The 57,671-nt window shown below is 59.9% G+C and carries 46 protein-coding genes (1 of these 46 running past the window's edge); 35 read left to right on the forward strand and 11 right to left on the reverse strand.

The features are described 5' to 3' along the window. Window positions 1-145 precede the first annotated feature (145 nt). The 6 genes from recC (at window position 146) to yfiB (ending at window position 11,816) form a co-directional block, all read left to right on the forward strand. The gene (recC, locus tag BK670_RS17090) at window positions 146-3,598 is read left to right on the forward strand and encodes an exodeoxyribonuclease V subunit gamma (protein WP_123451416.1); all 3,453 of its coding nucleotides are present in this window, start codon (window positions 146-148) and stop codon (window positions 3,596-3,598) included. Next, window positions 3,595-7,284 (forward strand): exodeoxyribonuclease V subunit beta, encoded by a 3,690-nt coding sequence (gene recB, locus BK670_RS17095; protein ID WP_123451418.1) that lies wholly within the window; start codon window positions 3,595-3,597, stop codon window positions 7,282-7,284. The genes recC and recB overlap by 4 nt, the downstream gene beginning before the upstream one ends. After that, on the forward strand, window positions 7,281-9,356 hold the full coding sequence (recD, locus tag BK670_RS17100) for an exodeoxyribonuclease V subunit alpha (protein WP_123451420.1): 2,076 nt from the start codon (window positions 7,281-7,283) through the stop codon (window positions 9,354-9,356). Before recB ends, recD begins: the two co-directional genes overlap by 4 nt. Before the next feature lie 119 nt (window positions 9,357-9,475). Beyond that, on the forward strand, window positions 9,476-10,051 hold the full coding sequence (gene yfiR, locus BK670_RS17105) for a regulatory sequestration protein YfiR (protein ID WP_123451421.1): 576 nt from the start codon (window positions 9,476-9,478) through the stop codon (window positions 10,049-10,051). After that, the gene (gene dgcN / locus BK670_RS17110) at window positions 10,048-11,316 is read left to right on the forward strand and encodes a diguanylate cyclase DgcN/YfiN (RefSeq protein WP_123451423.1); all 1,269 of its coding nucleotides are present in this window, start codon (window positions 10,048-10,050) and stop codon (window positions 11,314-11,316) included. The genes yfiR and dgcN overlap by 4 nt, the downstream gene beginning before the upstream one ends. A gap of 5 nt (window positions 11,317-11,321) precedes the next feature. Further along, entirely contained in the window at window positions 11,322-11,816 is a 495-nt protein-coding gene (gene yfiB, locus BK670_RS17115; RefSeq protein ID WP_473086926.1) for an outer membrane lipoprotein YfiB, read from the forward strand. Here the strand turns inward: yfiB and BK670_RS17120 are convergent. After that, window positions 11,813-12,760, reverse strand: a complete 948-nt coding sequence (locus tag BK670_RS17120) for a LysR family transcriptional regulator (protein WP_100846329.1) — start codon at window positions 12,758-12,760, stop codon at window positions 11,813-11,815. The genes yfiB and BK670_RS17120 overlap by 4 nt on opposite strands. 149 nt (window positions 12,761-12,909) lie before the next feature. Here BK670_RS17120 and BK670_RS17125 point away from each other — a divergent pair, with 149 nt between their 5' ends. Next, complete coding sequence (locus BK670_RS17125; protein WP_123451425.1) at window positions 12,910-14,436, forward strand: CoA-acylating methylmalonate-semialdehyde dehydrogenase; 1,527 nt, start codon at window positions 12,910-12,912, stop codon at window positions 14,434-14,436. 10 nt (window positions 14,437-14,446) lie between these two features. After that, window positions 14,447-15,334, forward strand: a complete 888-nt coding sequence (gene mmsB, locus BK670_RS17130) for a 3-hydroxyisobutyrate dehydrogenase (protein ID WP_123451427.1) — start codon at window positions 14,447-14,449, stop codon at window positions 15,332-15,334. Window positions 15,335-15,544: 210 nt separating this feature from the next. Here mmsB and BK670_RS17140 read toward each other — a convergent pair whose 3' ends face one another. Further along, window positions 15,545-15,889, reverse strand: a complete 345-nt coding sequence (locus BK670_RS17140; protein WP_123451429.1) for a cupin domain-containing protein — start codon at window positions 15,887-15,889, stop codon at window positions 15,545-15,547. Between the two features lie 569 nt (window positions 15,890-16,458). On the opposite strand from BK670_RS17140, the gene BK670_RS17145 reads away from it, so the two are divergent. The 5 genes from BK670_RS17145 (at window position 16,459) to rfbA (ending at window position 23,011) form a co-directional block, all read left to right on the forward strand. Continuing rightward, window positions 16,459-17,430, forward strand: a complete 972-nt coding sequence (locus BK670_RS17145; RefSeq protein ID WP_123451432.1) for an acyltransferase — start codon at window positions 16,459-16,461, stop codon at window positions 17,428-17,430. A gap of 38 nt (window positions 17,431-17,468) precedes the next feature. Continuing rightward, a complete protein-coding gene (locus BK670_RS17150; RefSeq protein ID WP_259697574.1) occupies window positions 17,469-18,677 on the forward strand; it encodes a glycosyltransferase family 28 protein in 1,209 nt (402 codons plus the stop codon). A 22-nt stretch (window positions 18,678-18,699) separates the two neighbouring features. Then, entirely contained in the window at window positions 18,700-20,877 is a 2,178-nt protein-coding gene (locus tag BK670_RS17155) for a prenyltransferase/squalene oxidase repeat-containing protein (RefSeq protein ID WP_123451436.1), read from the forward strand. Between the two features lie 64 nt (window positions 20,878-20,941). Then, window positions 20,942-22,024 carry a dTDP-glucose 4,6-dehydratase gene (gene rfbB / locus BK670_RS17160; RefSeq protein WP_123451438.1) on the forward strand — a complete coding sequence of 361 codons (1,083 nt, stop codon included), beginning with the start codon at window positions 20,942-20,944 and terminating at the stop codon, window positions 22,022-22,024. Window positions 22,025-22,087: 63 nt separating this feature from the next. Continuing rightward, window positions 22,088-23,011: a glucose-1-phosphate thymidylyltransferase RfbA gene (gene rfbA / locus BK670_RS17165; RefSeq protein WP_123451440.1), complete on the forward strand. Its 924-nt coding sequence runs from the start codon at window positions 22,088-22,090 to the stop codon at window positions 23,009-23,011. 65 nt (window positions 23,012-23,076) lie between these two features. On the opposite strand, the gene BK670_RS17170 is transcribed toward rfbA, so the two are convergent. Beyond that, on the reverse strand, window positions 23,077-24,222 hold the full coding sequence (locus BK670_RS17170; protein WP_123451442.1) for an LLM class flavin-dependent oxidoreductase: 1,146 nt from the start codon (window positions 24,220-24,222) through the stop codon (window positions 23,077-23,079). 154 nt (window positions 24,223-24,376) lie between these two features. Between BK670_RS17170 and BK670_RS17175 the strand changes: the two genes are divergently transcribed. The 7 genes from BK670_RS17175 to BK670_RS17205 all read left to right on the forward strand — a co-directional run bounded on the left by BK670_RS17175 (window position 24,377) and on the right by BK670_RS17205 (window position 33,542). Beyond that, a complete protein-coding gene (locus tag BK670_RS17175; protein ID WP_123451444.1) occupies window positions 24,377-25,252 on the forward strand; it encodes an NAD(P)-dependent oxidoreductase in 876 nt (291 codons plus the stop codon). A 225-nt stretch (window positions 25,253-25,477) separates the two neighbouring features. Continuing rightward, window positions 25,478-26,635, forward strand: coding sequence for an acyl-CoA dehydrogenase family protein (locus BK670_RS17180; protein WP_123451446.1), 1,158 nt, complete (start codon window positions 25,478-25,480; stop codon window positions 26,633-26,635). Window positions 26,636-26,769: 134 nt separating this feature from the next. After that, complete coding sequence (locus BK670_RS17185) at window positions 26,770-27,870, forward strand: efflux RND transporter periplasmic adaptor subunit (RefSeq protein WP_123451448.1); 1,101 nt, start codon at window positions 26,770-26,772, stop codon at window positions 27,868-27,870. Continuing rightward, window positions 27,867-30,944 carry a MexW/MexI family multidrug efflux RND transporter permease subunit gene (locus BK670_RS17190; RefSeq protein WP_123451450.1) on the forward strand — a complete coding sequence of 1,026 codons (3,078 nt, stop codon included), beginning with the start codon at window positions 27,867-27,869 and terminating at the stop codon, window positions 30,942-30,944. The genes BK670_RS17185 and BK670_RS17190 overlap by 4 nt, the downstream gene beginning before the upstream one ends. A 9-nt stretch (window positions 30,945-30,953) precedes the next feature. Continuing rightward, window positions 30,954-32,405, forward strand: coding sequence for an efflux transporter outer membrane subunit (locus BK670_RS17195; RefSeq protein WP_123451452.1), 1,452 nt, complete (start codon window positions 30,954-30,956; stop codon window positions 32,403-32,405). Window positions 32,406-32,534: 129 nt separating this feature from the next. Beyond that, entirely contained in the window at window positions 32,535-32,900 is a 366-nt protein-coding gene (locus BK670_RS17200) for an ArsR/SmtB family transcription factor (RefSeq protein WP_123451454.1), read from the forward strand. Window positions 32,901-32,981: 81 nt separating this feature from the next. After that, complete coding sequence (locus BK670_RS17205) at window positions 32,982-33,542, forward strand: chorismate--pyruvate lyase family protein (protein WP_123451456.1); 561 nt, start codon at window positions 32,982-32,984, stop codon at window positions 33,540-33,542. Between the two features lie 32 nt (window positions 33,543-33,574). Here the strand turns inward: BK670_RS17205 and BK670_RS17210 are convergent, their stop codons facing one another. From BK670_RS17210 to BK670_RS17220, 3 genes are all read right to left on the reverse strand, one after another. Then, window positions 33,575-33,850, reverse strand: coding sequence for a LysR family transcriptional regulator (locus BK670_RS17210; RefSeq protein WP_123451458.1), 276 nt, complete (start codon window positions 33,848-33,850; stop codon window positions 33,575-33,577). 66 nt (window positions 33,851-33,916) lie between these two features. Further along, on the reverse strand, window positions 33,917-34,423 hold the full coding sequence (locus BK670_RS17215; RefSeq protein WP_045123182.1) for a flavin reductase: 507 nt from the start codon (window positions 34,421-34,423) through the stop codon (window positions 33,917-33,919). A gap of 194 nt (window positions 34,424-34,617) precedes the next feature. Then, the gene (locus tag BK670_RS17220; protein ID WP_123451460.1) at window positions 34,618-35,499 is read right to left on the reverse strand and encodes a LysR family transcriptional regulator; all 882 of its coding nucleotides are present in this window, start codon (window positions 35,497-35,499) and stop codon (window positions 34,618-34,620) included. A gap of 217 nt (window positions 35,500-35,716) precedes the next feature. Between BK670_RS17220 and BK670_RS17225 the strand changes: the two genes are divergently transcribed. Next, entirely contained in the window at window positions 35,717-36,481 is a 765-nt protein-coding gene (locus BK670_RS17225) for a sulfite exporter TauE/SafE family protein (RefSeq protein WP_123451462.1), read from the forward strand. Here BK670_RS17225 and BK670_RS17230 read toward each other — a convergent pair. Continuing rightward, the gene (locus tag BK670_RS17230) at window positions 36,471-36,785 is read right to left on the reverse strand and encodes a putative quinol monooxygenase (protein WP_123451464.1); all 315 of its coding nucleotides are present in this window, start codon (window positions 36,783-36,785) and stop codon (window positions 36,471-36,473) included. The two genes, BK670_RS17225 and BK670_RS17230, sit on opposite strands and share 11 nt — an antisense overlap. Window positions 36,786-36,969: 184 nt before the next feature. Between BK670_RS17230 and mdaB the strand changes: the two genes are divergently transcribed. From mdaB to BK670_RS17250, 4 genes are all read left to right on the forward strand, one after another. Next, window positions 36,970-37,560 carry an NADPH:quinone oxidoreductase MdaB gene (gene mdaB / locus BK670_RS17235; RefSeq protein ID WP_077570944.1) on the forward strand — a complete coding sequence of 197 codons (591 nt, stop codon included), beginning with the start codon at window positions 36,970-36,972 and terminating at the stop codon, window positions 37,558-37,560. Between the two features lie 172 nt (window positions 37,561-37,732). Further along, window positions 37,733-38,644 carry a LysR family transcriptional regulator gene (locus tag BK670_RS17240; protein WP_123451466.1) on the forward strand — a complete coding sequence of 304 codons (912 nt, stop codon included), beginning with the start codon at window positions 37,733-37,735 and terminating at the stop codon, window positions 38,642-38,644. Between the two features lie 103 nt (window positions 38,645-38,747). After that, complete coding sequence (locus BK670_RS17245) at window positions 38,748-39,641, forward strand: NAD-dependent epimerase/dehydratase family protein (protein ID WP_123451468.1); 894 nt, start codon at window positions 38,748-38,750, stop codon at window positions 39,639-39,641. Between the two features lie 140 nt (window positions 39,642-39,781). Further along, a complete protein-coding gene (locus BK670_RS17250; RefSeq protein ID WP_123451470.1) occupies window positions 39,782-40,399 on the forward strand; it encodes a Fic/DOC family protein in 618 nt (205 codons plus the stop codon). Between the two features lie 8 nt (window positions 40,400-40,407). Here BK670_RS17250 and BK670_RS29655 read toward each other — a convergent pair whose 3' ends face one another. After that, on the reverse strand, window positions 40,408-40,569 hold the full coding sequence (locus tag BK670_RS29655; protein ID WP_185036792.1) for a hypothetical protein: 162 nt from the start codon (window positions 40,567-40,569) through the stop codon (window positions 40,408-40,410). Window positions 40,570-41,032: 463 nt separating this feature from the next. Here BK670_RS29655 and BK670_RS17255 point away from each other — a divergent pair, with 463 nt between their 5' ends. From BK670_RS17255 to BK670_RS17270, 4 genes are all read left to right on the forward strand, one after another. Continuing rightward, a complete protein-coding gene (locus tag BK670_RS17255; protein WP_123452816.1) occupies window positions 41,033-42,382 on the forward strand; it encodes a GntP family permease in 1,350 nt (449 codons plus the stop codon). 16 nt (window positions 42,383-42,398) lie between these two features. Beyond that, the gene (locus BK670_RS17260; protein ID WP_123451472.1) at window positions 42,399-43,259 is read left to right on the forward strand and encodes a MurR/RpiR family transcriptional regulator; all 861 of its coding nucleotides are present in this window, start codon (window positions 42,399-42,401) and stop codon (window positions 43,257-43,259) included. A gap of 1 nt (window position 43,260) precedes the next feature. Beyond that, window positions 43,261-44,718, forward strand: a complete 1,458-nt coding sequence (locus BK670_RS17265) for a D-aminoacylase (protein WP_123451474.1) — start codon at window positions 43,261-43,263, stop codon at window positions 44,716-44,718. Between the two features lie 198 nt (window positions 44,719-44,916). Further along, window positions 44,917-45,285, forward strand: a complete 369-nt coding sequence (locus tag BK670_RS17270; protein ID WP_095051026.1) for a glyoxalase superfamily protein — start codon at window positions 44,917-44,919, stop codon at window positions 45,283-45,285. 60 nt (window positions 45,286-45,345) lie between these two features. On the opposite strand, the gene BK670_RS17275 is transcribed toward BK670_RS17270, so the two are convergent. Together BK670_RS17275 and gliR are read right to left on the reverse strand one after the other, a co-directional pair. Further along, on the reverse strand, window positions 45,346-45,711 hold the full coding sequence (locus tag BK670_RS17275) for a DUF6124 family protein (RefSeq protein WP_123451476.1): 366 nt from the start codon (window positions 45,709-45,711) through the stop codon (window positions 45,346-45,348). Window positions 45,712-46,226: 515 nt separating this feature from the next. Then, complete coding sequence (gene gliR, locus BK670_RS17280) at window positions 46,227-47,243, reverse strand: AraC family transcriptional regulator GliR (protein WP_123451477.1); 1,017 nt, start codon at window positions 47,241-47,243, stop codon at window positions 46,227-46,229. Window positions 47,244-47,451: 208 nt separating this feature from the next. Between gliR and BK670_RS17285 the strand changes: the two genes are divergently transcribed. The 6 genes from BK670_RS17285 to BK670_RS17315 all read left to right on the forward strand — a co-directional run bounded on the left by BK670_RS17285 (window position 47,452) and on the right by BK670_RS17315 (window position 57,265). Continuing rightward, window positions 47,452-49,047, forward strand: a complete 1,596-nt coding sequence (locus BK670_RS17285; RefSeq protein WP_123451479.1) for an FAD-binding oxidoreductase — start codon at window positions 47,452-47,454, stop codon at window positions 49,045-49,047. A gap of 5 nt (window positions 49,048-49,052) precedes the next feature. Further along, window positions 49,053-50,645, forward strand: coding sequence for a glycerol-3-phosphate dehydrogenase/oxidase (locus BK670_RS17290; protein WP_123451481.1), 1,593 nt, complete (start codon window positions 49,053-49,055; stop codon window positions 50,643-50,645). Window positions 50,646-50,665: 20 nt separating this feature from the next. Continuing rightward, window positions 50,666-52,234, forward strand: coding sequence for an FGGY-family carbohydrate kinase (locus BK670_RS17295; RefSeq protein ID WP_123451483.1), 1,569 nt, complete (start codon window positions 50,666-50,668; stop codon window positions 52,232-52,234). Between the two features lie 228 nt (window positions 52,235-52,462). Beyond that, on the forward strand, window positions 52,463-53,752 hold the full coding sequence (locus BK670_RS17305) for a phospholipase C/P1 nuclease family protein (protein WP_123451485.1): 1,290 nt from the start codon (window positions 52,463-52,465) through the stop codon (window positions 53,750-53,752). Between the two features lie 49 nt (window positions 53,753-53,801). After that, window positions 53,802-55,760, forward strand: a complete 1,959-nt coding sequence (locus tag BK670_RS17310) for a DUF1302 domain-containing protein (RefSeq protein WP_123451487.1) — start codon at window positions 53,802-53,804, stop codon at window positions 55,758-55,760. 131 nt (window positions 55,761-55,891) lie between these two features. Beyond that, window positions 55,892-57,265, forward strand: coding sequence for a DUF1329 domain-containing protein (locus BK670_RS17315; protein WP_123451489.1), 1,374 nt, complete (start codon window positions 55,892-55,894; stop codon window positions 57,263-57,265). Between the two features lie 292 nt (window positions 57,266-57,557). Here BK670_RS17315 and BK670_RS30280 read toward each other — a convergent pair whose 3' ends face one another. Beyond that, window positions 57,558-57,671, reverse strand: partial view of a methyl-accepting chemotaxis protein gene (locus BK670_RS30280; protein ID WP_404942485.1) — the 3' end only. 750 nt of this gene lie beyond the right edge of the window; the window shows 114 of its 864 coding nt (coding positions 751-864); its start codon lies off the right edge, out of view; it ends in the stop codon at window positions 57,558-57,560.

Raw genomic sequence — 57,671 nt, forward strand, 5'->3', positions numbered from 1 at the left:
CGAAACCCCAATTGCGAAAGCAGTTGGGGTTTTGTTTTGTCCGCAGGAAAGTTCGTACAGCATTCACGGACGCCGTCCGGCTGTCATACCCTGCCGACAATGCTAAGGTTCTGCCTGGCTTTTGTACTTCTCCAAGGAAACCCTTATGCCGGACGCCCAGTCCCTCAACGCTGCATTCATGGTGGTCCAGAGCAATAGCCTGGACGAACTGCGCAGCCTTGTGATCAGCATCATGCGGCGCTACCCACTGGCCCCCTTGGAAAACGAAATCGCTCTGGTACAGAGCAACGGTATTGCCCAATGGCTCAAATTGGCCTTGGCTGAAGATCCAGAGGACGACGACCTCGGAGGTTGCGGCATCGCGGCAGCGATTGATGTGCAATTGCCGGGCAGTTTCATGTGGAAGCTATACCGCACGGTAATGGGCCGAGATGAAATCCCTCCCAAGTCCCTGCTTGATAAGGCCCCTCTGACCTGGCGCCTCATGCGTCTGCTCCCACAGGTCATTGATCGGCCTCATTTCGAGCCATTGCAACGCTTTCTCACCCACGACACCGACCTGCGCAAACGCTATCAATTATCCGAGCGCTTGGCGGATCTGTTCGACCAATATCAGGTGTACCGGGCCGACTGGCTTGAAGACTGGACCGAAGGTCGGCATCAATTGCGCAGCGTCAGGGGAGAAGTAAAACCGCTGTCCCCGACCAGTTGCTGGCAGGCGGAACTGTGGCGAGCGCTGCTGGATGACGTGGGCGAACAAGGAATGGCGCAGAGTCGTGCCGGCGTTCATCAACGGTTTATCGAGCGCATCAACAACCTCACCGAAGCGCCTGTGGGATTGCCTTCGCGAGTGATTGTTTTCGGGATTTCTTCTCTACCAGCCCAAGTGCTTGAGGCGCTGGCCGGGCTCGCGCGTTTCAGTCAGGTCCTGCTGTGTGTACACAATCCGTGCCGCCACCACTGGGCTGACATTGTCGCCGACAAGGATCTGCTACGGCACCAGTACAAAAGACAATCGCGCAAGACTGGAATGCCAGCAGTGCTGGACCCTGAGGCCCTGCATCAACACGCCCATCCACTCTTGGCTGCATGGGGCAAACAAGGCCGGGACTACATCAACCTGCTCGACAGTTACGACGACCCCAATAGCTATCGGGCGGCTTTCCGCGACGGCCGCATAGACCTGTTCAGCGAAACTCAGCCGCACAATCTGCTCAATCAACTGCAGGACGATATCCTGGAGTTGCGTCCACTCAACGAAACACGTGAACTCTGGCCTGCTGTCGATCTGGCGCAAGACGAGTCGATCCGTTTTCACATTGCCCACAGCGCTCAACGTGAAGTCGAAATACTGCATGACCAACTCCTGGCACGCTTTAGTGCCAACCCGGATCTGCGCCCTCGCGATGTGATCGTGATGGTGCCTGACGTCGATAGCTACGCGCCGCATATCCGCGCAGTGTTTGGTCAGCTTGACCGCCATGATTCGCGGTTCATCCCTTTCACATTGGCAGACCAGGGGCAACGTGGTCGTGATCCACTGCTGATCGCGGTCGAACACCTGCTCAAGCTTCCCGACAGTCGTTTCCCGGTCAGTGAAATTCTCGACCTGCTCGACGTTCCTGCACTCCGCGCGCGCTTTGGTGTAGAGGAGCGCGACCTGTCAACACTTCACCGCTGGATAGAGGGTGCAGGTGTTCGCTGGGGCATGAATGCCGAGCAACGCGCGGGCCTGGGGTTACCTGAGGAGCTTGAGCAAAACAGCTGGCATTTCGGTCTGCGCCGCATGCTTCTGGGCTACGCCGTCGGCAGTGCCAACGCGTGTGAGGGGATTGAGCCCTATGATGAAATCGGCGGACTCGACGCCGCACTGATCGGGCCGTTGGTGGCTCTGCTCGATGCCTTGGAACTCGCCCACCAGCAGCTCACCCAACCCGCTCAACCCAAGGAGTGGGGATGCCGGTTGCAGGCGCTGATGCAATTGTTCTTCAAGGCCAGTAACGAGCATGACGACTACTTGTTGACTCAACTCGAAGAGTTGCGCGAAACCTGGCTGGAAACCTGCGAGGCTGTAGGTCTGGTGGATGAGCTACCACTGACAGTGGTTCGTGAAGCCTGGCTCGCCGGCCTGGACCAGGGCCGGTTGTCTCAGCGCTTTCTGGCCGGTGCGGTGAATTTCTGTACGCTGATGCCCATGCGTGCCATTCCGTTCAAACTGGTCTGTCTGCTGGGGATGAACGACGGCGACTATCCCCGCGCACAGCCACCGCTGGACTTCGACCTCATGGGCAGCGATTACCGTCCGGGAGATCGCTCGCGGCGTGAAGACGATCGTTATCTTTTACTTGAGGCGCTGCTGTCTGCACGTAATCAGCTCTACATCAGTTGGGTTGGCCGCAGCATTCGCGACAACAGTGAGCGACCGGCTTCCGTGTTGATCGGCCAGTTGCGCGATCACCTCGCCAGCGGTTGGCGATTGCTGGATGAAAACCGCGATCTGCTGAGTGCCATGACGCAAGAGCATCCGCTGCAACCGTTCAGTGCACGCTATTTTCATGAGGGCGATCAACTCTTCAGCTATGCCAGCGAATGGCAGATTCTGCATCAACAGCATGAGCCTCAAAGCGAAGCGCAGGTACTCACGCCTTATGTCCAAGAGGAGCCATTGAGCCTGGCATTGCTGCAGGACTTTTTGCGCAATCCGGTTCGGCACTTTTTCACCCAGCGTCTGAAGGTGTATTTCGAGGCGGCCGAAGCACCGCTGGCCGATGAAGAACCCTTCGTGCTGGACGCATTGCAGCGTTACACGCTCAGCGACAGCCTGCTCGAAGCTGCTCTCAGGCAACCGGACAATGTCGAACAGGCGCTGACTGCCCAGGCCCGACGTCTGCAGAACAGCGGCCTGTTGCCAATGGCCGGGTTTGGCGAGTGCCTGCAACGAGAGCTGATCGAACCCCTGCCGGATTTGCTGCAGCGTTATCAACAACTGCTGACACTGTGGCCGACCCCGTTGACCAGTGCGACGCCGGTCAATCTTGAATTGCAGGGCTTGCGACTTGAGGGCTGGCTCGCCGGTTTGCATCAGCGCGCTGACGGTGGCCTGTTGTCGGTCACGACCATTCCGAACAGCATTGGCTCGATCAAAAGCCGTAAATGGCATCGTCTGAGTAAACCTTGGGTCAATCATCTGGTGGCCTGCGCCAGCGGACTTTCCCTGAGCACCGCATTGGTGGCCAGCGATGACACGCTGCTGCTTGATCCGATGGAGCAAGATCGAGCGATACGTTTCCTCGGCGACTTGCTCCTCGCCTGGCAGGCCGGGATGCGCCAGCCACTGCCGATCGCAATAAAAACCGCCTTCGCGTGGCTCTCTCAGGCCGACCCCCTGAAGGCCGAAGCGGCCGCGCGTAAAGCTTACGAAGGTGACGGGCAGACCAGCGAAGGTGAGCGCCGCGAGAGTCCGGCATTGTCACGGCAATTTGCCGACTTCGAGGCATTGCTCGCCGACGAGACATTCTCCGGTTGGTGTGACGCTTTGTATCGTCCGTTGTATGAGGCGCCTTGGCGTTCGCTGTCCATCGAGGGGGCTCGGGCATGAGTACAAAGACACCCCTCGCACTGGCATTCCCGCTACAGGGTAGCCAGTTGATCGAAGCCAGTGCCGGGACCGGTAAAACGTTCACCATTTCTGCTTTGTATTTGCGGCTTATCCTCGGGCATGGTCACGAGGCGAGCGGGTTCGGCCGCGAATTGCTGCCACCTCAGATTCTCGTCGTGACCTTCACCGACGCCGCAACCAAGGAACTGCGTGAGCGCATACGCACGCGTCTGGCTGAGGCTGCTCGATTCTTTCGTGACGAAACGCCTGCGCCCGACGCGCTGATCGCCGAATTGCGTGATCAATTCGACTCCCAACAATGGCCCGGTTGCGCCAACCGCCTCGATGTCGCCGCGCAGTGGATGGACGAGGCCGCCGTTTCGACCATCCACAGTTGGTGTCAGCGCATGCTGCGGGAGCACGCGTTCGACAGTGGCAGCTTGTTTACCCAATCCCTGGAAACCGATCACAGCGACTTGCTCGGCGAAGTGCTGCGCGATTACTGGCGGCTGTTCTGTTACCCGATGCAGGGCGATGCCTTGAATTGGGTTCGCAGCAATTGGGGTGGGCCGGCGGCGTTGTTGCCTCGCGTGCGCGGCCTGTTCGCCAGTGAGCGTGACAGCGACGAGGGCAAGGCGCCCGCGGAATTGATCGATGAGTGCCTGCAAGAACGCCGCGCGGCGTTGATCGAATTGAAAATGCCCTGGCGCCAGTGGGCAGATGAGTTGCTCGCCATCTGCCAACAAGGCGTTGCGAGCAAAGCCGTCGATGGGCGCAAAATGCAGGCGCGTTACTTCGAACCTTGGTTCGAAAAGCTCAAGGCATGGGCCGAAGACGAGACCTTGGAGCAACTGGATATCGGCACCGGTTTCACCCGACTGACTCCCGACGGGATGGCCGAAGCGTGGAAAGACCAGGCTCCAAGTCACCCCGGTCTGGATGCCATGGCGAAGCTCAAGTCGAGCCTCGATGCATTGCCGACTCCCGATGCCGCTGTGCTGCAACATGCCGCCAAATGGGTGGGCGCACGTTTTGAAGAAGAGAAGCGACGTCGCGCCGAGATGGGCTTCGACGACATGTTGTTGCGTCTGGATGCCGCTTTGCAATCCGACGGAGGCGAACGTCTCGCGACGTTGATTCGCGAGCAGTTCCCGGTCGCGCTGATCGATGAGTTCCAGGACACCGATCCGGTGCAGTACCGGATCTTCGAAAGCATCTATCGCATCGAAGACAACAGTCCCGAGACCGGCCTGTTCCTGATCGGCGATCCGAAACAGGCGATCTACGCTTTCCGCGGTGCAGACATCTACACCTACCTGCGCGCGCGTCAGGCGACCACTGGCCGACTGCATACGCTGGGCACCAACTTCCGTTCCAGCCACGGTATGGTCAACGCGGTCAATCATGTATTCGCCCGCGCCGAGTCCCGAGAGCAGGGCCGCGGCGCGTTTTTGTTCCGCGAGAAAAATGGCAAGAATCCGGTGCCATTCCTCCCCGTCGAATCTCAGGGGCGCAAGGAGCAGCTGCAAGTTGCCGGGCAAGCTGTCGCGGCGTTGAATGTCTGGCATTTGTCCGCCGACCAGCCACTGTCGGGTGCGGTCTATCGTCAGCAGTTGGCCGCAGCGTGCGCCAGCGAAATCACCGCGCTGCTCAATGGCGGGCAAAACGCTAGCGCAGGGTTCACTCAGGACGGCAAAGACTTCAGAGGCCTGAGGCCGTCCGACATCGCGATTCTCGTGCGCGACGGCAAAGAGGCCCAGGCCGTGCGCGGTGAGCTCGCCGCCCGTGGCGTGCGCAGCGTTTACCTGTCGGACAAGGATTCGGTATTCGCGGCGCAAGAGGCTCACGACCTGTTGTCCTGGCTCAAGGCCTGTGCCGAGCCGGATGTCGAACGCTCCCTGAAAGCCGCATTGGCCTGTATCACCTTGAACCTGCCATTGGCAGAGCTGGAACGCTTGAACCAGGATGAGCTGGTATGGGAAACCCGGGTCATGCAGTTCCGTGGCTATCGCGAGCTATGGCGCAAGCAAGGTGTGCTGCCGATGTTGCGCCGCCTCCTGCACGACTTCCATCTGCCGCAAACCTTGATGACACGCACGGATGGCGAGCGTGTGCTGACCAACCTTTTGCACCTGTCGGAATTGATGCAGCAAGCCGCTGCGGAACTGGACGGTGAACAAGCGTTGATTCGTCATTTGGCCGAGTTGCTGGCAGTGTCAGGCCAGGCCGGTGAAGAGCAGATTCTGCGTCTGGAGAGTGACGAGCAACTGGTCAAGGTCGTGACCATCCACAAGTCCAAAGGCCTGGAATATCCATTGGTGTTCTTGCCGTTCATTTGTTCGGCAAAACCCGTGGATGGCAGTCGCTTGCCGCTGCATTATCACGACGCCGAGGGCAAGGCTCAGGTGAGCCTGAAGCCAACCGTCGAGCTGATCGAGCAAGCGGATGATGAGCGTCTGGCCGAAGACCTGCGCTTGCTCTATGTTGCTCTGACTCGCGCGCAGCATGCCTGCTGGTTGGGTGTGACGGATCTCAAGCGGGGTAATAACAACAGCTCGGTGCTGCACCTTTCGGCGCTGGGTTATTTGCTCGGCGGTGGCGCATCGCTGAGCGAGTCCAGCGAACTGAAACGCTGGCTGCAAGAGCTGCAACAAGACTGCCCGGCCATCCACACCGATGAAATGCCCCAACCCACCGACGAGCATTACCAGCCGCCGCGCAACGACGCCGTGCTGAGTGCCACGCTGCTGCCCAAGCGCAAGGCCAGCGAAAACTGGTGGATCGCCTCCTACAGCGCTCTGCGCATCAGCGACGTACTGAGTGTCGGCAGCGATGAAGCACCGGACAGCCCGCAAGCGCAAAAGCTGTTTGATGACGAACGCCTCGACCCCGATGCGCCGCGGGAAATCATTACCGGCGGTGCCGATATCCACCGCTTTCCGCGCGGTCCCAATCCGGGAACATTCCTCCACGGGTTGCTGGAATGGGCCGGTGATGATGGTTTTGCCGTTTCCCGCGAGGCGCTGGAAGACGCCATTGCCCGGCGCTGCAACCTGCGCGGCTGGGAAGGCTGGATCACCACCCTGAGTGACTGGTTGCAACATCTGCTCAAATCGCCACTGCCGATTGCAGGCGGGCAGCCGCCTGTGGTCCTCGAACAACTGAAGCAGTATCGGGTCGAGATGGAATTCTGGTTCGCCAGCCATAAAGTCGATGTCGTCAAACTCGACGAACTGGTGCGGCAGCACACACACCGGGGCGTCGCCCGCGTGGCAGCCGAACCGGTGCAACTCAACGGTATGTTCAAAGGCTTCATCGACCTGACCTTTGAACACGACGGGCGTTATTACGTAGCGGACTACAAGTCTAACTGGCTTGGCGTAGATGACCTGGCCTATACCGAGCAGGCCATGGAACAATCGATCCTCGACAACCGCTATGACCTGCAATACGTGTTGTACCTGCTGGCGTTGCATCGCCAGCTCAAGGCGCGGCTGCCTGATTACGATTACGACCGGCATGTCGGTGGTGCGCTTTATCTGTTCCTGCGTGGCACTCGTGCTGACAGTCGCGGTGTGTATTTCGCCCGTCCACCCCGTGAACTGATCGAGCGTCTCGACCGTATGTTTCAAGGAAAACCCGAACCCAAGTCCGAACCCGCCTGGGAACAGGGAGTCCTGCTATGAGCCGCACCTTTGCCGATCTGCTCCCTACGCCGCTGACCAGCGCCGATGACCTGTTGGTATTGCTGACTCGTTGGGTCGAGCGTGGCTGGCTGCGTGCGCTGGACAAAGCATTCGTCGCTTTCCTTCACGAACTTGAGCGCGACACGGATCCGCTGGTGCTGCTCGCTGCCGCATTGACCAGCCATCAACTTGGCCATGGGCATGTCTGTCTTGATCTGTACGAAACCCTGAAAGCTCCCGACTTCGCTCTGTCGCTGCCCCCCGAAGGTGACGAGCAAGGTGGCGTGCTGTTGCTGCCTTCGCAATTGCTCGAGGCGCTCGACGGTGCTCACTGGTGCAAGGTTTTGGCAGGTAGCTCTTTGGTCGCACTGGCGGCGGATACCAGCGATTTCGCACAGCAACGCCCGCTGGTGTTGTCGGGTAAACGTTTGTATCTGCGACGCTACTGGACCTACGAACGGCGTATCGATACGGCGTTGCGCCAGCGCCTGCAGCAGGTCGAGCCGACGCCGGCCGATCTGCCGCAACGCTTGAACGAACTGTTCGGATCAGCCGGAACCGGTGAGGTGATCGACTGGCAGAAACTCGCCTGCGCCCTTGCCACTCGTGGCGCCTTCAGCATCGTCACCGGCGGTCCGGGCACCGGTAAAACCACCACCGTGGTGCGTTTGCTGGCCCTGCTTCAAGCGCCTGCGGTCGCCACCGGTCATCCGCTGCGGATACGTCTGGCGGCGCCAACAGGCAAGGCAGCGGCGCGGTTGACCGAGTCCATCAGCCAACAGGTGCAGTCGCTGAAAGTCAGCGAAGAGGTGCGGGCAAAAATTCCTTGTGATGTCACCACCGTGCATCGCTTGCTGGGCAGCCGTCCGGGCACCCGACACTTCCGTCACCACGCGGGCAATCGCTTGCCACTGGATGTGCTGGTGGTCGACGAAGCCTCGATGATCGACCTGGAAATGATGGCCAATCTGCTCGATGCCCTGCCAGCCCATGCACGTCTGGTATTGCTGGGCGACAAAGACCAATTGGCCTCTGTGGAAGCCGGCGCGGTGCTAGGAGATTTGTGTCGTGACGCGGAGGGTGGCTGGTACAGCCCACAGACCCGACAGTGGCTGGAGTCGGTCAGCGGTGAGTCGTTGCAGGACAGCGGCTTGCATGAGGACATCGGGGGCGCTCACCCGCTGGCCCAGCAGGTGGTGATGCTGCGCCACTCCCGGCGCTTCGGCGAGGGCAGCGGCATCGGTCAGCTCGCACGTCGGGTCAACCAGCAGTTGCCGGACGAAGCGCGTCAGTTGCTTACCGCTGGACACTATGACGATGTGTATTCGTTGCCACTCAAGGGCGAACACGATCACAAGCTCGAGCGTCTGTTGCTGGAGGGGCACGGCGATGGGCCGCAGGGTTACCGCCATTATCTGAGTGTGCTGCGTGATCTGCGTCCTCCCTCGGGCCGGCCACTGGAACATCCGGACTGGGTCATTTGGGCCCGCGAAGTCTTGCAAGCATTCGACACCTTCCAGTTGTTGTGTGCCGTGCGCAAAGGGCCGTGGGGTGTCGAAGGCCTGAATCAGCGCATCACCGCCGCATTGCTCAAAGCACGTCTGATCGAAAATGATCAGCAATGGTACGAAGGTCGTCCGGTCCTGATGACTCGTAACGATTACGGTCTTGGCTTGATGAACGGCGACATCGGAATCGCCCTCAAGCTGCCCGAGCGCGAAGGGCCGGACGCGGGCAAACCGGTATTGCGCGTGGCGTTTCCGCGCAACGACGGTCAGGGCGGTGTGCGCTTCGTATTGCCAAGCCGCCTCAACGACGTTGAAACCGTCTATGCCATGACGGTGCACAAGTCCCAGGGCTCGGAATTTGCCCACACGGCGCTGATTCTTCCCGATGCCTTGAACCCGGTGCTGACCAAAGAATTGATCTACACCGGCATCACCCGGGCCAAGCATTGGTTCACCCTGATTGAATCCCGACCGGGGGTGTTCGAGGAAGCGGTACAGCGCAAGGTCAAACGCCTGAGCGGGCTGATGCTGGAACTGGAAGAGGGGAGCGTGCCTGCGAGGTGAAAACCCCGACGATTGGCGGCGATTACTGACCAACCGGTCAGAGGTCGCTGTCTCGCTGGTGTTTCACTGCTGTGCTATCGTTGCGGCATCATTTCGCTACGATCGAAGAGAATCCCTGCATGAAGGTGTCTGTCTGGGCGACAGAGCGCGTAGTTGTCTGCAAGCACGCGTTGCTTGTTGCTCTGCTCTGGGTGTTGACGGGCGCGGCTATCGCGCAGTCGCAAGCGCCGGCGGGCATGGCCGAACAACGGGCCAAATCTGTCACTCAGGTGGTTCTGGGCATTCTCAGCTACGCGCGCTGGCCGGTGGAACCGGCGCAATTGCGCCTGTGCATCGTCGGCCCCACCGAGTACACCGACGATCTGGTCAAAGGCACCACTCAAGCCACCGGCCGGCCGGTGACCGTACGTCGCCTGCTGGCCGACAACCCGGCCATCGTCAGCGAATGCGATGCGGTTTACATCGGCAAGCTCACCACAGATGAACGCGCTCGCTTGTTCGCTTCGCTGATTGGTCATCCGGTGCTGAGCATCAGCGAAGGTGGCGATGAGTGCACGGTCGGTAGCCTGTTCTGTCTGCGGGTTGGCGATGAGCAAGTGTCTTTTGAAGTCAATCTCGACTCTGTTGCCCGTAGCGGCGTGCGTATTCACCCAAGCGTGCTGCAATTGTCGCGTCGCAAACCGGCGGCGCCATGAAACTGTTCCGAGCGAAAAGCCGCCCAACTCTGGGGTCGGTCATCGGCCGAGGGCATTTGACGGTCGCGCTGGTGGGCGTGGCGATGGCCAGTGTTTCGCTGACATTACTCGGTGTACTGGCGCTCCGGGTTTATGCCGACCACAACCTGCACCTGATCGCCCGCTCGATCAGCTACACCGTGGAAGCCGCGGTGGTGTTCAACGACAAGACGGCCGCCACCGAAGCGCTGGCCCTGATTGCGTCTACCGAAGAAGTCGCGCAAGCCGAGGTGCTGGACAGCCAAGGGCAAGTGCTCGCGCATTGGCAACGCCCGGAAAACGGCTTGTTCTCTGAGCTGCAAATGCAGATCACCCGCGCCGTCCTGGAAAAACCCATCAGCCTGCCGATCGAGCATCAAGACCGTGAAATCGGCCGGGTGCTGCTCATCGGTCATGGCGGCAGCCTGATGCGTTTTCTGCTCAGCGGTCTGGCAGGGATCATCCTCTGTACCGCGATCAGCGCCTGGGTTGCGCTCTACCTGGCGCGGCGCCAGTTACGCGGCATCATCGGTCCCCTGCGCAGCCTCGCGGCCGTGGCCCACGCCGCCCGCAGCGAACGCGCGCTGGACCGCCGCGTACCGCCGGCGCAGATCGCTGAACTCGACAACCTCGGCAATGACTTCAACGCCTTGCTCGACGAACTGGAGTCGTGGCAAACCCACCTGCAAAACGAAAATGAAACCCTGGCCCACCAGGCGACTCACGACAGCCTGACCGGTCTGCCGAACCGTGCCTTTTTCGAAGGGCGATTGATCCGCGCATTGCGCAATGCCGGCAAACACGATGAGCGCGTGGCCGTGTTGTTTCTCGACAGTGACCGCTTCAAAGGCATCAACGACAACTTCGGCCACGCCGCCGGTGATGCGGTGCTGGTGGCCGTGGCCAACCGCGTTCGTGCGCAGTTGCGCGAAGAGGATCTGGTGGCGCGGCTGGGCGGTGACGAGTTCGCCGTTCTGCTCACGCCGCTGCACAAGGTCGAAGACGCTGAGCACATTGCTGACAAAATCCTCGCCAGCATGGACATGCCCATCGCGTTGCCGGGCGACACCAGTGTGGTGACCTCGCTCAGTATCGGCATTGCGGTTTTTCCCGATCATGGTGCCACGCCAGGGGCCTTGCTCGATGCTGCCGATGCGGCGATGTATCAAGCCAAGCGCCTGTCACGCGGCGCCCAATTCACGGCCGGGGCGGAGCACCCGGTCGATATCGTGCAAACCAGGAGCTGACTCTCGTGTCCACACTGACCTTTCGAACTTTCTACGCTGTGCTGTTGATGGCCGTACTGGCCCTGACCGGTTGCCAGACCGCGCCGCAAAAAGGCCTGACCCCGGCGCAAGTCGCGGTCCTCAAACAACAGGGCTTTGAACTGACCGACGAGGGCTGGGAGTTTGGCCTGTCCGGCAAAGTGCTGTTTGGCAGCGACGTCGAAAGCCTGAACACGCAAAGCACTGAGATCGTCGAACGCATTGGCAAGGCATTGCTGAGTGTCGGCATCGAGCGCGTGCGCGTCGATGGTCACACCGACGCATCGGGCAAGGAAACCTACAACCAGCAACTGTCGCTGCGTCGTGCGAAAAGTGTCGCCAACGTCCTGCGCACAGTCGGCATGAAGGACGAGAACATCCAGCTGCAGGGCCTGGGCAGCAAAGAGCCAGTGGCGTCCAACGACACGGCGGCCGGTCGCACGGAAAACCGCCGGGTGTCGATTGTGGTCAGCACCGACTAGTCGGCGAACTGCATTTCGCGGGTCTGCCCCATCAGCAGACCCTGATTGCGCTCAGTCACCTCACGGATGTAATCCCACAGCAGGGTAATCCGCTTGAGCTTGCGCAGGTCCTCGCGGCAGTACATCCAGAACTGCCGGGTGATGTCGATGTCCTCCGGCAACACTGGCAGCAGGCGCGGATCCTGCGCGGCGAGGAAGCACGGCAGAATTGCCAGTGAGCGCCCTTGCTGCGCCGCGACGAACTGCGCAATCACGCTGGTGCTGCGCAGATGGGCGTTGGCACCGGGCAGCACGTTCGCCAGGTACAGCAGCTCCGAGCTGAACGCCAGATCGTCCACATAACTGATGAATTGATGCTTGCTCAAATCGGCCGGGCGGCGGATCGGTGGGTGTTTGTCCAGATAGTCCTGGGTCGCGTAGAGCTGCAAACGGTAGTCGCACAGTTTGCAGCAGACGTACGGCCCATGCTCCGGCCGTTCCAGCGCGATAACGATGTCAGCCTCGCGCTTGGACAGGCTGATGAAGTGCGGCAGCGGCAGGATGTCCACCGAGATTGCCGGGTAGGCGTCGACAAAATGGCTCAGCTGCGGGGTGATGAAAAAACTGCCGAAACCTTCGGTGCAGCCCATGCGCACATGCCCGGAGAGGGCCACGCCAGAGCCGGACACCTGCTCGCAGGCCATGTGCAATGTGCTTTCAATCGACTCGGCATAACCGAGCAAACGCTGGCCTTCGGTGGTCAGCACAAAACCGCTGGTGCGCGACTTTTCGAACAGCAAAGTCCCCAATGCCGCTTCCAGCGAACTGATGCGCCGCGACACGGTTGTGTAGTCGACAGCCAGCCGTTTGGCGGCGGTGCTGGCCTTGCGGGTACGGGCGACTTCGAGGAAAAACTTGAGGTCGTCCCAGTTCAGCGAGCCTAGAGAGGTGATGTTTTTTTGCATGATGGACGGGCTTATATGTGCGTTCTTATTAGAAGTTTGCACATCTATACTCCAAAAACAGTCCGACAACCAATTCGTGACACACGCCTCATCTCAAGGCGAACCCTTCGCCTTGGCTCCTACGATAAAAACAAGTTCTGGAGACCAGCATGAACGCATCGCTTACGCCCAACGACACCACACTGCAAAAGGTCAAACTGTTGATCGACGGCGAATGGGTCGAGTCACAGACCACCGAGTGGCACGACATCGTCAACCCGGCGACCCAGCAAGTGCTGGCCAAAGTCCCGTTTGCCACCGCCGCTGAAGTCGATGCCGCCGTCAGCGCCGCCCAGCGCGCTTTCCAGACCTGGAAACTGACCCCGATCGGCGCGCGCATGCGCATCATGCTCAAGCTGCAAGCGCTGATCCGCGAACACTCCAAACGCATCGCCGTCGTCCTGAGCGCCGAGCAGGGCAAAACCATTGCCGACGCCGAGGGCGACATCTTCCGTGGCCTGGAAGTGGTCGAGCACGCCTGCTCCATCGGAACCCTGCAAATGGGCGAATTCGCCGAGAACGTCGCCGGCGGCGTCGATACCTACACCTTGCGTCAGCCGATCGGCGTGTGCGCCGGCATCACCCCGTTCAACTTCCCGGCGATGATTCCGCTGTGGATGTTCCCGATGGCCATCGCTTGCGGCAACACCTTCGTCTTGAAGCCTTCAGAGCAGGATCCGCTGTCGACCATGCTGTTGGTTGAGTTGGCGATCGAGGCCGGTGTTCCGGCCGGTGTGCTGAACGTGGTTCACGGCGGTAAAGACGTGGTCGATGGCCTGTGCACGCACAAGGACATCAAAGCGGTGTCGTTCGTCGGTTCGACCGCAGTGGGCACTCACGTTTACGACTTGGCTGGTAAACACGGCAAGCGCGTGCAATCGATGATGGGCGCCAAGAACCACGCCGTAGTGCTGCCAGATGCCAATCGTGAGCAAGCGCTGAATGCGCTGGTCGGCGCCGGGTTTGGTGCCGCCGGGCAGCGTTGCATGGCCACCTCGGTGGTGGTGTTGGTCGGTGCGGCGAAACAATGGCTGCCGGACCTGAAAGCGCTGGCGCAGAAACTCACCGTCAACGCCGGTAACGAACCGGGCACCGATGTCGGTCCGGTGATTTCGAAGAAAGCCAAGGCACGCATTCTCGACCTGATCGAAAGCGGCATCAAGGAAGGCGCCAAACTGGAACTGGACGGTCGCGACATCAAGGTACCGGGCTACGAGCAAGGCAACTTTGTCGGCCCGACCCTGTTCTCGGGCGTGACCACCGACATGCAGATTTATACCCAGGAAATCTTCGGCCCGGTGCTGGTGGTGCTGGAAGTCGACACCCTCGATCAGGCGATTGCGCTGGTCAACGCCAATCCGTTCGGCAACGGCACCGGCCTGTTCACCCAGAGCGGTGCGGCGGCGCGTAAATTCCAGACGGAAATCGATGTGGGTCAAGTCGGCATCAACATTCCGATTCCAGTGCCGGTGCCGTTTTTCAGCTTCACCGGTTCGCGCGGTTCGAAACTCGGCGACCTCGGCCCGTATGGCAAACAAGTGGTGCAGTTCTACACGCAGACCAAAACGGTCACGGCGCGCTGGTTCGATGACGACAGCGTCAACGACGGCGTCAACACCACCATCAACCTGCGCTGAGGAATCGACCATGAAAATCGCATTTATCGGTCTGGGCAACATGGGCGCACCGATGGCGCGCAACCTGATCAAGGCCGGCCACTCGCTGAACCTGGTCGACCTGAACAAAACCGTGCTGGCGGAACTTGAGCAACTGGGCGGCAGCATTCGTGCTTCGGCACGTGAAGCAGCAGAAGATGCCGAACTGGTGATCACCATGCTCCCGGCGGCGGTGCATGTGCGCAGCGTCTGGCTCGGTGAGGATGGAGTGTTGGCTGGCATTCGCCAAGGTGTGCCAGCGGTGGATTGCAGCACCATCGATCCACAGACGGCCCGCGATGTTGCCGTCGCTGCGGCGAAACAGGGTGTGGCCATGGCCGATGCGCCGGTGTCCGGTGGTACGGGTGGCGCCACTGCCGGCACGCTGACCTTCATGGTCGGCGCTTCTCCGGAACTGTTCGCCACTCTGCAACCGGTACTGGCGCAGATGGGCCGCAACATCGTCCATTGCGGCGAAGTCGGCACCGGGCAGATCGCCAAGATCTGCAACAACCTGCTGTTGGCGATTTCCATGGTCGGCGTCAGCGAGGCGATGGCACTGGGCGATGCGTTGGGCATCGACACCTCGGTGCTGGCCGGGATCATCAACAGCTCGACCGGGCGTTGCTGGAGTTCGGAGATGTACAACCCGTGGCCGGGTATCGTCGAAACAGCACCGGCCTCGCGCGGTTACACCGGCGGGTTTGGCGCGGAACTGATGCTCAAGGATCTGGGGCTGGCGACCGAAGCGGCACGTCAGGCGCACCAACCGGTGGTACTCGGCGCGGTGGCGCAGCAGTTGTATCAGGCGATGAGCCAGCGCGGCGACGGCGGCAAAGACTTCTCGGCGATCATCAACAGCTATCGCAAACCGCAATAACCGGAGAGCCCGTGAGCCTGGGCTCACTTGAGTTTTTGTGGTGAAGGCGTTTTTTGTGGCGAGGGAGCTTGCTCCCGCTGGCCTGCGCAGCAGACCTAAACCCGGCAAATGCGGTTCCCTCAGAAAACCGCATTTGTTGAAGTTACGTCTGCTTCACAGCCGAGCGGGAGCAAGCTCCCTCGCCACAAGTGATCTTCCGGCTTTTTTGCTTCAGGCAAACACGAAATACTTGCGCACGGTTTCTACCACCTCCCACGTGCCTTTCATCCCTGGCTCTACCACGAAAATATCGCCGGCGCGCAGGTGAATCGGCGACATGCCGTCCGGGGTGATCACGCAGTAGCCTTCCTGGAAATGGCAGTACTCCCACTTCACGTATTCCACGCGCCATTTGCCCGGGGTGCAGATCCACGTGCCCATGATCTTGCTGCCGTCTTCGCTGGTGTAGGCATTGAGGTTGACGGTGTGCGGGTCGCCTTCGAGTTTTTCCCATTTGCAGGCATCGAGTACCGGCAGTGGGTGGGTGTCGCGTAGAACGGTGATAGGGGCGGGCATGATGGCTCCAGACAAATGACGGTTTGAATCGCCACCGTAGCGTCTGAAGGGGCGCGCAAGATGTCTAGGGTCGACCTCCGGATGCCTGTAAGCGATGGTCAACTGTCCTTGCGCTATCGAGATTTGCACCACTGCTGTGCGTATATGACGGAATTAATACTGTCGTGCCCCATAAAAGTTCAATAAATTTTTAGACTAAAACGAGATAACCGTTCGGACACCTATTGCAAAAGAAAATCGTCTGTACTATAACATTCGTACTAAAGGACATTCCCCTCTGATGGAGTTACACCTGAGTCACGGACAGACTTGAATTCGCTTTTTCTCGCACAAACTACTGACTTCGCCAATTTTTGGCGCGAGCGTCAACTTTCGTCTGTCGTTAGTGAAAAACGACAATTGAATGGAACAGTCAGTTAATAAGTTGCGCAGACGCAATGTCATGCGTGCTTCGAGAGAAAAGTTTAAATAAAGCGTTCATTAAAGAATTTGCATTTATTGACTGCGTGCGCGGGATATCCGTGCTCATCAAATCACTTGTGCCCGGCATCATGGAATGAGGCTAGATTGTGGACGACGTAAATGTAATTGAAGTTTCTACGACAGTTGACAGTTGCACTGTGCTTGGCCGACAGGTGTGGGTGCGTGCCGGTACTCGTTTGCAATCTGTCCAGGTGGCTGATGACTGTTTCATTGGTTTTCGCTGTGATGTGCAGTTTGCCGAGATCGGCAAATCCAGCATGTTGGCCACGGGTGTGCAATGCACGGGCACCGCACAGGCCCCGATCAGGATTGCCGAAAATGTCTGGCTGGGTGCCAGGGCTAGCGTGAGTGCGGGTGTCAGCATTGGTGCTGGCGCTGTGATCGCAGCGGGAGCGCTGGTGACCGCAGATGTGCCGGCCGATGCCATCATGGTCGGTCGTCCGGCTCGCTTCATCGGGTTTCGCTCGGTGGTCGAGGATGGTCGTCCGAGTCCTGAGCAGGTCTTGGCGAAGGTCCGTGAAAGAGCCCGTTCGGGCTTGCCTTCGATGCTGGATCGGTCAACGCAATCGGTATCCAGGCTTAAATCGATCAACCCCGACACCGCGACATGGGACATCAGCGACGCAGCCTTGATCGATGCCGAGTTGCGCGGTGGTGCCTCGGCGGAAATCGCCCGCGATTGCATTCTGATTGGCCGCAGCACTCGTCAGGGCGGTATGTCGCAACTCGGTGGCATTGAACTCGGCACGGGTGTTCGACTCAGCGAAGGCGTGGTTATCGAAGCCGCGGGGGGCGTGTCGATCGGTGAGTTCAGCGAGTTGGCGGCGAACGTCACGATTGTTGCTTCAACCCACGATCATTCTTTCCGCTCGCTGCCTTGGGAAGAGGCGCCCGTGCGGATTGGAAGTCGTTGCGTCATTGGTGAGGGCGCGCTCTTGGTTGGTCCACTGAATGTCGGTGACGGTGCAGTTATAAAACCTCACTCAGTGGTTATAAGGGATGTATTGGAAAACACTGTGGTTCATGGCGTTGTTCAACTAATGGAGATTCAAGAATGATTTTATTTGCCCCTAATCCGACGGGTTCAGGTCATAACATGCGCGCGCTTTCCATCGCTCAGGCGATCAAAAAGCAAACTCCTGATATGCCCCTGACCGTGGCACTGGCTTCTTTGCAGCCGACCTTTACGCCGCTGTTCGAACAGTCCGGTGTCGAGGTGGTGGATATCGCCGGTCGTTTGGTTGATTACTCGAAAAAGAGCAACTTGTCGAAAGAGCTGGACTGGGCCAATTATATTGGCGGGTATATCGCCAACACCTTTTTGTCGGGCGAGCGAATTCTCTCTTACCTGGCGTTGATCGCAGAATACAAACCCGCTGTACTGGTTTCCGACTACAACATGGCCGCCTGCCTTGCGGCGATTTTCAGCGGTACACCGCTGGTATTTGTCACCGAGCGCTATGACTTTACCCTGTGCCAGTTGCAAGACCATGACCTGGCGGACGGTGGCTTCGAGGTCAACGCACTGGAAATGGCGCGTGCCCGTACCGCCCTGCACAGCCAGTTCAACTGGATGATCAATCAGAGCCAACTGGTGTTGACCGACAAGCCCTATGTGGCCTCTCTCGATCAAGGCACGCCTGTCGCCGAAGCGCTGAGCAGCGGCAAGGCACACTTTGTCGGGCCGATGATTCGCGACTTCAATGCGCACAGCGGTTTGAACGTCCGTGAGCAACTGAATCTTGGCGATTCGCCGTTCATTGTCGCGTCCATCAGCGGCACCACGATGTTTGCGCAAAACAAGGATGCGTTGCTCGCCGCTTATCTGGACAGCTTCAGAATCCTGCGCGAGCGCAATCCGCAGCTCAAACTGGTGCTGTTGGGTCGTCAGGATATCCAGGCCCAGGAGGGTGTGGTCTGCGTACCTTACTATCCGGACTGGATGGGCCTGTTGCGCGAAGCCGATCTGCTGATTTCGGCACCGGGCTGGATCACCGTCACGGAAATTGCCGCATTGCAGGTGCCGACCCTGTTCGTGCTGTCATCGAAGTCCGAGTACCACGAACTTGAAGCCTTGCGTCGCCTGGAACTGCTCGGCTTCCCGACTCACCTGGGCCACGATCGCGATCGTCTTGTCGAGCTGGTGCAAAGCGAGCTGGAAAAAGATCGCCAGGCGCCGGCGTATTACGCAGCGCACCAACAGGTGGCTGCACCCGACGGCGAAGGCGCGGCTCGCGCAGCACAGCACATCATCCAATTGTGCAATGGCGCTGTTGTGCCGTTGACCGAAAGCAAAGCGGCTTAACCTCAAGGAAGAGGGATTCACCATGGCGCTGCATCCGCAGTTTCTATTTGATCAAGGTCTCAAGGATCTCGAGTTCGGTGGTTTTTTTGCCATCACCGATACCAGCGGGCAAGTCGCGATATCCAGCGACAAACAGTTGCAGGATCAAATCGACGCAACGCTTTATCACGCCGAACACAGCGATGATGCACAACTGCGTTTTGCCCATGCCGGGCTGATGCGTTTGCACGATGCAACGAATGCGGGTTTTCACGAACTCGCTGATCGCTACTGGACGCCCCATGGGTCGGGTCGTTGCCGAACGCTGGCGGTGCAACTCGATGCGCTGGCGGCATTGATTGCCTATCAGCGCCGGGTGCCTGAGGACGCAACGAACCGGGCGGTGGTTGCCGCCCTGCTCGAGCAGGTGGAAGCGCTCTACGCCAGGTCCAGTGTTGCCGGTATGTACAGCAGTGACTGGTCGACGCCACTGGAACTGGCGACGTCGATTGATCTGGATATCAGCGCCACGGCACTGCTGGCGCGTATCGGTCACGAGCCTCTGGGCCTGGGTCTTACCGGCCATTTGCAGGTGCATGCGGAGAATCTGATTGCGCGTGTGGCCGGCAGCGATAGCGAATCCTGTGTCGATGTGGTGTTAAGCCGATGCGCGGTGCGCGCTCAAGTCAGCCTGGTGCTGGCGCGTCTGGCCGCCGTGCGCGACGACAACGCGCTGTCGAATCTGGCCCGCTCGTTCTTGTTGCAGACCCTGGCTCTGTTCCGCGATCCGGCCTACGGCGGCTATTGGGATCGGGTCGGCATCAACGGCAAGGTGCGCTGCGACTGGCACACCTCTTACAAGCATCACCAATCGCCATTCCCGATCAAGACGGCGTATGACGCGGCGTTGCTGTTACAGGCAATCCAGGCGCTGCCGACGAGCGCAAGCGCCAGTGATCAGGCGTCCGTGACGGCGGCGTTGCTGGAGTTTCACGACACCTGCAACGGCGGGCTGTTCATGGGGAAAGGCTATTTCTGGTCGACGCCCGATGACCCGACGGTACCGTTCATTCGTCAGTTCTGGGCACCGCCGCGTCAGCCGGGGATCTTCAGCATCGGCAATCTGACGTACTTGCCGCTGCACTTGAAGAGTCTGAAAACCCAACTTGCTGCCGCACACGCCTTGCAGTTCGTTGCGCCAGTAACCGCTACGCCGCCGCATGACGGTGCCGAGCGGGTGAACCGCGAGTTGGAGGTGATTGATGGCGGGGGCGACGTGCAGGACATTCATCCGCGCGGCGTGCCGGCTATCAATGTCGACCTGCAACGCTATCTGGGGTGGCTGGCCAAGGCCCGTGCATCGAATCAGACCCCTTACGGGCTGACTGCCGAAACCACGCCGCTGGGCTTTCGCGCCGACAAGACCTGGCAGGTGTTTTCCGGCCTGCATGTGATCTCCGATCTGCATGCCCTGGGCCTGCAGATCGAGAACAAGGCGAACCTGATTGATTGCATCCTGGCCGCGCAAAATATCGATGGCGGGTTTGCCGAACAACCGGGGCACCTGAGCGATGTATTCGCCACGTACTGTGCGGTGTTGTCGCTGCGCGTGCTGGGCGCTTTGCCTGGCGATGTCGACGCTTGTGTGCGCTACCTGCAAGCGTGTCAGAACGCCGATGGCGGGTTCGGCGACGTGGCAGGTTTCGGCTCCGATATCTGGCACACCAACCTCGCCGTCCTGTCGTTGCACGCGCTGAACGCCAAGGCCCCGGATGAGCAAGGCGTGATGGCGTTTGCCTTGCGTTGCCGTTCGGCCGAAGGCGGATTCGGCAACAAGCCGGGTTATCCGCCGGACGCGTTTTCGGTGTACCGCGTGGTGTCCACGCTGTTCATTCTCAACCGGCGCATCGTCGACGCACGGCAGACTGTGGAGTGGTTGCAGAGCCTGCAACTGGCAAACGGTTCGTTCCACTATCGGCCGGGCAAAGCGGTCAGTCTGGTCGGCACGTACATGGCGATCGCGGCGATGTACTTGCTCGACGCTCAGCCGGCCTACTTGCAAGCGTCGAAGGACTGGATCGCGTCCCACCAAAAACAGGATGGTGGTTTCGGCCCGCTCAACTCGACCTCGGCCACCACCGACGAAAGCTTCGTCTGCATTCAGACGCTGCTGATTCTCGAGCAAGGGCTGTCGCAATACTGGGTGGCATTGCTGAACTGATCCGCCGTTGCAGGCGGGCAGCATCGCAGGACCGTGAATCATCATTTTGCCAGGGGAGGCGCTGATGAACATTTTAGTGACAGGGGGAGCGGGCTTTATCGGCTCGGCAGTGGTGCGGTTTCTGATCAACGAGACCGACTGCGAAGTGATCAATGTCGACAAGTTGACCTACGCCGGCAATCTGGAGTCGCTGGCTGATGTGGCGGACTCGCCGCGTTATCGGTTCTGTCAGGTGGATATTTGCGACAAGCCGGCGCTGGACGAAATCTTCGCGCGTCTGCAGCCGGATGCCGTGATGCATCTGGCGGCCGAATCCCATGTGGATCGCTCGATCGACGGCCCTCAGGCCTTCATCGAAACCAACATTGTTGGCACCTACACCTTGCTTGAAGCGGCGCGTGGTTATTGGAATCGCCTGGACGCTGAGTGTCAGCAGGCGTTCCGCTTCCATCATATTTCTACTGACGAAGTTTACGGTGACCTGGAGCCTGAGGATCCGGCGTTCACCGAAACGACTGCCTATGCGCCCAGTTCGCCGTATTCGGCGACCAAGGCCGGTTCCGATCATCTTGTGCGGGCCTGGCACCGCACCTTTGGCCTGCCGGTGGTGATGAGCAATTGCTCGAACAATTACGGGCCGTATCACTTCCCGGAAAAACTCATTCCGCACGTGATTCTCAACGCGTTGCAAGGCAAACCGCTGCCGGTGTACGGCGACGGCGCGCAGATTCGCGACTGGCTGTTTGTCGAAGATCATGCCCGGGCGCTGTATGCGGTGGTCAGTCGCGGTGAGGTCGGACAGACCTACAACATCGGTGGCCACAACGAGAAGACCAACCTTGAGGTGGTGCACACCCTGTGCGATCTGCTGGAGTCGCGGGGTGCGCAGAAGCCGGTCGGCGTCGAGCATTTCCGCGACCTGATCACCTTCGTCAAGGATCGCCCGGGCCACGACAAGCGCTATGCCGTGGATGCCACGAAGATTCATGCACAGCTGGGCTGGACGCCGCAGGAAACGTTCGAAAGCGGCATGAAAAAAACCGTCGACTGGTACCTCGACAATCGCGCTTGGTGGATGCGCGTGATGTCCGGTGCCTATGCCCTGGAGCGTCTGGGCGATCACCTGCAAGCGGCCCGCGTGGCCTGAAATCAACCCCCGTTCAACGACGCCTGTCGGCGTCAGTCATCTATTGCTTAGAAGGAAACAGGCATGGCCAAGTACAAGGGAATTCTGTTGGCGGGCGGCGCTGGCTCGCGGTTGCATCCCATCACGCTGGGCGTCTCCAAACAGTCGCTGCCGGTGTATGACAAACCGATGATCTACTACCCGCTTTCAGTGCTGATGCTGGCCGAGATTCGCGAGATTCTGATCATCTCCACCCCGGAAGATCTGCCGGGCTTTCAGCGCATGCTCGGTGACGGCAGCCAATTGGGCCTGAGTCTGAGTTATGCCGTGCAACCCAGCCCGGACGGTCTGGCCCAGGCGTTCATCATCGGTCGCGAATTCGTCGGTGACGACAATGTCTGTCTCGTTCTCGGGGACAACATTTTCTACGGTGCCGGTTTTGGCGAAACGCTGTTGCAGGCCGCCGCCCGCGATGAGGGAGCCACCGTTTTCGGCTACTACGTGGCCGACCCCGAGCGCTTCGGTGTGGTGGAGTTCGACGCCAGCGGCAAAGCCCTGAGCATCTGCGAAAAGCCGAGCGAGCCGAAGTCCAACTTCGCCGTCACCGGCCTGTACTTCTACGACAACGAAGTGCTGCGCATTGCCGCCGATATCAAGCCGTCGCCGCGCGGCGAGCTGGAGATTACCGATGTCAACAATGTCTACCTGCAACGCGGGCAATTGAATGTCTCGGTGATGGGGCGGGGCATGGCCTGGCTGGACACGGGAACCCACGACGCGTTGATGGAGGCCGGCAATTTCGTACAGGCCATCGAGAAGCGTCAGGGCCTGAAAATCGCCTGCCTCGAAGAGATTGCCTACAAGAAAGGCTGGATCGATGACGCGCAGTTGCTGGCGCTCGCGGGCCGCATGAGCAAGACCGGCTACGGTCAGTATCTGGCGCGCCTGATCAACGACGATGTGCTGACGGTGATGGACGCTCAGCGTTCGCTCAAGGGCGCGGCTTGAGTGCATCTGCACGTCATGGGCAGCGAGCTTGCAGACCTTCGAAAGCAAGCTCGCATTCACCGGTGTCAGTGGCCGGTTACGCTGTCAGATTGTGGGACTCTGGCGTCCGGGCGCGAGTCGGCGGGTGGCGTTTGCAAGGATTGCAGACGTGCCAGCCGATTGGCGTGGGTCGGTGCTTCGGCGGCCAGAGGCGAGCGCCGCTTGCGGGTTTCCTCGCGCAATACCGGCAGCACTTCTTTGCCGAACATATCGAGTTGCTCCAGCACCGTTTTCAGTGGAATGCCGCCATGGTCGAACAGGAAAAGCTGGCGCTGGTAGTCGCCGAAGTACTCGCGAAAGGTCAGCGTCTTGTCGATGATTTCCTGTGGGCTGCCTACCGCCAGCGGGGTCATTTCCATGAACTCTTCCAGAGAAGGCCCGTGGCCATACACCGGGGCGTTGTCGAAGTAGGGACGGAATTCGCGGCGCGCATCCTGAGAGTTACGGCGCATGAAAATGTGTCCGCCGAGACCGACGATGGCTTGTTCCGGAGTGCCGTGGCCGTAATGAGCAAAACGCGCGCGGTAGAATTTGACCAGTTCCATGAAATGCTCACGCGGCCAAAGAATATGGCTGGCGAAAAAGCCGTCGCCGTAATAGGCCGCTTGTTCGGCGATTTCCGGGGTGCGGATCGAGCCATGCCAGACGAAGGGCGGCAGGTCATCCAGTGGGCGCGGGATGGACGTGAAGTTTTTCAGTGGTGTGCGAAAGCGCCCGCTCCAGTTGAGATCTTCTTCGCGCCAGAGCCGGTGCAGCAGGCGGTAGTTCTCCATTGCCAGCGGCAGTCCGTCGGTGATGCTTTTGCCGAACCAAGGATAGACCGGTGCGGTGTTTCCGCGGCCGAGCATCAAGTCCATGCGCCCGCCGCAGAGGTTTTGCAGCAGCGAATACTCTTCGGCCAGGCGCACTGGATCGTTGGTGCTGATGAGGGTCGTGGACGTCGAAAGAATGATCCGTCGGGTTTTCGCTGCGATATAGGCCAGCAGTGTCGTGGGGGAGGAGGTGATGAACGGGGGATTGTGATGCTCGCCGGTGGCGAACACATCCAGCCCGATGTCTTCGGCTTTCTGCGCAATCTGCAGGGTCGCCTGGATGCGTTCCGATTCGCTGGGGGTACGGGCGTTGGTAGGGTCTTGTGTGACGTCGCCAACGGTGTAGATCCCGAATTGCATAAAGCCTCCTTGCCTTGGGTAAAGGTGTGTTTGAAACCCTGCCGCGAAGGTTAAATCTTCGAGGTACTTGAAATGTACGCCTGTACACGTACAATCGCAATTGTGATCATCGCTCGAATGGATTTCGAAGACCTCATCAAGACGGGAGCGCGACATGGAACTGGGATTTATCGGGGTGGGCACGATGGGGGCACCGATGGTGCTGAACCTGCTGAAGGCCGGACATCGGGTGCGCGTCTGGAACCGCTCGGCGGCACCGTTGCAGGCGTTGGTCAATGCCGGTGCCGAAGCGGTCGATACGCCGGCACTCGCAGCCAGCGCCGAGGTGCTGATTTCGATGCTGGGTGACGATGCGGCGATTCGTGCTGTGTTTCTGGACGCCGGGGCCATGGACGGCCTGGCGCCTGGCAGCGTTCACGTCAACATGTCTACGGTGTCCGTCGCCCTGGCCCGGGAAATGGCTGCCCTGCACAAGGCGCGCGGTGTGGGTTATGTGTCGGCGCCGGTGCTGGGGCGGGTTGATGTCGCGGCGGCAGGCAACCTGAATATCCTCGCTTCCGGGGCTGCCGAAGCGCTGGCGCGCGTCCAGCCACTGTTCGACGTGCTGGGACGCAAGACCTGGCCATTCGGTGAGGACGCGGAGCGCGCCTGCGTGGCCAAGCTGTCGGCCAACCTGATGATCGCGGCGGCGATTGAGTCCACCGCCGAGGCATCTACGCTGGCCAACGGTTACGGGATCAGCCGCGCGGATTTCATCGAGATGATCACCTCGACGCTGTTCGCGGTTCCGGTCTATCAGGGCTACGGAAAACTGATGGTCGACCGACATTTCGAACCTGCCGGGTTCAAGCTGTCGCTGGGGCTCAAGGATGTTCGTCTGGCGCTGGAGGCCGGCGAAGCGGCGCGGGTGCCACTGCCGTTTGCCAGTGTGCTGAAGGACAATTTGCTCGATGGCATGGCCCATGGTCAGGCGGACCAGGATTGGGCCTCGCTCTCGGAGGTCAGTGACCGGCGCGCCGGTCAAAATTAAATGGATTGGCAGGCCGTAACTTCCCTAGAAGTTCGGAGGTCGTCTGGCGTTTTCAGTTTTGTCGGACAATGGGTTTACTTTTATTGAAAAATAAAAGAAGTCTGATAATAACGCTTGTCAATGTACGACTGTAGACGTACATTTTTGCCGGGGTTTAACAACAATAAAAGTTCTGACTGTTTTTTCATCTGCTGACCCTTTAATAAATAATAGCAAGGAGCCGTTATGAAGAATCTAATGCAATGGAACAGCCTTCCCACCGAATCCAGTGAATGGCTTGAGAAAGTGCGCGCACTGAACCCGTTGATTGTTCAGCACAGAGATTACAGCGAGCAGACAAACGCGACTCACAAGGATGTGATGGCTCGGTTTTTCAAGGATGGATTTGGCCGTACTTCGGTGTCCAAGGCGTTCGGTGGATCGCAGGTCGACATCCAGACCACGTCCGCGCTGTTGCTGGAATTTGCCCGTCACGATGCGTCGCTGTCATGGCAACTGGCGGTACAAGTGGCTATGGGCCGACTCTCCGACTACTTGCCGGAAAGCACTTCTGAAGCGATCTACAACCACTGCGACGGTTTTGTGATCGGCGCGATTCACTCCGGTGGCGAAGCGCTGCCAATGGGTGACGATTACCTGCTCAGCGGCCGTTGGGCGTTTGCCAGCGGTTCGGCGCATGCCGACTGGCTGGTCTGCACCGCGACCGTCAAAGGCACGGAAAACAACACCACGCCTGAAGTGCGGATGTTCTTTGTGCCCGCCAGCCAATGCAAAATCCTGCCGACCTGGGACACCCTTGGCATGCGTGGCACTGGCAGTCATCACTTCGAATGCTCGCAGGTGCTGGTCAACAAGGCCTTCTCCCTGAATACCGAAACCCTGAAGCAATCTCCTGAAGCGCGCAGCTCTCGTGCCTACGCCACCGGTTACTATGAGTTCGGTACGCTGGCGGCAATGTCCACCGTGCTGGGCGTGGCCCGGGCAGCAGTCGATCACTTTCGCAACGATCGCGCCGTCAATGCCGACCCAGGTCTTGAGGGCGTGATTTTCGAGAAAACCGGTCGGGCAATCTCTTCGGTGCACACCGCCCAGCTGCTGCTCGAAGATGCGATACACCAAGTGATCAATCGCGGTGAAACCATCGGTGAACCCGTCAGCGCCCGAGTGGGGCTAGCGGCCTCGGTACTCACCGAAAACTCGGTGAACGCGGTCAATCAGATCTTTTCGATGGCTGGCTCCAAAGCCGTTTACAAGTCGCACTTTCTGGAGCGTTGCTTCCGCGATATTCATACCGGTTCAAAGCACTTCACTTTGTCGCCTTTGAACTTGCATGGTATCGGTAAATATTATCTGGATAAGACCAACGCGCTGGCGGCGGCCTGACCGTTAATTAATAAATCAGGCGCGTTAAACGTGAATTGCCACAGGGATATTTGACGCGCCTGTTTTATGTAACACCCTTTATTTCTTAATAACTGAACTTTTGTGCTCGCAATAAAGAGTCAAGGGAGTGCCATATGCTTGCCCGAAATATCATTAAGTCGATTGTTTTTATTCTAGTTGTACTGATCTTTTCCGCGGTACTGGGCTGGCGCTTCTGGTCGCCACCGGAGGCCGCCGCCGAGCAACGCATCCCGAGTACCCGGGTCGGTCTGGCCGTGGCCAAAAAACAACCCTACACCTACTACCTGGAAGCGATCGGCAAACTGGAAGCGCAGCGTCAGGTGCTGGTCTCGGCCGAAGTCAGTGGCAAGGTGGTAGACATCGATTTCGAGTCTGGCGATCAAGTGGCGGCAGGGCAGGTACTGCTCAAGCTCAATGACGCGCCGGAACAGGGCGAGCTGGTACGCCTGAAGGGCGAGTACGAATCGGCCAAGGCTCAATTCAGCCGGGTCCAGGAACTGGCCAAAACCGGTGCGGAAAGCCGTCGAGCCTTCGACAGCGCCCGCGCTCAATACGACGCGGCGAAAGGTGACATGGAGCGGATGCAGGCGCAGATCGCCCAGCGTCATATCCGTGCGCCGTTCGCCGGCACTCTCGGTATTCGCCAGGCGCACCTTGGGCAATACCTGCAAGCGGGCAGCGCGGTCGCAACTTTGACGGATCCAGGCGTGCTGCGGGTCAATTTCACCCTGGCCGAACGCGATGGTTCGCGGGTGCAACTGGGTCAGACGGTGCAGGCCAAGGTTGATGCCTGGGCGGACGTCAAATTTGCCGGAAAGATCGTCGCGGTCGATCCGCAGATCAACCAGTCTCACACCATCAATGTGCAAGCGGTCATTACCGATACGAAAAAATTGCTGCGTCCCGGCATGTATGCGCGGGTCTCGGTGACGTTGCCGCAAACCGCCGAATTGCTGATCCCGGAAACTGCCATTACCTACAACGCGTATGGCGAGAGTGTGTTCTCGGTCTACACCGACGAAGCCGGTGTCCAGAAGGTCAAGCGTGAAAGCATCAAGGTCGGCGAGCGTCGCGATGGCTGGGCGGTGGTCGACAAAGGCTTGAGCGACGGTGTGCAGGTGGTGACATCGGGTCAATTGAAATTGCATGACGGCGTAGCCGTGGAAGGTATTCCAGACACGATTGCTCTCAAACTCAGCGGGCTGGAAAAATGAATTTCACCGACCTCTTTCTTCGCCGGCCGGTGCTGGCCGTGGTGGTCAGCACGCTGATCCTGTTGTTCGGCGTCCGTGCGCTGATGAACCTGCCGATCCGCCAGTATCCGATGCTGGAAACGTCGACCATCACGGTCACGACTCAATACCCGGGTGCCTCTTCCGAACTGATGCAAGGCTTCGTCACACAGCCGATCAGTCAGGCGGTGGCCTCGGTCGAGGGTATCGACTACCTGTCTTCGGCTTCGACCCAGGGCCGCAGCCAGGTGACGATCCGGATGGCGCTCAACAGCGATTCCATCGCAGCGCTGACCGAGGTCATGGCCAAGGTCAACCAGATCAAGTATCGCTTGCCCAAGGATGCCTACGACCCTGTAGTGGAGCGCACGTCCGGTGGTTTCACCAGCGTGGCTTACGTGGCATTCGCCAGTTCCAACCTGACCATTCCAGAGATGTCGGACTACATTTCCCGCGTCGTTGAGCCGATGTTCGCCGGCATCGAAGGCGTGGCCAAGATCAACATCATGGGCGAGCAGAAACTCTCCATGCGCTTGTGGCTCGACCCGCAACGCCTGGCTGGCTACGGCATGACCGGACAGGACGTTTCCACGGCCATCGAGGGCAACAACTTCCAGGCGGCGCCAGGCCAGGTCAAAGGCTTGTATGTGGTCAGCAATCTGCGCGTCAACACCGACCTGAACAGCGTGGAAGACTTCCGCGACATGGTGCTGCGCAACGATAACGGTCACATCATTCGAGTGCGTGATGTCGGTACGGTCGAACTGAATGCGGCATCCACCGACACCAGCGGCGCAATGAGTGATGTTCCCGCGCTGTTCCTCGGTCTGGACGCAGCCCCCACCGGTAACCCGCTGGTGATCGTCAAGCGGGTACGCGAGTTGCTGCCGCAGATTCAGGAAACCCTGCCACCGGGCGTGACTGTGCAGATTCCTTTCGAAGTGGCGCACTTCATTCAATCGTCGATCGATGAGGTGTCTTACACACTGCTCGAAGCGCTGGTGATTGTGGTGCTGGTGATCTACCTCTGCCTGGGCACATTCCGCACGGTATTGATTCCGCTGGTGACGATTCCATTGTCGATGCTCGGCGCGGCGATGCTGATGCAGATGTTCGGTTTCAGCCTCAATCTGCTGACGTTGCTCGCCATGGTGCTGGCCATCGGGCTAGTGGTGGACGACGCCATCGTGGTGGTGGAAAACGTGCACCGTCACATCGAAGAGGGCAAGAGCCCGTTCGACGCGGCGCTGATCGGCGCACGGGAAGTGGCCGGACCGGTAGTGGCGATGACGTTCACGCTGGCGGCGGTGTATGCCCCGATCGGTTTGATGGGCGGCCTGACCGGTACGCTGTTCAAGGAATTCGCGCTGACCCTGGCCGGCGCTGTGGTGATTTCCGGCATCGTCGCGCTGACCTTGTCGCCGATCATGAGTACCCGCTTGCTGGATGCCAAAACCAGCGAAGGCTTCATGGCGGTCAAGGCCGATCGCTTCTTCCAGAGCCTGGCCCGTCGTTACGGCGCGTTGCTGGGTGGTTCGCTGGCGCGGCGCTGGATCAGTCTGAGCGTGGCGCTGGTGATCTTCTTCAGCCTGCCGTTTCTGTATCGCTCCGCGCAGACCGAACTGGCGCCGCTGGAAGACCAGAATATTCTGCTGACGGCGATCAAGGCGCCGCAGCACGCGAACCTGAACTACCTCGAAGCCTACGCGCACAAGCTCTACGAAACCTTTAACGAAATTCCCGAGGGTTACAGCAACTGGGTGGCGAACGGTACTGACGGTCTGTCGAACAGCGTCGGCGGGATCAACCTGGTGGACTGGGAAAAACGTGGGCGCGACGCCAATACGATCCAGCCGGATCTGCAGGCTCGGGTGAACCAGATCGAAGGCACCAGCATTTTCGTGTTCCAGATGCCACCGCTGCCGGGGTCCACCGGCGGTTTGCCGGTGCAGATGGTGATCCGCAGTGATCAGGAGTATCTGGCGCTATTCAACGTGATGGATCAGCTCAAGCAGGCGGCCCAGGCCAGTGGTCTGTTCGCGGTGGTCGACAGTGATCTGGACTTCAACAATCCCGTGGTGGAAATCCAGGTTGATCGCGCCAAGGCCAACGCATTGGGCATTCGCATGCAGGACATCGGCGAGACGCTGAACAGTTTGATCGGTGAGAAGTACGTCAACCGGTTCTCCTTTCACGGGCGCTCGTACGACGTGATTCCCCAGTCAATCTCTTCGGACCGACTGACCCCGGAAACCCTGAAGCTGTATTACGTCAAAGACCAGAAAGGCAACCCGGTGCCGTTGTCGACACTGGCGACCCTCAGCGTCAAGGTCGAGCCGAACCGCCTGACCCAGTTCAACCAACAGAACTCCGCCACGTTCCAGGCCATTCCGGCACCGGGCGTGACCCTGGGTGATGCCGTGGGTTTCCTGCAAAAACAATCGGAAAATTTCCCGGCCGGCTTCAGTTTCGACTGGCAGTCTGACGCGCGCCAATACGTGCAGGAAGGCAACAGCCTGGCGTTCACCTTCGGCCTGGCCCTGGTGATTATTTATCTGGTGCTGAGCGTGCAATACGAGAGCTTCCGCGATCCGTTCATCATCCTGATCAGCGTCCCGCTGTCGATCTGTGGCGCTCTGGTGCCACTGGCGCTGGGCATGACCTCGATGAACATTTACACGCAGATCGGTTTGATCACGCTGATCGGCCTGATCAGCAAGCACGGGATTCTGATGGTTGCCTTCGCCAACGAGCTGCAGCGTCAGCAAGGCATGGATCGTGTGCAAGCCATTCAGCATGCCGCACAAGTGCGCCTGCGGCCGATTCTGATGACCACCGCGGCGATGGTGGTCGGGCTGGCGCCGTTGTTGTTCGCCAGTGGTGCCGGCGCCAACAGCCGTTTCGGCCTGGGCCTGGTGATTGTGGTGGGAATGCTCATCGGTACGTTGTTCACCCTGTTCATTCTGCCGTCGGTCTACACCCTGCTGAGTTCGATCAAGCAGCCGACCCGCACCACTGAAGCCGCGTTGGCCAGTGCGCCGCTACCTACCCTGTGAGGACGTTTCATGTATCGGATTACACGCTTCATGCTGGCGCCCCTGGCGGTATCCATCCTGCTGTCTGCAGGGTGTGTGAACTACGCCGGAATCAATCATCAGGGCAAACTGCTGTCGCTTGGCGAGGCGCCGTCCGACAGCCTCAAGGACCAACTGCCGCCGGCCGAGTGGCCGCGCAGCGACTGGTGGACATCGTTGGGTGATCCACGTCTGGGGGCGTTGATCGAAGAGGCTTATGCCAGCAACCCGGACTTGCAGGAAGTCACTGCGCGGGTGGCCAAGGCCAATGCGTTTCTCGACCTGCGTGACGCCGAACGCTATCCGGAAATGGACGCGGCGGCCGGCGTGACCCGGGGGCGACTGTCGAAGTTCGAGGACTACAGCGGCGAGGGGCACAAGTATTTCACTGCGCGCAATCTGGCGGTCAACTTCAACTACACCTTCGACCTCTGGGGCGGCCAGCGTGCCGCCTGGGAGTCGGCGCTCAACAGCGCCATGGCGGCGGAAGTCGATCTGCAATCGTCGCGCCTGATTCTGACGGTCAACGTGGTCAAGGCCTACAACCAGTTGGCCTATGCCTGGCAGGTGTCGGAGCTCAATCGTCGGGATCTGGAACGCCTGAGCAAACTGGTGGAGCTGACCGACTCACGCTACGGCTCGGGGCTGGATAACCTGTCGCAACTCAAGCAGGTGCAGAGCCTCAAGGCGCGGTCGGAGTCGACGCTGATCGGCGCCAACGAAGACATTGAAATCGCTCGCTTGCAGTTGTCTGCGCTGATCGGCAAAGGCGTTGATCGTGCTCGTACCATCGAGCGTCCATCCAGCCTGCGGGCCAGTGTCGTGGCGTTGCCGACGCAATTGCCTGCGCAACTGCTCGGGCGCCGCCCGGACATTGTCGCGGCGCGCTGGCGGGTCGAAGCCGAGAGCAAAAACATCGAAGCAGTGAAGACCACGTTCTATCCCAACATCAATCTGGTGGCGGCCGCAGGCTCCCATGCGTTAACGGGGGATGCGCTGTTCGCAGGTGTCAGTAAGTTCTGGAATGTCGCGCCCACCGTATCCCTGCCGATCTTCGATGCCGGACGGCTGCGTTCCGACCTCAAGGCCGGCAACGCGCAACTGGACAGTTCGATCGCGCAGTACAACCGCGTGTTGAGTTCGGCGCTGCATGAAGTGGCGATTTCTGTGACGCAACTGCGCTCTTTCGAGCAGCAGATTGTCGTCCAGCGGGATGCCTGCACGATTGCCCAGTCGTCTTACGATTTGTCGCAGTCGCGCTACAAGGCGGGGGAAGACACGTTCCTGGATGCGCTTAACATCGAGCAACAATTGATTCAGGACGAAATGCGTCTTGCGTTCCTCAATAGCAAGCACATCGACAGCTCGATTTCGTTGATGGCGGCGCTGGGCGGCGGCTTCCAGGAGCCGCCGCTGCAGGGCGCGCGAAGCGCTGGCTTGTAGTGTCCGGCGTACCGTAGCTACCGGGACGGCTGTCGCGGGGGAGGGGCTTGTTGTGTATAGTCTTACTGTTCTCGTATAGACGAATCCAAACAAGTTTTCTCCCGCCTATATCATCAAAGGTACCTACCTATGAACGTCCCGAATCATCCCAATCAGGATCAGATCCTTCTAGAAAATGTCCTGTCTGCATTGGGAAGCCCGTTGCGTCTGACGGTGTTGAAGGTGTTGGCCGATGGCCAGGAACACCCCTGCGGCCGCATTCTCAAGGGGGCATCGAAGTCGACCATGACCCATCACTGGCGGGTCCTGCGTGACAGCGGTCTGATTTGGCAACGGCCTTACGGTCGGGAAAACCTGCTGTCGCTGCGTCGCGAAGACATGGACGTGCGTTTCCCGGGCCTGCTCGACTCGCTGCTCACGGCGGTGAAGTTCGATGAGCAGACCGTCGATGTGATCAGCAAGCACGAAGTGACAGAAGACAACAGTACAGAGTGACCACCACGACATGGCGCAGAAGGACTTGTCCCATCGCCGCGAGCAAATGGATTGAAGATCAACAGGGAGGTTGAGTGCGGTATGGATACGAGTCATTACTGGTCGTCGCGACCACTGGCGCAATTGACCGAACCGGAACATCACTGGTTGTTTCTGCCGGGGGCGCTGACGCCGCGGTTGAAGGCCATGGGGGCCTATTCCATCGAAGTGGTCGAGCAGTCAAAGGGCATGCTCAACCTGGATGAGGCGCAAGCCTTGAACGTGCCAGCGGCCAGTACTGGCTGGGTACGTGAAGTGGTCATGAGGCTCGATGGCGAGGCGTGTGTCACGGCACGCAGTCTGACCAGCATGCCGGCGTTGAACGGCGACTGGGCAGAATTGAATGACTACGGCGGGCGACCGCTGGCGGAGATTCTCTACGCTTCGGAACAGACGCTGCGTGAACCGTTTCAGTGTGCTTTGTTATCCCCCGGTGTGCCCTTGGCGACACTGTCCCACCGCTTCGCCCCCCAGGCTAAACGCCTCTTGGCGCGGCGTTCGCGTTTTACCCGCAATGGCTCGGCATTGCTTGTCAGTGAGTGTTTTCTGCCGGCGTTCTGGGCGCGGATCGAATATGCCTCGGGCTTGAAATCGGCCTCGTAAGGCATGCGTTGCGGGAGCAGGCTCCCGCAAGGTCAAAGCCGAATCACCGCTTCGATCTGGCTGATCGCCGGGGTTAACGCCTGCGCCAGTTGCTCGGCTTTGGAGGTGGGGTGCATGGTTCTCGATGAACGCAGAAACAGCGGGTCATCGAAGCGCTTGCGCAGCCGCGCCAGCGAGCCACTGATGGCCGGTTGTTTGACGTTCAGGCGCTCAGCCGTGCGCGAAACGCTGCGCTCGCGAAACAGCACCAGAAAGATGATGATCAGGTTCAGGTCGATATCCGCGAAGTTGTCTTCATTGAATAGCATGGTCACTTCCCTGTATTGCCTTCCAGGCCGGTGTGCGCCATTGCCGCACGCCGGCCTGGAGGGGAGTCACTGATCCGGGGCCAGGCGCAGCTCGTCGTTCAGACGGTAGTAATTGCGATTGAAGTAGACGAGGCCTTCCGTGGCTTCGCTGTGCTGCAGTTCGAGGATTTCACAGTAAAAAATGCTGTGAGTGCCGACCTCGTCTATCTTGGCGACGCGGCAATCAAGGCTCACCAACGCCTCGGCGATGACGGGCGAACCGGTCACCAGTGTCTGGCAGTTCACGCTGGAAAAGCGCTCCTGCATGGTCAGCTGCCGGTTGGCGAACGCCCCGGACGTCGACTGATGCCCACCGGTCAAGACGTTCACGCACAGCACGCCGTTGGTTTTGAAATGCTCGTGATTGGACGACGAGCGATTGACACAGACCAGCAGCGTTGGCGGCGAATCCGTCACGCTGCACACCGCCGAGGCGGTAAACCCGAAGCGCCCGGCGGGGCCATCGGTGGTGACGATGGTGACGGCACTCCCCAGCATCGCCATTGCATTACGAAACTCCGTTGAATCAACCACAGCGTCACCTCATTCCATGTAGGTCATTGGGAGCCGATCCGTTCTTCCTTGGCCGTTGTCGTTGTGCGAAAACGGTATCGGGCAACACGTTCGCTCTGACGATATAGTACGTATGTATCCGTACCTTGCAAGCTATTCCTGATGCTTATTTTGCAGAAAATTTCGTTCGGGTATTCAACCGCGATGCGTGCTTCTCAAACACCTGACAACGCCTCGAGCAGGGTCTTGGCATAAGCTGGCAACGCGCTGAAATCACGTGCACACAACAGCAGTTTTCGGCGCGCCCAAGGTTCGTGCAGTGGCAGGCTTTTGAAACGTTGCGCGGGCACGCGCTCGATGGCCGCCGAAGGCACGATGGCGATCCCGGCCCCCAACGCGACCATGCGCAGTACACCTTCAAAACCGTCGGCGCGGATGCGCAACTGCAGGCGCGCGCCCGCATGCAGCGCTTGTTCTTCCAGATAGACCGCCAACGCGCTGTCGGCGCGCAGTCCGACAAAGTCATGGCGCAAGGTGTCGCTGAAACTGACTTCGTTCGAGTCGGACAGTGGGTGATCGAGGGGCAGAATCAGTACCAGTGGATCGTCGCGAAACGGCTGGGTCTGCAGGTCGCTGGTGTCCACCGCATCGGAGACGATGCCGATATCCGCCGCGCCCTGGCGCAAGGCGTGAGTGATGCGTGCGCTGGGCAACTCCTGCAGGTCGATATCCAGATTGGGATGATCGCGCAAGAAGGTCGCCAGCACTTCCGGCAGGTATTCGCTGATCGCTGTGGTGTTGCACAACAGCCGAATCTGACCTTTGACGCCTTGGGCATAGTCGGCCAGATCCTGGCGCATGCGTTCGGCTTGTTGCAGCAGGATGCGTGCGTGATGCGCCAGCGCCTTACCGGCCGCTGTCGGCGTGACGCCACGGCGGCCGCGTTCGAGGAAATCGGTACCGAGCGAGGCTTCCATGGCGCGGATTCTGGCGCTGGCGGCGGCCAGGGATAAATGGCTGCGGGCGGCGCCGGCGGTGATGTTGCCGGTGTCGAGGATGTGCAGATAGAGGCGCAGGTCGGTGAGGTCGAAGTGCATGAGGGCAGCCTCTGGTTTTAGGGTGTTCGGGCTGGCCTTTTCGCGAGCAGGCTCGCTCCCACAGGGGAGTTGTGTACGACACCCATCCAATGTGGGAGCGAGCCTGCTCGCGAAGGGGCCAGAGGCTTTAAAGAAAATATCAGCCTCTTGTCAGGCGAGAGGCAGCCTCAGTATATGGCAGATTTCCAGCCAACCCGGACCGGCGCACAGTAGCGCCATGAACACACTCACAGATTTCTACCAACACCTCGGCCTGGCCCTGTCCCTGCTAGTCATCATGACCTTCGTCCTCGCCGGTCTGATCAAAGGCGTGATCGGCCTCGGTCTGCCCACCGTTGCCATGGGGTTGCTCGGTCTGGCTATGCCGCCGGCGCAGGCAGCCGCTTTACTGATCATCCCGGCAACCCTGACCAATGTCTGGCAACTGGCATTCGGCGGGCATTTGAACGTACTGATCAAACGCCTCTGGCCGATGCTGCTGATGATCTTCCTCGGCACCGCAATCGGCACGTTGTCGATCGGCATGGCGGGCGGGCATTGGGTGGTGCGCGGGCTGGGCGCGGCGTTGTTGCTCTATGCGTTGAGTGGTTTGTTTCTGCCAACGCTTAGCGTAAATCCACGCCATGAAGACTGGCTGGGTCCGGCGTGCGGCTTGATCACCGGCATGATCACCTCGGCCACCGGCGTCTTCGTGATTCCGGCAGTGCCATACCTGCAAGCGCTGGGCTTGAATCGCGATCAACTGGTGCAGGCGCTGGGGCTGTCATTCACCGTCTCGACGTTGGCGCTGGCCGCAGGATTGCTCTGGCGGGGCGCCCTCGGTGGTGGCGAACTCGGTGCTTCGCTGCTGGCGCTGATTCCGGCCATTCTCGGCATGTTGCTTGGCCAATGGCTGCGTGAACGGATCAGCGCCGTGCTGTTCAAGCGGGTGTTCTTCATCGGTCTGGGCGCGCTCGGCGCCCACTTGTTGATCAGCGGTTAGCCGAGGCTTCGCTGAGCATGTCGATCTGGCGGATATCAAAATCGCGCTCCAGAAAATCCATGCGACGTTCAAAAAACGCTTTCATGTGCGGCAGTTTCGAATGCACATCCAGATGCGCCTGGGAGGCCCAGATCTCGTAGAAGATGAACAGCGTCGGATCTTCTTTATCGCGCAGCATGTGGTACTCGATGCAACCCGGCTCCGCGCGGCTCGGCTCGACATAGGCGCGAAACAGCGCTTCGAAAGCCTCGGCCTGTTCCGGGCGGGTCTTGGCGTGCAGGATAAAACCCAAGCGTTCACTCATCACAACGACTCCTCACATTCAGAATGCCGCGGATGTTATTGCAACAATCGGTGATGGATTCGTGATTTTTGATCAAATGTATTTTGCGCAATCCGGCCTTATTCCGCGCGAGGCGGATCGTTAATCTGCCGCCATTCCAGTTTTCCTTCTCCATCCAGCCCAATGGCTGCGCCGAGGCTTTCTCATGAAAAAAGTGCTGTTGCTCAATGGCGGCAAGAAATTCGCTCACTCCGACGGTCGCTACAACACCACCCTGCACGAAGCCGCACTGAGCGTGCTCGATCGTGGCGGTGTCGACGTCAAGACCACCTTCATCGACGAGGGCTATGACGTTGCTGAAGAAGTCGCCAAATTCCTTTGGGCCGACGTGATCATTTACCAGATGCCAGGCTGGTGGATGGGCGCGCCATGGACGGTGAAAAAGTACCTCGACGAAGTCTTCACCGAAGGCCATGGCAGCCTTTACGCCAGCGACGGCCGCACCCGTTCCGATGCGTCGCAGAAGTACGGCAGCGGCGGTCTGATTCAGGGCAAGCAATACATGCTGTCGCTGACCTGGAACGCACCGCAGCAAGCTTTCGATGACCCGACTGATTTCTTTGAAGCCAAAGGCGTGGACGCGGTGTACTTCCCGTTTCACAAGGCCAATGAGTTTCTGGGCATGACCGGTTTGCCGACGTTCCTCTGTGTCGACGTGATGAAACGTCCAAACATCGAAGCTGATGTGGCGCGTTATGAGCAGCATTTGACCGAGGTGTTTGGCCTCAAGGCCTGAGTGTTTCAAGCTACTATCGAATAGCTTGGCCAACCCTGTGGCGAGGGAGCTTGCTCCCGCTGGAGTGCGCAGCGCTCCCCTGTTCTTGAGGTAAAAGCAGGGGGCTGCTTCGCACCCCAGCGGGAGCAAGCTCCCTCGCCACAATGAATGTGCATTCGATTAGAGGACACCCGTGAAAGCCAGATCCGATGAGTTGCAGATTTTCGTCTGCGTGATCGAATGCGGTTCGATTTCCGCCGCCGCCGAGCAGGTCGGCCAGACGCCGTCGGCGGTCAGCCGCACGTTGTCGAAGCTGGAAGCCAAGCTCGACACCACGTTGATCAACCGCACCACGCGGCGCATGGATCTGACCGAGGAGGGCAAGTATTTCTTCGAACAGGCCAAGCTGATTCTCGATCAGATGGATCAACTCGAAGAACGCCTGTCCTCACGCCAGCAGATCCCGTCCGGACGTTTGCGGATCAACGCCGCGTCGCCGTTCATGCTCCACGCGGTCGTCCCTTATATCGACGAATTCCGCCGTCTCTATCCGGACATCCAGCTCGAACTCAACAGCAATGACCTGATCATTGACCTGCTGGAACAAAGCACCGACATCGCCATCCGCATCGGCACCCTCGCTGACTCGACGCTGCACGCGCGTTCGCTTGGGTGCAGTCCGCTGCTGATCGTCGCCAGCCCGGCCTATCTGGAAAAGCGTGGCGCGCCGCAGCAAGTCGCGGACTTGAGCGAACACACCCTGCTCGGCTTCACCCAAAACGAAGGCCTCAACCAATGGCCGCTGCGCTATGTGCACGGCGACCGCTGGCCGATCACCCCGGCGATCAGCGCCTCCAGTGGCGAGACCGTGCGCCATCTGGCGCTGGAAGGGCAGGGCATCGCCTGCCTGTCGCACTTCATGACCATCGATGACATTCGGGCCGGGCGCCTGAAAGTCCTGCTCGGTGAATTCAACAGCGGCTATCGCCAGCCGATCAACGCGGTGTACTACCGCAACTCGCAACTGGCGTTGCGCATTCAATGCTTCCTCGACTTCATCCAGAGCAAACTCGCCGCTTACGCCAGCGCCGATTTCAAGGGCTGATTCGTGATCTCTGCGCAACAGTGATTTGGTTGAGGGCGGGTTTTTCCCTCGGACCCACAGGTCGATACTCGTCCCATCACTTATTCACGCAGGGAGTTTCTCCATGAACGTTTTCGTCACCGGCGCTGCCGGTTTTATCGGCGGCTCCATCGCTAGTGGCCTGGTCAAGGCCGGGCATCAAGTCACTGGTCTGGTGCGCAACCCTGAGCAAGCGGCTGAGCTCAAAGCACTCGGCATGACCCCGGTCATCGGCACCCTCGACGACAAAGCATTGCTCGCCGAACAGGCCCGTGCTGCCGACGCCGTGATCAACGCCGCCAGCAGCGACCATCGCGGCGCGGTAGAAGCGTTGCTCGACGCCTTGCGCGGTTCCAACAAAGTGTTCCTGCACACCAGTGGTTCGAGCATCGTCGGCGATGCGTCGGGCGGCAAATCCAGCGACGTCATCTACTACGAAGACAGCCTGCCGGAACCGACCGTGGACAAAGCCGCGCGGGTGGCGATCGACAACCTGATCCTCGCGGCGGCGAAGGACGGGGTGAACTCCGCCGTCATCTGCAACACGCTGATCTACGGCCACAGCCTGGGCGTCATCCGCGACAGCGTGCAATTGCCGCGTCTGCTCAAGCAGGCCCGTAAAAGCGGCGTCGTGCGCCACGTCGGCACCGGCCAGAACATCTGGTCCAACGTGCACATCGAAGACGTCGTTGCCCTGTACTTGCTGGCGCTGACCAAGAACGTTCCCGGTACTTTCTACTTCGTTGAAAGCGGCGAAGCATCGTTCATCGACATGACCACTGCCATGGCCGAAGCGCTGAACCTGGGCCAACCACAAGATTGGCCATTGCAAGACGCCGAAGCCGAATGGGGCTATGAAATGGCCAACTATGGCCTCGGTTCCAACAGCCGCGTACGCGGCAAACACGCCCGCGAACGGCTGGGCTGGGCACCGAAGCGCACGTCGGTGGTTGAATGGATTCGTAACGAAATGGTGTGATTGCCGTTTGAGCCCCGCCGGGCTTTGTGATCACCCTTTAGAACGGCTGCCATTGGGCAGCCGTTTTCGTTTCGGGCTTTGCGCTTGTGTCACGCCAGACCTATGGTGCTCTGAACATCGCCAGTTCAGCAGGTACAAGGATGATTGACCGTTACGACGCAGAAGGTGCACAGAGCAGCTTTCAGCCTGGCTCGAGGGATCAAGTGCTGAGCAATAAACTGGGAATTATCGAGCCCGAAGACATGGATGATGCAGAGCTGGTTTTGTTGGAGAAACTCTACCAATCTGTACTCATCGAGCATTTGCCTGATCGGGCACTCACTGTTCAGGATCTGAAGGATTGGCATCGACACTGGCTCGGGAACCTCTATCCATGGGCTGGCGATGTCCGTGCGGTAAATTTGGGCAAGGATGGATTTTTCTTCGCCGCTGCGCCGCAGATTCCTCGGTTGCTCGATGGATTTGAAAGGGACTGTCTTGCCAAATACACGCCATGTCGGCCCGATCTGGACGAGAACCTGATTCGCGCCATTGCTGTAACGCACGTCGAGTTCATTCTTATTCATCCCTTTCGCGAAGGTAACGGACGCTTGTCGCGATTACTGGCAGATGTCATGGCCGTGCAGGCGGGCTATGTGCCGCTGGACTACAGCAGTTGGGAGCGAAACAAAGAGGCTTATTTTGCAGCCATCAACCAAGGGCTGAACTGCAACTACGAACCCATGGAGTATTGGGTCCGGCAGGCATTATGGACTTGAGGTCGAGGCTACTTGGCCAGCGCCAAGTGCAGGAACTTACTGGACTTGAGTTTGAGTTTGCGCTCAATGGTCTCCACGCTTTGACCCGTCTCGATGGCTGTCGAACTGGCAACTGCGCGAATCAACGTTTCGGTTGTCAGTTTTTTTCGGGTGCGAGGCGTGGGGCTCATGGCAGGGACTCAGCGGAGGTTGTCAGGCGAGTATAGCGCTTGGCTGGATTTGAAAAACATGTCTATGGCTGGGCACCGAAGCGCACGTCGGTGATTGAATGGATTCGTAACGAAATGGTTTGAGTCGTCCACCAGCTCCCACAGGTTTTGCGCATCCTGTCTGGAGGAATGCGATCAAAAATGTGGGAGCGAGCCTGCTCGCGAAAGCGGTGGTTCAGTCGGCAGAGATGTTGAATGTGAAGCCGCCTTCGCGAGCAGGCTCGCTCCCACATTGGTTTCTCGTTCACCGAAAAGCCATGTAAATCCCGCCCCACGATTTTCATTAATCACGACAAGACATACCCCTCAGCGACACGTCTTGCCTCTCCACGAAAATTACTTTCATGCGGTTTGAAATCTCGATCTCGAAATGATTTATGAGTTTCACAACCCATTCGAACGTGACCCTTTCGAGGAGTACCGCATGACGCCTTCCTTCGGCTATTGGCTGCTGGTCTATGCCGCCGTCGCCATCATTGCGCTGATCGTGTTGATCGCCCGTTACCGGCTCAACCCGTTCATTGTCATCACCCTGATTTCCATCGGCCTGGCACTGGTCGCGGGGATGCCGCCGTCGGGGGTGGTGGGGGCGTATGAGGCCGGGGTGGGCAAGACGCTGGGGCATATTGCGCTGGTGGTCGCGCTGGGGACGATGCTCGGCAAGATGATGGCCGAGTCCGGCGGCGCCGAGCAGATGGCACGCACGTTGATCGACAAGTTCGGCGAGAAGAACGCGCATTGGGCGATGGTCTGCATCGCCTTTCTGGTCGGCCTGCCGTTGTTCTTCGAAGTCGGTTTCGTGTTGATGGTGCCGATTGCCTTTACCGTGGCGCGCCGCGTCGGCGTGTCGATTCTGATGGTCGGTCTGCCGATGGTGGCCGGCCTGTCGGTGGTGCATGCATTGGTGCCGCCGCACCCGGCGGCGATGCTGGCAGTGCAGGCCTATCAGGCGTCGGTCGGGCAGACCTTGCTGTATGCGATCGCCATCGGCATTCCGACCGCGATCATTGCCGGTCCGCTGTACGCCAAATTCATCGTGCCGCGTATTCAATTGCCGGCGGATAACCCGCTGGAAAAGCAATTCCTCGACCGCGAACCCCGCGACAAACTGCCGGGTTTCGGCATCACCATGGCGACCATTCTATTGCCGGTGGTGCTGATGCTGATCGGCGGCTGGGCCAACCTGATTTCCACGCCGGGCAGCAGCTTCAACCAGTTCCTGTTGTTCATCGGCAACTCGGTGATTGCCTTGCTGCTGGCGACCTTGCTGAGCTTCTGGACGCTGGGCATCGCCCAGGGTTTCAACCGTGAATCGATTCTGCAATTCACCAACGAATGCCTGGCGCCGACCGCCAGTATCACCCTGCTGGTGGGCGCTGGCGGTGGCTTGAACCGGATTCTGGTGGATGCTGGCGTGACCGATCAGATTGTCGGCCTCGCCCACGAATTTCACCTGTCGCCGCTGCTCATGGGCTGGCTGTTCGCCGCGTTGATGCGCATCGCCACCGGTTCCGCGACCGTGGCCATGACCACCGCGTCCGGCGTGGTCGCGCCGGTGGCCATTGGTCTGGGTTATCCACACCCTGAACTGTTGGTGCTGGCGACCGGCGCGGGCTCGGTTATCTTTTCCCACGTCAACGACGGCGGCTTCTGGTTGATCAAGGAATACTTCAACATGACCGTCGCGCAGACGTTCAAGACTTGGACCGTGCTTGAGACGCTGATCTCGCTGGTCGCTTTTGGTCTGACCGTCGGCCTTTCTTACCTGCTGTAACCGGAGTCTGCCGCCCATGGACATCCTCTACCAGATCCGCGCCCGCCAGGATTCCTTCAGCGCCGGCGAAGGCCGCATCGCCCGGCTGATGCTCGATGACGTCGGTTTTGCCGCCAGCGCCAGCCTCGAAGACCTCGCGCAACGCGCCGAAGTCAGCACCGCCACACTGTCGCGTTTCGCCCGCACGGTGGGCTGCCGCGACTTACGAGATCTGCGCCTGCAACTGGCTCAGGCCAGCGGTGTCGGCAGCCGTTTTCTCGACCCGGCGGGCACGCCTGAACAGTCGGCGTTCTACGGGCAGATCGTCGGTGATATCGAAACCACGCTGCGCCAGCATCTGGCCGGATTCGACGAATCGCGCTTTGCCGATGCGGTGAAAATGCTCGGTCAGGCACGAATGATTCACGCCTTCGGCATGGGCGGTTGCTCGACCCTGTGCAGCGATGAATTGCAGGTTCGACTGGTGCGCCTCGGCTACCCGATTGCCGTGTGTCATGACGCGGTGATGATGCGCGTCACCGCCGCCAGCCTGAACGCCGAACAGGTAGTGATCGTCTGCTCGCTGACCGGTATCACTCCAGAGCTTTTGGAAACGGTGGAGCTGGCGCGCAACTACGGCGCGCGCATTCTCGCCATCACCCGCGCCGATTCGCCGCTGGCCGAACGGGCCGACATTGTCCTGCCGCTGCAAGGCGCAGAAACCTCGTTCATCTACAAGCCGACGGCGGCGCGCTACGGCATGCTGCTCGCCATCGACGTGCTCGCCACCGAGCTGGCGCTGGCCAATCCTGAAGACAATCAAGAGCGTCTGCGGCGGATCAAACTCGCCCTCGACGAATACCGTGGCGGCGACGATCACCTGCCGCTGGGAGACTGACATGCTGTACGACACCCTGATTCGCAACGCTCTTATCGTCGACGGCAGCAACACGCCCGGATACAGCGCCGACGTGGCGATTCTTAACGGACGCATCGAGCGCATCGGCGACTTGCACGACATCAGCGCCAGCGAGGAAATCGACGCCGCCGGCCGCGTGCTGGCGCCGGGTTTCATCGATGTGCACACCCACGACGACACCGTGGTCATTCGCCAACCCGAGATGCTGCCCAAGCTCAGCCAAGGCGTGACCACGGTGATTGTCGGCAACTGTGGGATCAGCGCTTCGCCGGTCAGTCTGAAAGGCAATCCGCCGGATCCGATGAACCTGCTCGGTACGGCGGCGGCATTCGTTTATCCACGCTTCAGCGATTACCGCGCCGCAGTCGAAGCGGCCAACACCACGCTGAACGTCGCCGCATTGGTCGGCCACACGGCGCTGCGCAGCAATCACCTCGATGACTTGTTTCGTACCGCGACGCCGGACGAAATTGCCGCGATGCGCGAGCAACTGCGCGAAAGTCTGGAGCACGGCGCCTTGGGTTTATCCACAGGCCTGGCGTATGCGAGTGCCTTCAACGCCTCCACCGATGAAGTGAAGCAACTGACCGAAGAACTGACCGCGTTCGGCGCGGTTTACACCACGCACCTGCGCAGCGAATTCGAACCGGTGCTGGAGGCGATGGAAGAAGCGTTCAGCATCGGCCGTCACTCGCGGTCGCCGGTGATCATTTCCCACCTCAAATGTGCCGGCGTCGGCAACTGGGGGCGCAGTCCGCAATTGCTCGCCTCATTGGAGGAGGCAGCAAAAACCCACCCGGTTGGCTGCGATTGCTACCCGTATGCAGCGAGCTCGTCGACGCTGGATCTCAAGCAAGTCACCGACGCCCACCGCATCACCATCACCTGGTCGACGCCGCACCCGGAAGTCAGCGGCCGCGACCTGATCGACATCGCCGCCGAATGGAATCTGCCGCTGCTCAATGCCGCCAAACGCCTGCAACCGGCGGGCGCGGTGTACTACGGCATGGACGAGGCGGATGTACGAAGAATCCTCGCGCATCCGTTGTCGATGGTTGGGTCTGACGGACTGCCGGAAGATCCTTTCCCGCATCCACGTCTGTGGGGCGCATTCCCACGGGTGTTGGGACATTTCAGTCGTGATGTCGGGCTGTTTCCATTGCACACCGCGGTGCACAAGATGACCGGTCTGTCGGCGGCGCGGTTTGGTTTGAAGGAACGCGGCGAGATTCGTGAAGGCTATTGGGCGGATCTGGTGTTGTTCGACCCGGTGACTGTGCGTGATGTGGCCGACTTTCACGACCCGCAACGTGCGGCGTTGGGCATCGACGGTGTTTGGATCAACGGTGTTCTGAGCTATCGCGACGGGCAGGCGAATGGTCGCAGGAAAGGGCGGTTTCTCGCACGCGATGGGAATTTACGCGACGGGTTTAAGTGATTCTGCTGACGTCAAAAGATCGCAGCCTTCGGCAGCTCCTACATGGGAATGCGACCTTCTGTAGGAGCTGCCGAAGGCTGCGATCTTTTGAACTGTGTCTCATAGTGGCACTGTGCGATTAAAGAAACGCCAGCCCAAGCCGAATTGCTGACATCCACCCCGTCTACACTGTGGGGCCAATCAGTCAGGGAGCACCCCATGAGCTTCGGCAAAACCACCCCGATCCTGCGGATCTTCGATGAAGCCAAAGCTGTCGAGTTCTACGTCGATTTTCTGGGTTTCAAGATCGACTGGCAGCATCGCTTCGAGGCGAATTTTCCGCTGTATCTGCAGGTGTCGCGGGGCGAGTGTGTGCTGCATCTGTCCGAGCATCATGGCGATGCGACGCCGGGTTCGGCATTGCGTATCGAGACCGATGAGCTGGAGGCGTTTCAGCAGCAGCTGGTGGCCAAGGATTACAAGTTTTCGCACCCAGGGATTCAGGCGATGCCGTGGGGCAGTCAGGACATGACGATTGTCGATCCGTTTGGTAATCGGTTGGTGTTTACCAACGCGATCTGTCTCTGAGCCGAGACATATGGAAAAGCCCGCAGGCAAACCCTTACGGTTTGTTTGCGGGCTTTTTCGTTACTCGGTCGGCACGAACTTATCCAGCACCTGATTGACTGCCATCTCCGCCACCATCACCACTTGCGCGATGCCTTGCAGCGTCTTGCGGTGCGAGCCTTCGAGCACGGCGGCGAAGTCGTTGAGCATTACCGAGGCCGAGCCCAGCGTTTCGCAGGCGTCGACCAGCAAGGGCTCGGTCGCGGATGCCGGGTTGGCCATGTAGAGGCGGTTGGGTTGGTAGGGCTTGGCCATGATTTGCGCGACGGGTGGGGCGAGATAGTGGTCGAGGGCGCGCTCGGCGGCTTCGTGGAATTTCTTTGAATCGGCGGATTCGTAGGGGGAGGCCGGGTCGGTGACCGGCGGGTTTGGCGTTACTTTGAACATAGCTGTGTTCCTGTTGTTGAGCGGCAACCCTTTGGCTACTAAACGAAAGGGTGGCAGCTGTACGCAGGTTAGTAGACCGGGGAACTCAGCTAAGCCGGCGCGCCGAAGCGCCCTGCGTACAGCCACCATCAAGCTCAGGTACGCGAGCACCTGTGATGAATGTACGACCAGCAGAATTACCTCCGGGCTACTAAACCCGATCACTGGGAATCAGTGACCGAATCAAGTTACGCAGCATGCTCAGGGCGCACAAGCCGGCGGATTCTGGCGCAGGCGTAGGCAGCGGCGCAAGGATTTGTGGGCTGTTTCGCGTAACGCAGAGTGTCCTTAAACACCTTTGGTTAGCGGTGTTTGCTGTGCGATGAAGCAGGCGACTTATCTGTCGGACTGGGGTGCTGCGACTGACGTCTTCGCGAGCAGGCTCACTCCCACATTGAGTCGGCGGTGAACATTAACGTTGTGAACAACGGAGATCGAATGTGGGAGCGAGCCTGCTCGCGAAGAGGCCGGAACATTCACCCGCGATGCATCTGCCGAAACTCCCCCGGCGGCATCCCCCGGCGACTCTTGAACGCGCGATGAAACGAGCGCGGTTCGGTAAACCCCAGATACTGCGCAATGTCCTGAATCGGCAACGTGCTGTTGAGCAAATAATGCTCAGCCAGTTCCTGACGCAAATCATCCAGAATCTGCTGATACGACGTCCCCGCCTGATGCAACTGTCGCTGCAACGTCCGCACGGACACAGCGAGCTGTTCGGCGACCTGCTCCTTGCGCGGCAAGCCTTCCTTGAGCAACTGGCGCAGGATGTTCTTCACCTGCTGCTCAAGCGACGCATCCTCCAGCGTCGCCATCAAGCCCAGCGCATGTTCTTCCAGCGTTCGCAGTAACTGCGCATCCGCCTGACGCAACGGCAACTGCAAATACGCCAGCGGTACGATCAACGCCGAATACGGCTGATCAAACAACACCGGGCAACCGAAAAACGCTTCGTATTGCGCCGGCGTGGCCTCGGCCGGGCACGTATGTTCGAGCCAGACCCCGGCCGGCGACATCTGCGTATCGGCGATCCAGCGCGCATAGTGCAGCCACGAACCGAGGACGTTATCCACCAGATGCCGACGAATGCGCGGGGGCTGATAGCGACACGTCCAGATCAAATGTACGTGGCCGTCCTGCACCTCGGCGCGGCTGACGCCCATGTCGCCGACCAGTTTTTCGAACGGCATGATTCGGCTCATCGCATCACCGAGGGTCGCGCAGTTCATGGTGATATAACCGAGCACACTCCACGAATTGGGCAGGACGAAATTCGCCGCGTTGAGGCCGAACAGCGGATCGCCCGAGTGTTCGCAAAAATAATCCAGCAAGCGTTCATGCGCCTCACCGGGCAAACGCAGGGTGTTGTCGCTCAACTGCTGCGCCTGCAAACCCGCCGCCGCCAACGCAGGCTCGATGGCCATGCCCAGTTGTTCGGCATGGCGCAGGTACTTGAGCAGGGGCGGAACCGAGGTGAAGCCGAGCGATTGCATGATCCCTTCCTTTGATCGACGGCCGCGTGGGCGAATGAAGGCCTGAAAGGTAATTTGAAACCACGGCTAAAGTAAATGGCTGACGCTTGCGCGACGTTTGACTCAATTGGCTACATGAACTGGCCGGATGCGACCGTGACACTTTACGGCCGCTGGCTAGTATGGAGGCCTGAAACATCACTGATCCGACGGTTAAAAGGACACACGCATGCGACGCTGGAACGGCTGGGGAGATGCAAGCACGGTGGTCGAGTTGCCGGCCCAGGGCGCGGAATTTCTTCATGAGCGCCTGGGCGAGGGGCGCGCGCTGCCCGATGCCACGCTGGAGGCCGCAATGGCCCGCGTGCCGGCCTCGCGATTGTCGGCGCACAGCTTGTACAGCGTCGACGCCCATGATCGTTTGCTGCATGCGCGGGGTCAGAGCCTGCCGGACTGGCTGGCGTTGCGCGAAGGTGCGCTGGGCAATTATCCCGATGCGGTGGCGTTTCCCGAGACCGCCGAACACATCCGCCAGTTGCTGGCGCTCGCCCATGAACAGGACGTGTGCCTGATCCCTTATGGCGGCGGCACCTCGGTGGCCGGGCACATCAATCCGCCGCAGTCGGTGCGACCGGTGGTGACGGTGTCGCTGGCGCGGATGAATCGCCTGATCGACCTCGACGAACAGAGCCTGCTGGCGACGTTCGGCCCCGGCGCGAGTGGGCCGCAGGTGGAAAGCCAGTTGCGTGCGAAAGGCTACACGCTGGGGCATTTTCCGCAGTCGTGGGAGCTGTCGACGCTGGGTGGTTGGGTCGCCAGTCGTTCCAGCGGTCAGCAGTCGCTGCGCTATGGCCGCATCGAGCAACTGTTTGCCGGCGGAACCCTGGAAACCTTCGCCGGGCCGCTGCAGATTCCAACCTTCCCGGCCTCTGCCGCCGGGCCTGATCTGCGCGAAGTGGTGCTCGGTTGCGAGGGCCGTTTCGGGATCATTTCCGAGGTCAAGGTGCGGGTCAGTGCTTTGCCTGCCGATGAGCGTTTCTACGGTGTGTTTCTACCCGATTGGCCGCAAGCGCTAAGGGCGATCCGCCAATTGGCTCAGGCGCGCGTACCGCTGTCGATGCTGCGCCTGTCCAATGCCGTGGAAACCGAAACGCAACTGGCGCTGGCCGGTTATCCGCAACAAATCGCCTGGCTGGAAAAGTACTTGAGCCTGCGCGGCGCCGGTGCGGGCAAATGCCTGCTGACCTTCGGCGTAACCGGCAATCGTCGACAAAACGCACTGTCGCTGAAACAGGCGCGACAACACCTCAAGGCCTTTGGCGGCGTGTTCACCGGCACTTTGCTCGGCAAGAAATGGGCGCAGAACCGCTTCCGTTTCCCCTACCTGCGCGAGAACCTGTGGAACGCCGGTTACGTGGTCGACACCCTCGAAACCGCCACCGACTGGAGCAACGTCGACAACCTCCTCAACCTCGTTGAAAACAGCCTGCGCGCGGCCTTGGCCGCTGAGGGTGAGCGCGTGCATGTGTTCACCCACCTGTCCCACGTCTACGGCGAAGGCTCGAGTATCTACACCACCTACGTGTTTCGTCCGGCGGCGGATTACCCGGCAACGCTGGCGCGCTGGAAAGCGCTGAAACACGCGGCCAGCCAGACCATCGTCGACAACCACGGCACCATCAGTCACCAGCACGGTGTCGGCAAGGATCACGCGCCGTACCTGCTGCGGGAGAAAGGCGCACTGGCGATGGATACCTTGCAGGCGCTGAGCAAGCACTTCGATCCGGCCGGGCGCCTCAACCCCGGCACGCTGCTGCCGGAGTGACGGCCATGAGTCAGGACTGGAACGCCGCGTGGCGCCGGCAGATATTGCCGACGCTGGCCGAGGAAACCTGGGATCTGATCGTCATCGGCGGCGGCATCAGCGGCGCCGGCATTCTGCGTGAAGCCGCGCGCCGCGGCTGGCGCTGTCTGCTGCTGGAACAGCGCGATTTCGCCTGGGGCACCTCCAGCCGATCATCGAAAATGGTCCATGGCGGTTTGCGTTACATCGCCAAAGGCCAGTGGCGCCTGACCCGCGATTCGGTGCGCGAGCGCCAACGCCTGCTCGACGAAGCGCCGGGGCTGGTCGAGCCGATGAGTTTCCTGATGCCGCATTATCGCGGCGGTTTTCCTGGGCCACGGGTGCTGGGTGGTTTGCTGAGCGTGTACGACGCCTTGGCCGGTCGCCGTAGCCATCGCTTTCATGATGCGCAACAGCTTCGATATCTGGCGCCGGGCGTCAAGGAAAACGACTTGCTCGGCGGCACCTGTTTTGTCGATGCGCTGACCGATGATGCGCGGCTGGTGATGCGTGTGTTGAGCGAGGCGCGGGCCGAGGGTGCGGTCGTGGTCAATGGCGTGCGCGTCGAACAGCTGCTGCGTGAAAACGGCCGAGTGTGTGGCGTTCAGGTCGAGGATTGCGAGGCCGGTTCGTCACTGCAACTGCGCTGCGGCGTGCTCGCGGTGGCGACTGGCGCCTGGGCTGAACGCTTGCGCCCGCCAGAGGCGCCACGGCAATTGCGACCGTTGCGCGGCAGTCATTTGTTGCTGCCGGGTTGGCGATTGCCGGTGGCGCAGGCATTCACCTTTCTGCATGAGCGCGATCGGCGTCCGGTGTTTGTTTTTCCGTGGGAGGGCGCGACGGTGGTCGGCACTACGGACCTCGATCATCGCGACGATCTGGATCAGAGCGCGAGCATCAGCGGCGAAGAGCTCGACTATCTGCTGGCCGCCTGTACGCAACAGTTTCCCGGCGCCGAAGTGAGCGCGGCGGATGTGTTGTCGACCTGGTCCGGCGTGCGTCCGGTGGTGGGCAGCGCAAGTGCGCATCAAGACAAACCGTCGAACGAAACCCGCGAGCATGTGCTGTGGCAGGAACCCGGTTGCGTGACACTGGCCGGCGGCAAACTGACGACGTTTCGCCCGCAAGCCATCGAAGTGCTCAAGGCCTGCGCGAGCCTGCTGGGTCGTGCCTTTGTCGATGACGCCGCGCCGGTGTTTGCCGCCGTACCTGCGTTGCCGATCCCGGCACTGAGCAGCCATCAATGGCGACGTTTGGCCGGGCGACATGGCCGCGACCTGCCAAGGCTGGCGCAACTGCTCACGGAAATCGGCCACGACACGGTTGGCGCTACGGACACTTTGTGGGCCGAACTGGCTTTCGCCTGCGACTCGGAAATGGTTCTGCACCTCGACGACCTGCTCCTGCGTCGCACGCGTCTCGGTCTGCTGTTGCCGCGCGGTGGTGAAGCGTATTTCGCCGCCATCCGCCAACTGTGCCAGCCACGACTGGCCTGGAGCGATGACCATTGGCAGCAGGAACAACAGCGTTATCGGGCGTTGTGGCAACGCCATCACGGTTTGCCGGATGCCACGCCTTGATGCCCCTTGAAGAGAGCTCCATGGATAACCACCCGAACAAGCGTTACCTGCTGGCCATCGACAACGGCACCCAGAGCGTGCGCGCGCTGCTCTTCGATTTGCAGGGCAATCTGCTTGGCAAAGGCAAGGTCGAATTGCAGGCGTATTACTCGGCGCAACCGGGCTGGGCCGAGCAGGATCCGGAGTATTACTGGGCAAAACTCGGCGAGGCGTGTCAGCAGGTCTGGCAGCAGACGGGGATTGATCGCGCGCAGATTGCCGGCGTTTCCCTGACGACTCAGCGTGGCACGGTGATTAACGTCGATGCTGAGGGCAAGCCATTGCGCCCGGCGATTCTGTGGCTCGATCAGCGTCAGAGCGAAGTCGAAGGCGGCATCAAAGGGCCGTGGGGCTGGCTGTTCAAACTGGTCGGCGCCCAGGCGACTGTGGATTATTTTCGTGCTCAGGCCGAGGCGAACTGGATCGCTCAGCATCAGCCGGAAGTATGGGCGGCAACGGACAAGTTTTTGCTGCTGTCGGGGTTTCTCACCCATCGCCTGTGCGGGCGTTTTGTCGATTCGGTGGGCTGTTGCGTCGGCTACCTGCCGTTCGACTTCAAACGCCTGAAATGGGCTGCGCCGAGTGACTGGAAATGGCAGGCGCTGGCGGTGCGCCCCGAGCAATTGCCGAGCCTGCACAAGCCCGGTGAAACCCTCGGCTACATCACCGCTGAGGCCGCTCGCCACACCGGTATTCCCGAAGGCTTGCCGCTGATTGCGGCGGGGGCTGACAAGGCCTGTGAAGTGGTCGGGTCCGGCGTGGTCGATGCGAGCACGGTGTGTCTGTCCTACGGCACCACGGCGACGATCACCAGCACCCGCTCGCGCTATCTGGAAATCGTCCCGTTGATCCCGCCGTACCCGTCGGCGGTGCCCGATCAGTACAACTGCGAGGTGATGATTTATCGCGGTTACTGGATGGTCAGTTGGTTCAAGAACGAGTTCGGTTTGCGCGAGATGCAGCAAGCGAAAGAGCAGGGCGTCGAACCGGAGCAACTGTTCGACGCATTGGTCAATGCGGTGCCGCCGGGCTCGATGGGCCTGATGCTGCAACCGTATTGGTCGCCGGGGATTCGAGAGCCGGGTGTCGAGGCGAAAGGCGCGATGATCGGCTTCGGTGATGTGCATACCCGTGCGCATATTTATCGGGCGATTCTGGAAGGGCTGGCGTATGCGTTGCGCCAGGGCATGGAGAATATCGAGCGGCGTTCGAAGGTCTCGATCAAGCGGTTGCGCGTGGCCGGTGGCGGCTCGCAGAGTGATGCGGCGATGCAGCTCACGGCGAACATTTTCGGCCTGCCGGCGGAGCGTCCGCATGTCTATGAAGCGTCGGGTCTGGGCGCGGCGATCTGCTGTGCGGTGGGCTTGGGACTGCACGCGGATTTCCCCACGGCGATCGCGGCGATGACTCGGGTGGGCGCGGTGTTCACCCCGCAGCCCGAGGCGCAGAAAATCTATGAGCAACTGTACAAAGACGTCTACCTGCGCATGTACCGCCAGCTGAAACCGCTGTACCAAAGCATCCGCAAAATCACCGGTTACCCCGCCTAGCAGACCACCACAAATTCCCTGTAGGAGCTGCCGAAGGCTGCGATCTTGTGATCTTGTTTTTTAAAATTAACATCAAAAGATCGCAGCCTTCGGCAGCTCCTACAGGGACCGTATTGCGATTCGATGTGGCGCCATCGGAGAACTTTTCTGGTGAGATCGGACAGTGTCAGCGGCGGGGTCGGTTGTTAGGCTCATCCCCCACGGCACCGCCAATAAGAACGACAAGCAATGAAGCTGACCTTCCTCCTGTTGCTGCTTTGTGCAACGGCCCCGAGCGCCTGGGGCTGGTCGAACCATACGGTGGGCAGCTATCTGGCGTTGCAGGAACTGCCGGCCTTGCGCGATGCGCCAGCGGTCGAAGTCGAATCACTGGAGCGGTTTCTCAGCGAGCAATACCCGGCCGTGCTGGCGCTGTTGGAGCAACAGGAAACCTTCGCCCGCGAGCACTTCAGTCAATACCCGCCACGCCCCGACAGCCTGAAATTGCCCGCAGTGCCGAGTGACAATCTGCGCCACGATTTCTTCACTGCGTTGCGCATCAATCCCGAGATTCACCTGGCAATGATCATCCAGCCATTACCCGGTAAAGACCTGCCCGAGCGCGAGCATCTGCAGGCCAATCAGGTCATGGTCGAGCAGACCCTGTCACCGTGGAATCGCCAGCGTTTCATCGTTATCGCCGAGCACGAAAAAGTCGCGCCGCTCGCCGTGCTCGCCAGCGCCGCTGATGAACCGGACTACGGCCACGACATCAATCTGTTCAGCGACAACCCTGGCGAGGTCGGCGCGCTGTACGGCTTCGGCCCGCAACCGTTCGGTGATGCGCGTTTCCAGTACAGCTCGCAGGCGCCGTTCCACATGGGCTTCTTCCACGAAAGCCCCGTGGTGTACGCCGCTGCCGGTTTCCTCGAACGCAGTTGGCCGGACTGGCGCGCGTATCAGTACATGGGCCTGGCGCGACTGGCGTTTGCCAGCGGTCATCGGTATTGGGGTTATCGCTTTCTCGGCTGGGGCCTGCACCACATTCAGGACCTGACCCAGCCGTATCACGCCAAGCCATTGCCCGGTGTCGATCTCGCGAGTCTTTTGCTGCTGGAAGGCAAGGCCATCGCCGGTTTCGCTGAGGACAAACAAGCTTCCATCGAGCGCGTCGCCACCCGGCATATGGAAGTAGAGAAGTACCAGTCGACCTGGCTGCGGCGCTTGCTACGCGCCGGTCAGCCGCATCCGATGCTCGCGGCTTACGCCGACGTGGCCCAGGACAAAACCTACCCGCCGTACTCGGTCGACTACCTGCGCGAAGTGGTCAGCGCCGAAGCCGTCAACGATTCCGCAGCCTTCGACGAAGCCATTGGCCAGTGGCTGGAAACGGCGCCCGTCAGCAGTGATTTCAGCAGCGGCAATCAGCTGCAACGAGAAGACTTCGACCACCCGGCACTTAACCAGCAGTTGTTCAAGTTGCTCGGGCATTTCGGCGCGCACAGCCGGATTTACGTCAGCGCCGGATTGGCGCCGTAGCGCGCGGCAACGCACACCACAACAATAAAAAACAGGGAAGGAGGAACAGATGATCAACACTCGATTGCGCCTGACGGGCGCCGCGCTCCCCGGTGTCGGCCTGGCAGGGCTGCTGCAGTTGTGCGCAGTCGATGCGGCGCACGCGGTGGAGTTCAACTTCATGGACAAGCAGGTCACCGGTTCCCTCGACACGACCTTGTCTTACGGCCGTTTGTGGCGGGTGCAGGGCCGCGACAAGACTAACGATGACGTCAACACCAACGACGGCAATCGCAACTTTGACACCGGGCTGGTTTCCGAGGTGTACAAGATCACCTCCGAGCTTGAGGCCAATTATCAGAACTACGGCGTGTTCGTGCGCGGCACCGCGTTCTACGACACGCAACTGATGGACAAGCGCAACGACTACTATGACAACAACAGTCCTTCACAGCCGAGCCAGAGCTACCCGCAGGACAACCATTTCACCGGTCAGACCCGCGACATCGCCGGCAGTCGCATCGAGATGCTCGACGCCTACGTGCACGGCAGTTGGGACGTTGCGCAAATGCCGGTGACCGCGCGCGTCGGTCGGCAGGTGTTTAACTGGGGCGAGGGGATTTTCTATCGCGGCGGGATCAACACCACTAACCCGGTGGACGCCGCCAAGTACCGCTTGCCCGGCGCCGAAGTCAAGGAAGTGCTGGTGCCGGTCGAGGCGCTGAGCTTTAACATTGGCCTGACCGACTCACTGACCCTGGAGAGTTTCTACCAGACCAACTGGAAGGAAACCCGCATTGACCCGGTCGGCACCTTCTACTCGCAAACCGACCTGTTCGCCGACGGTGGCAACACCGGTTACAACAACTTCAGCGGCACAGCGCTCGACACGCCAGTGCCGGGGTTTGGCAACGTCATCGGTTTGTACAGTGCGCTGGGCAACAACCCGTTGCTGAACTCCGCCTTGCAAACCACTGGCCTGTACGCCAACGGCGTGACGCCGGCCTACGGCAACACGCTGAAAGTGGCGAGCGTCGGCAAGGACTACAACGCACGCAACGATGGGCAGTTTGGTTTTGCCTTTCGCTATATCGCCGAACAGCTCAACAGCACCGAGTTCGGTCTGTACATGGTCAACTACCACGCCAAGGAACCGACCATCGCGGCGGATCTGGGCGGCTACAAAGGCATCGACATGGCTGCGCTGACCAACCTGTTGTCCGGTGTCGCCGGCAGTCAGGCCGGGGCGCTGGCCAATGGTCTGGCCACGGCGGATGTGATGGGCAATATCCAGGCGCATCGGCGTTATGCCGAAGACATCCGCATGTACGGCTTCAGCTTCAACACCACGTTGGGCGAGGCGTCGGTGTTTGGTGAGATTGCTTATCGGCCCAACCTGCCAATCGGCGTTGCAGCCACCAACGATCTGATCGGTGACCTGGCCAACGGCGCAGCAGCAGCGGTGACGGGCAAGTCGGTCAATGTCGGCGGGCAAATGGTCACCCTCGACAGCCAGATCAATAACGCCGAGCGTGTGGAAGCGTTCAATACTTCGCTGGGGACCATCTACAACTTCGGCCCGACGGCTTCGTTCGATTCGCTGTTCGGCATCTTCGAACTGGCCTCCGAACACCTGCGCGGCAGCAGCCTGCAATACACCGCGTATGACGGCAGTCGTCGTTACTACGCCGGCACCGGTAACTATTCCTATGTGTCGGGCGGTGATCGTGACGATCAGGTCAACCGCAATTCCTACAGCTACACGGCAATGCTCAACGGCACCTGGAACGACGTTTACGCCGGGGTCAACGTCTCGCCCTACATCGTTTACAAGGACGATTTCGAGGGCAATAGCTATCAGGCCGGCAACACCATCGAAGGGCGCAAGGCCTACACGCTGGGGATCAAGGCCAACTACCAGAACAAGCTCGAAGCCGAACTGCAATACACCGAGTTCTACGGCGGCGGGCAGAACAACGGTATTCGCGACCGCGACAACGTCGGGTTCAACCTCAAGTATTTCCTTTGAAGGCTACACACAGCCCCTGTGGGAGCGAGCCTGCTCGCGAAGACGCCGGCACATTCAACATCGATGTTGACTGACCCACCGCTTTCGCGAGCAGGCTCGCTCCCACAGGTTTTTGCATTTTGGAGAAGATCATGTTTCACACTTCAAGATTGACCAAGGCTTCGCTAGGGCTGGTATTGGGCCTGGCTGCTGGCACCGCTCTGGCCGCCATCACCCCGCAACAAGCCGAACAACTGAAAACCACCCTGACCCCTATGGGCGCCGAGCGCGCAGGCAACGCCGCCGGTACCATCCCGGCCTGGACCGGTGGCATCACTCAAGCCCCGGCCGGCTACAAACCTGGTCAGCATCACCCGGATCCTTTTACCGCAGACAAACCGCTGTTCACCATCACCAAAGCCAATCTCGATCAATACAAAGCCCACCTCAGCCCCGGTCAGATCGCGCTGTTCAACAGCTACCCCGACACGTTCCAGATGCCTGTCTATCCGTCACGCCGTTCGGGTTCTGCGCCGCAATGGCTGTACGACAACACCCTGAAAAACGCCACCTCGGCCAAGTTGCTCGAAGGCGGCAGCGGCTTCTCCGATGCCTACGGCGGTGTGCCGTTCCCGGTGCCCAAGGACGGCGTTGAAGTGTTGTGGAACCACATCACGCGTTATCGCGGCATCTACGTCGTGCGCCGCGCTTCCGAAGCGCCGGTGCAGCGCAACGGCAGCTTCGCGCTGGTGACCTCGCAGCAGGAAGGCCTGTTCAACTACTACCGCCCGGGCGGCCAGTTCGCCGACCTGAAAAACATCCTGTTCTACTACCTGGCCTTCGTGAAAAGCCCGGCACGCCTGGCCGGCGGTGCCGCACTCGTGCACGAAACCCTCGATCAGCTCAAGGACGCGCGCCAGGCCTGGATCTACGATGCCGGCCAACGCCGCGTGCGCCGCGCACCGAACCTTGCCTACGACACGCCGATTGCTTCATCCGATGGCCTGCGCACCGCCGATGACACTGACCTGTTCAACGGCTCGCCGGATCGCTACGACTGGAAGCTCAAGGGCAAACAGGAAATCTACATTCCCTACAACAACTACAAAGTCAGCAGCCCCGATGTGAAGTACGCGCAACTGCTCACCCCGGGCCACCTCAACCCGCAATACACCCGCTATGAGCTTCACCGGGTCTGGGTGGTCGAAGGCAACCTGAAACCGGGCGCGCGGCATATCTATTCCAAGCGCGTGCTGTTTCTCGATGAAGACAGCTGGGGCGCAGCACTGGTCGATCAGTACGACGGGCGAGGGGAGTTGTGGCGGGTGTCGATGGCCTACCTGAAAAACTTCTACGACCTGCCGACCACGTGGAGTGCGCTGGACGTGTTCCACGATTTGCAGGCGCGTCGCTACTACGTGCAGAACCTTGATAACGAAGAAGCGGAGACCGTGGATTTTGCGCAGCCGGTGCCGGAGGATGCGTACTTCATGCCGTCGGCGTTGCGCCAGCGGGGTACGCGGTGAGGATCCATTAACTTGTGATCGAACACGGCCCCTGTAGGAGCTGCCGCAGGCTGCGATCTTTTGATTCTGCTTCTGATTGTTCGAAAGCGAAGATCAAAAGATCGCAGCCTGCGGCAGCTCCTACATTAGGCGGAGTTTTTTCCGGGACATCGGGGTGATGGGGCGGACGCAATCGCGAGCAGGCTCACTCCTACAGGGGATTGGCGTCGTTCACATAATCTGTGATCAACACCATTTCTTGTAGGAGTGAGCCTGCTCGCGATGCGGTTGTAGCTTCAGCGCTGAATCAGGATCAAACGCGGAAGTGGCTGACCATCTGCTGCAACTGACCACCCAGACGCGCCAGTTCAACGCTGGACTTCGCCGTCTCGTCACTAGCCGCTGCAGTCTGTTCCGACACATCGCG

Origin of the sequence: Pseudomonas fluorescens (assembly GCF_003732425.1) — a bacterium.
Taxonomy (GTDB): domain Bacteria; phylum Pseudomonadota; class Gammaproteobacteria; order Pseudomonadales; family Pseudomonadaceae; genus Aquipseudomonas; species Aquipseudomonas fluorescens_BE.

Coding starts and splice junctions, on each gene's coding strand:
- recC (WP_123451416.1), top strand. CDS start 146: ATGCCGGACGCCCAGTCCCTCAACGCTGCATTCATGGTGGTCCAGAGC.
- recB (WP_123451418.1), top strand. CDS start 3,595: ATGAGTACAAAGACACCCCTCGCACTGGCATTCCCGCTACAGGGTAGC.
- recD (WP_123451420.1), top strand. CDS start 7,281: ATGAGCCGCACCTTTGCCGATCTGCTCCCTACGCCGCTGACCAGCGCC.
- yfiR (WP_123451421.1), top strand. CDS start 9,476: ATGAAGGTGTCTGTCTGGGCGACAGAGCGCGTAGTTGTCTGCAAGCAC.
- dgcN (WP_123451423.1), top strand. CDS start 10,048: ATGAAACTGTTCCGAGCGAAAAGCCGCCCAACTCTGGGGTCGGTCATC.
- BK670_RS17120 (WP_100846329.1), bottom strand. CDS start 12,760: ATGCAAAAAAACATCACCTCTCTAGGCTCGCTGAACTGGGACGACCTC.
- BK670_RS17125 (WP_123451425.1), top strand. CDS start 12,910: ATGAACGCATCGCTTACGCCCAACGACACCACACTGCAAAAGGTCAAA.
- mmsB (WP_123451427.1), top strand. CDS start 14,447: ATGAAAATCGCATTTATCGGTCTGGGCAACATGGGCGCACCGATGGCG.
- BK670_RS17140 (WP_123451429.1), bottom strand. CDS start 15,889: ATGCCCGCCCCTATCACCGTTCTACGCGACACCCACCCACTGCCGGTA.
- BK670_RS17150 (WP_259697574.1), top strand. CDS start 17,469: ATGCGCGCGCTTTCCATCGCTCAGGCGATCAAAAAGCAAACTCCTGAT.
- BK670_RS17155 (WP_123451436.1), top strand. CDS start 18,700: ATGGCGCTGCATCCGCAGTTTCTATTTGATCAAGGTCTCAAGGATCTC.
- rfbB (WP_123451438.1), top strand. CDS start 20,942: ATGAACATTTTAGTGACAGGGGGAGCGGGCTTTATCGGCTCGGCAGTG.
- rfbA (WP_123451440.1), top strand. CDS start 22,088: ATGGCCAAGTACAAGGGAATTCTGTTGGCGGGCGGCGCTGGCTCGCGG.
- BK670_RS17170 (WP_123451442.1), bottom strand. CDS start 24,222: ATGCAATTCGGGATCTACACCGTTGGCGACGTCACACAAGACCCTACC.
- BK670_RS17175 (WP_123451444.1), top strand. CDS start 24,377: ATGGAACTGGGATTTATCGGGGTGGGCACGATGGGGGCACCGATGGTG.
- BK670_RS17180 (WP_123451446.1), top strand. CDS start 25,478: ATGAAGAATCTAATGCAATGGAACAGCCTTCCCACCGAATCCAGTGAA.
- BK670_RS17185 (WP_123451448.1), top strand. CDS start 26,770: ATGCTTGCCCGAAATATCATTAAGTCGATTGTTTTTATTCTAGTTGTA.
- BK670_RS17190 (WP_123451450.1), top strand. CDS start 27,867: ATGAATTTCACCGACCTCTTTCTTCGCCGGCCGGTGCTGGCCGTGGTG.
- BK670_RS17195 (WP_123451452.1), top strand. CDS start 30,954: ATGTATCGGATTACACGCTTCATGCTGGCGCCCCTGGCGGTATCCATC.
- BK670_RS17200 (WP_123451454.1), top strand. CDS start 32,535: ATGAACGTCCCGAATCATCCCAATCAGGATCAGATCCTTCTAGAAAAT.
- BK670_RS17205 (WP_123451456.1), top strand. CDS start 32,982: ATGGATACGAGTCATTACTGGTCGTCGCGACCACTGGCGCAATTGACC.
- BK670_RS17210 (WP_123451458.1), bottom strand. CDS start 33,850: ATGCTATTCAATGAAGACAACTTCGCGGATATCGACCTGAACCTGATC.
- BK670_RS17220 (WP_123451460.1), bottom strand. CDS start 35,499: ATGCACTTCGACCTCACCGACCTGCGCCTCTATCTGCACATCCTCGAC.
- BK670_RS17225 (WP_123451462.1), top strand. CDS start 35,717: ATGAACACACTCACAGATTTCTACCAACACCTCGGCCTGGCCCTGTCC.
- BK670_RS17230 (WP_123451464.1), bottom strand. CDS start 36,785: ATGAGTGAACGCTTGGGTTTTATCCTGCACGCCAAGACCCGCCCGGAA.
- mdaB (WP_077570944.1), top strand. CDS start 36,970: ATGAAAAAAGTGCTGTTGCTCAATGGCGGCAAGAAATTCGCTCACTCC.
- BK670_RS17245 (WP_123451468.1), top strand. CDS start 38,748: ATGAACGTTTTCGTCACCGGCGCTGCCGGTTTTATCGGCGGCTCCATC.
- BK670_RS17250 (WP_123451470.1), top strand. CDS start 39,782: ATGATTGACCGTTACGACGCAGAAGGTGCACAGAGCAGCTTTCAGCCT.
- BK670_RS29655 (WP_185036792.1), bottom strand. CDS start 40,569: ATGAGCCCCACGCCTCGCACCCGAAAAAAACTGACAACCGAAACGTTG.
- BK670_RS17255 (WP_123452816.1), top strand. CDS start 41,033: ATGACGCCTTCCTTCGGCTATTGGCTGCTGGTCTATGCCGCCGTCGCC.
- BK670_RS17260 (WP_123451472.1), top strand. CDS start 42,399: ATGGACATCCTCTACCAGATCCGCGCCCGCCAGGATTCCTTCAGCGCC.
- BK670_RS17265 (WP_123451474.1), top strand. CDS start 43,261: ATGCTGTACGACACCCTGATTCGCAACGCTCTTATCGTCGACGGCAGC.
- BK670_RS17270 (WP_095051026.1), top strand. CDS start 44,917: ATGAGCTTCGGCAAAACCACCCCGATCCTGCGGATCTTCGATGAAGCC.
- BK670_RS17275 (WP_123451476.1), bottom strand. CDS start 45,711: ATGTTCAAAGTAACGCCAAACCCGCCGGTCACCGACCCGGCCTCCCCC.
- gliR (WP_123451477.1), bottom strand. CDS start 47,243: ATGCAATCGCTCGGCTTCACCTCGGTTCCGCCCCTGCTCAAGTACCTG.
- BK670_RS17285 (WP_123451479.1), top strand. CDS start 47,452: ATGCGACGCTGGAACGGCTGGGGAGATGCAAGCACGGTGGTCGAGTTG.
- BK670_RS17290 (WP_123451481.1), top strand. CDS start 49,053: ATGAGTCAGGACTGGAACGCCGCGTGGCGCCGGCAGATATTGCCGACG.
- BK670_RS17295 (WP_123451483.1), top strand. CDS start 50,666: ATGGATAACCACCCGAACAAGCGTTACCTGCTGGCCATCGACAACGGC.
- BK670_RS17305 (WP_123451485.1), top strand. CDS start 52,463: ATGAAGCTGACCTTCCTCCTGTTGCTGCTTTGTGCAACGGCCCCGAGC.
- BK670_RS17310 (WP_123451487.1), top strand. CDS start 53,802: ATGATCAACACTCGATTGCGCCTGACGGGCGCCGCGCTCCCCGGTGTC.
- BK670_RS17315 (WP_123451489.1), top strand. CDS start 55,892: ATGTTTCACACTTCAAGATTGACCAAGGCTTCGCTAGGGCTGGTATTG.